The sequence below is a fragment of the Butyrivibrio sp. Su6 genome (assembly GCF_900108105.1).
Taxonomy (GTDB): Bacteria; Bacillota; Clostridia; order Lachnospirales; family Lachnospiraceae; genus Butyrivibrio.
Window position 1 is genome coordinate 1 of record NZ_FNUR01000008.1, and the last position, 57,671, is coordinate 57,671.

General features: G+C 40.8%; 47 protein-coding genes and 1 pseudogene (1 of these 48 running past the window's edge). 45 read left to right on the top strand and 3 right to left on the bottom strand.

The window, feature by feature from the left end:
* The 36 genes and pseudogenes from C4S54_RS16160 to C4S54_RS09815 all read left to right on the top strand — a co-directional run.
* A pseudogene (locus C4S54_RS16160) lies at positions 1-183 on the top strand (IS4 family transposase); the annotation flags it as partial.
* A gap of 1,493 nt (positions 184-1,676) precedes the next feature.
* Positions 1,677-2,717 carry an ATP-binding protein gene (locus tag C4S54_RS09645; protein WP_103869344.1) on the top strand — a complete coding sequence of 347 codons (1,041 nt, stop codon included), beginning with the start codon at positions 1,677-1,679 and terminating at the stop codon, positions 2,715-2,717.
* A gap of 10 nt (positions 2,718-2,727) precedes the next feature.
* Complete coding sequence (locus C4S54_RS09650) at positions 2,728-3,381, top strand: sugar transferase (protein ID WP_200821063.1); 654 nt, start codon at positions 2,728-2,730, stop codon at positions 3,379-3,381.
* Between the two features lie 28 nt (positions 3,382-3,409).
* Positions 3,410-4,399 carry an ATP-grasp domain-containing protein gene (locus tag C4S54_RS09655; RefSeq protein WP_103869346.1) on the top strand — a complete coding sequence of 330 codons (990 nt, stop codon included), beginning with the start codon at positions 3,410-3,412 and terminating at the stop codon, positions 4,397-4,399.
* 17 nt (positions 4,400-4,416) lie between these two features.
* Positions 4,417-5,508, top strand: coding sequence for a glycosyltransferase family 4 protein (locus tag C4S54_RS09660; protein WP_103869347.1), 1,092 nt, complete (start codon positions 4,417-4,419; stop codon positions 5,506-5,508).
* A 101-nt stretch (positions 5,509-5,609) separates the two neighbouring features.
* Entirely contained in the window at positions 5,610-6,926 is a 1,317-nt protein-coding gene (locus C4S54_RS09665) for a nucleotide sugar dehydrogenase (protein ID WP_103869348.1), read from the top strand.
* Positions 6,927-6,941: 15 nt separating this feature from the next.
* Positions 6,942-7,916: an SDR family oxidoreductase gene (locus C4S54_RS09670; RefSeq protein ID WP_103869349.1), complete on the top strand. Its 975-nt coding sequence runs from the start codon at positions 6,942-6,944 to the stop codon at positions 7,914-7,916.
* A gap of 14 nt (positions 7,917-7,930) precedes the next feature.
* A complete protein-coding gene (locus C4S54_RS09675; RefSeq protein ID WP_103869350.1) occupies positions 7,931-8,674 on the top strand; it encodes a DUF2334 domain-containing protein in 744 nt (247 codons plus the stop codon).
* A 39-nt stretch (positions 8,675-8,713) separates the two neighbouring features.
* Positions 8,714-10,159 (top strand): glycosyltransferase, encoded by a 1,446-nt coding sequence (locus C4S54_RS09680; protein ID WP_103869351.1) that lies wholly within the window; start codon positions 8,714-8,716, stop codon positions 10,157-10,159.
* Positions 10,159-11,358 (top strand): glycosyltransferase, encoded by a 1,200-nt coding sequence (locus C4S54_RS09685; RefSeq protein ID WP_103869352.1) that lies wholly within the window; start codon positions 10,159-10,161, stop codon positions 11,356-11,358. Before C4S54_RS09680 ends, C4S54_RS09685 begins: the two co-directional genes overlap by 1 nt.
* Before the next feature lie 65 nt (positions 11,359-11,423).
* Positions 11,424-12,359, top strand: coding sequence for a methionyl-tRNA formyltransferase (locus C4S54_RS09690; protein ID WP_103869353.1), 936 nt, complete (start codon positions 11,424-11,426; stop codon positions 12,357-12,359).
* A complete protein-coding gene (locus tag C4S54_RS09695; protein ID WP_242973774.1) occupies positions 12,316-13,470 on the top strand; it encodes a glycosyltransferase in 1,155 nt (384 codons plus the stop codon). The genes C4S54_RS09690 and C4S54_RS09695 overlap by 44 nt, the downstream gene beginning before the upstream one ends.
* 15 nt (positions 13,471-13,485) lie before the next feature.
* The gene (locus C4S54_RS09700; RefSeq protein WP_103869355.1) at positions 13,486-14,241 is read left to right on the top strand and encodes a hypothetical protein; all 756 of its coding nucleotides are present in this window, start codon (positions 13,486-13,488) and stop codon (positions 14,239-14,241) included.
* Positions 14,242-14,302: 61 nt separating this feature from the next.
* Positions 14,303-16,207 (top strand): asparagine synthase (glutamine-hydrolyzing), encoded by a 1,905-nt coding sequence (gene asnB / locus C4S54_RS09705; RefSeq protein ID WP_103869356.1) that lies wholly within the window; start codon positions 14,303-14,305, stop codon positions 16,205-16,207.
* 34 nt (positions 16,208-16,241) lie between these two features.
* A complete protein-coding gene (locus C4S54_RS09710) occupies positions 16,242-16,481 on the top strand; it encodes an acyl carrier protein (RefSeq protein WP_074882726.1) in 240 nt (79 codons plus the stop codon).
* 15 nt (positions 16,482-16,496) lie between these two features.
* On the top strand, positions 16,497-16,934 hold the full coding sequence (locus tag C4S54_RS09715) for a MaoC family dehydratase (protein ID WP_074882728.1): 438 nt from the start codon (positions 16,497-16,499) through the stop codon (positions 16,932-16,934).
* Positions 16,931-17,680 carry an SDR family oxidoreductase gene (locus tag C4S54_RS09720; protein ID WP_103869357.1) on the top strand — a complete coding sequence of 250 codons (750 nt, stop codon included), beginning with the start codon at positions 16,931-16,933 and terminating at the stop codon, positions 17,678-17,680. Before C4S54_RS09715 ends, C4S54_RS09720 begins: the two co-directional genes overlap by 4 nt.
* 26 nt (positions 17,681-17,706) lie before the next feature.
* Positions 17,707-18,915: a glycosyltransferase gene (locus C4S54_RS09725; RefSeq protein ID WP_103869358.1), complete on the top strand. Its 1,209-nt coding sequence runs from the start codon at positions 17,707-17,709 to the stop codon at positions 18,913-18,915.
* 28 nt (positions 18,916-18,943) lie between these two features.
* Positions 18,944-20,734, top strand: coding sequence for an HAD-IIIC family phosphatase (locus C4S54_RS09730; RefSeq protein WP_103869359.1), 1,791 nt, complete (start codon positions 18,944-18,946; stop codon positions 20,732-20,734).
* Positions 20,735-20,749: 15 nt separating this feature from the next.
* Entirely contained in the window at positions 20,750-22,666 is a 1,917-nt protein-coding gene (gene asnB / locus C4S54_RS09735; RefSeq protein WP_103869360.1) for an asparagine synthase (glutamine-hydrolyzing), read from the top strand.
* 25 nt (positions 22,667-22,691) lie between these two features.
* Positions 22,692-24,206, top strand: coding sequence for an MBOAT family O-acyltransferase (locus C4S54_RS09740; RefSeq protein WP_103869361.1), 1,515 nt, complete (start codon positions 22,692-22,694; stop codon positions 24,204-24,206).
* A 105-nt stretch (positions 24,207-24,311) separates the two neighbouring features.
* Positions 24,312-25,400, top strand: coding sequence for a hypothetical protein (locus C4S54_RS09745; protein ID WP_103869362.1), 1,089 nt, complete (start codon positions 24,312-24,314; stop codon positions 25,398-25,400).
* A 145-nt stretch (positions 25,401-25,545) separates the two neighbouring features.
* On the top strand, positions 25,546-26,418 hold the full coding sequence (locus C4S54_RS09750; protein ID WP_103869363.1) for an alpha-1,2-fucosyltransferase: 873 nt from the start codon (positions 25,546-25,548) through the stop codon (positions 26,416-26,418).
* A 48-nt stretch (positions 26,419-26,466) separates the two neighbouring features.
* Positions 26,467-28,260 carry an ABC transporter ATP-binding protein gene (locus C4S54_RS09755; RefSeq protein WP_103869364.1) on the top strand — a complete coding sequence of 598 codons (1,794 nt, stop codon included), beginning with the start codon at positions 26,467-26,469 and terminating at the stop codon, positions 28,258-28,260.
* Positions 28,261-28,330: 70 nt separating this feature from the next.
* Positions 28,331-29,374: a glycosyl transferase gene (locus C4S54_RS09760; protein ID WP_103869365.1), complete on the top strand. Its 1,044-nt coding sequence runs from the start codon at positions 28,331-28,333 to the stop codon at positions 29,372-29,374.
* 22 nt (positions 29,375-29,396) lie between these two features.
* On the top strand, positions 29,397-31,961 hold the full coding sequence (locus C4S54_RS09765) for a YfhO family protein (RefSeq protein ID WP_103869366.1): 2,565 nt from the start codon (positions 29,397-29,399) through the stop codon (positions 31,959-31,961).
* Complete coding sequence (locus C4S54_RS09770) at positions 31,948-32,718, top strand: DUF5672 family protein (RefSeq protein ID WP_242973776.1); 771 nt, start codon at positions 31,948-31,950, stop codon at positions 32,716-32,718. Before C4S54_RS09765 ends, C4S54_RS09770 begins: the two co-directional genes overlap by 14 nt.
* Positions 32,715-33,767 carry a glycosyltransferase family 2 protein gene (locus C4S54_RS09775; protein WP_103869367.1) on the top strand — a complete coding sequence of 351 codons (1,053 nt, stop codon included), beginning with the start codon at positions 32,715-32,717 and terminating at the stop codon, positions 33,765-33,767. The genes C4S54_RS09770 and C4S54_RS09775 overlap by 4 nt, the downstream gene beginning before the upstream one ends.
* 1 nt (position 33,768) lies before the next feature.
* Positions 33,769-34,722, top strand: a complete 954-nt coding sequence (locus tag C4S54_RS09780) for a glycosyl transferase GT17 family protein (protein WP_103869368.1) — start codon at positions 33,769-33,771, stop codon at positions 34,720-34,722.
* Positions 34,723-34,838: 116 nt separating this feature from the next.
* Positions 34,839-36,245, top strand: a complete 1,407-nt coding sequence (locus tag C4S54_RS09785; RefSeq protein WP_103869369.1) for a DUF3329 domain-containing protein — start codon at positions 34,839-34,841, stop codon at positions 36,243-36,245.
* Entirely contained in the window at positions 36,245-37,363 is a 1,119-nt protein-coding gene (locus C4S54_RS09790) for a glycosyltransferase family 2 protein (protein ID WP_160110743.1), read from the top strand. The genes C4S54_RS09785 and C4S54_RS09790 overlap by 1 nt, the downstream gene beginning before the upstream one ends.
* A gap of 121 nt (positions 37,364-37,484) precedes the next feature.
* Entirely contained in the window at positions 37,485-38,747 is a 1,263-nt protein-coding gene (locus tag C4S54_RS09795; RefSeq protein ID WP_242973778.1) for a polysaccharide pyruvyl transferase family protein, read from the top strand.
* Between the two features lie 17 nt (positions 38,748-38,764).
* Complete coding sequence (locus C4S54_RS09800) at positions 38,765-39,694, top strand: alpha-1,2-fucosyltransferase (RefSeq protein ID WP_103869372.1); 930 nt, start codon at positions 38,765-38,767, stop codon at positions 39,692-39,694.
* Positions 39,695-39,765: 71 nt separating this feature from the next.
* The gene (locus C4S54_RS09805; protein ID WP_103869373.1) at positions 39,766-41,289 is read left to right on the top strand and encodes a lipopolysaccharide biosynthesis protein; all 1,524 of its coding nucleotides are present in this window, start codon (positions 39,766-39,768) and stop codon (positions 41,287-41,289) included.
* Between the two features lie 467 nt (positions 41,290-41,756).
* Positions 41,757-43,127: a glycoside hydrolase family 88 protein gene (locus C4S54_RS09810; RefSeq protein WP_103869374.1), complete on the top strand. Its 1,371-nt coding sequence runs from the start codon at positions 41,757-41,759 to the stop codon at positions 43,125-43,127.
* 149 nt (positions 43,128-43,276) lie between these two features.
* Positions 43,277-44,143: an ROK family protein gene (locus C4S54_RS09815; RefSeq protein ID WP_103869375.1), complete on the top strand. Its 867-nt coding sequence runs from the start codon at positions 43,277-43,279 to the stop codon at positions 44,141-44,143.
* Positions 44,144-44,217: 74 nt separating this feature from the next.
* Here the strand turns inward: C4S54_RS09815 and C4S54_RS09820 are convergent, their stop codons facing one another.
* A complete protein-coding gene (locus tag C4S54_RS09820; protein WP_103869376.1) occupies positions 44,218-44,571 on the bottom strand; it encodes a hypothetical protein in 354 nt (117 codons plus the stop codon).
* Between the two features lie 316 nt (positions 44,572-44,887).
* On the opposite strand from C4S54_RS09820, the gene C4S54_RS09825 reads away from it, so the two are divergent.
* The gene (locus tag C4S54_RS09825) at positions 44,888-45,154 is read left to right on the top strand and encodes a hypothetical protein (RefSeq protein ID WP_022772737.1); all 267 of its coding nucleotides are present in this window, start codon (positions 44,888-44,890) and stop codon (positions 45,152-45,154) included.
* Between the two features lie 66 nt (positions 45,155-45,220).
* Here C4S54_RS09825 and C4S54_RS09830 read toward each other — a convergent pair whose 3' ends face one another.
* Together C4S54_RS09830 and C4S54_RS09835 are read right to left on the bottom strand one after the other, a co-directional pair.
* Positions 45,221-46,018: a hypothetical protein gene (locus C4S54_RS09830; RefSeq protein ID WP_103869377.1), complete on the bottom strand. Its 798-nt coding sequence runs from the start codon at positions 46,016-46,018 to the stop codon at positions 45,221-45,223.
* A gap of 689 nt (positions 46,019-46,707) precedes the next feature.
* Positions 46,708-47,220, bottom strand: coding sequence for a hypothetical protein (locus C4S54_RS09835; protein ID WP_103869378.1), 513 nt, complete (start codon positions 47,218-47,220; stop codon positions 46,708-46,710).
* 253 nt (positions 47,221-47,473) lie between these two features.
* Between C4S54_RS09835 and C4S54_RS09840 the strand changes: the two genes are divergently transcribed.
* From C4S54_RS09840 to C4S54_RS09875, 8 genes are all read left to right on the top strand, one after another.
* Positions 47,474-48,682, top strand: coding sequence for an ABC transporter substrate-binding protein (locus C4S54_RS09840; RefSeq protein WP_103869379.1), 1,209 nt, complete (start codon positions 47,474-47,476; stop codon positions 48,680-48,682).
* A 279-nt stretch (positions 48,683-48,961) separates the two neighbouring features.
* Positions 48,962-49,846, top strand: a complete 885-nt coding sequence (locus C4S54_RS09845; RefSeq protein WP_103869380.1) for a branched-chain amino acid ABC transporter permease — start codon at positions 48,962-48,964, stop codon at positions 49,844-49,846.
* Positions 49,847-49,956: 110 nt separating this feature from the next.
* Positions 49,957-51,006: a branched-chain amino acid ABC transporter permease gene (locus tag C4S54_RS09850; protein ID WP_103869381.1), complete on the top strand. Its 1,050-nt coding sequence runs from the start codon at positions 49,957-49,959 to the stop codon at positions 51,004-51,006.
* A complete protein-coding gene (locus C4S54_RS09855; protein WP_103869382.1) occupies positions 51,006-51,764 on the top strand; it encodes an ABC transporter ATP-binding protein in 759 nt (252 codons plus the stop codon). Before C4S54_RS09850 ends, C4S54_RS09855 begins: the two co-directional genes overlap by 1 nt.
* 2 nt (positions 51,765-51,766) lie before the next feature.
* A complete protein-coding gene (locus C4S54_RS09860; RefSeq protein WP_103869383.1) occupies positions 51,767-52,477 on the top strand; it encodes an ABC transporter ATP-binding protein in 711 nt (236 codons plus the stop codon).
* A 51-nt stretch (positions 52,478-52,528) separates the two neighbouring features.
* Positions 52,529-53,167, top strand: coding sequence for a cytidylate kinase-like family protein (locus tag C4S54_RS09865; RefSeq protein WP_103869384.1), 639 nt, complete (start codon positions 52,529-52,531; stop codon positions 53,165-53,167).
* Positions 53,164-55,467 (top strand): 6-pyruvoyl-tetrahydropterin synthase-related protein, encoded by a 2,304-nt coding sequence (locus C4S54_RS09870; protein ID WP_103869385.1) that lies wholly within the window; start codon positions 53,164-53,166, stop codon positions 55,465-55,467. The genes C4S54_RS09865 and C4S54_RS09870 overlap by 4 nt, the downstream gene beginning before the upstream one ends.
* A 1-nt stretch (position 55,468) precedes the next feature.
* Positions 55,469-57,671: the 5' portion of a hypothetical protein gene (locus C4S54_RS09875; protein WP_103869386.1), read on the top strand. It continues 77 nt past the right edge of the window; the window shows 2,203 of its 2,280 coding nt (coding positions 1-2,203); the start codon lies at positions 55,469-55,471; the stop codon falls past the right edge of the window.

Sequence of the window (57,671 nt, forward strand, 5' to 3'; positions counted from 1 at the left end):
TTGGAATACAAAGTCTCTATTTCTGATGCTGTGATTACTTGCAGGGATTTCCTGCATAACAGAATGTCTAGTGATACAGTGGAACTGTTGTTGATAGGTAACGTCACGCCAATCCGAGAAGGCCGCACATATCCAAGAAAAAAGCATACCAAACGTGTAGTTCCACTAAGTTATAGAGCATAAATTTCTCCAAGAATAAATGGCACGGAAGAAGCAGGAGCAATCCTGCTTTCTTGGCGTGCCATTTGTTTTGCAAACAAGATATGAAGTTTTCTAAAACGGAGTTTTTATGCCATCCGTTATGTATTAAATGCACTTGAATACCTTAACTAAATGACATTGGAACAGTAGGGGCGGCTACTTTCAAGGAAACGCAGGCGCGACAGTTTTCGTATGCAGCATGTTGCATACGAAAGTGAGGCTAAAGGAAGTTTGCATGTGTCCACCCCTATAGGTAGAAGTTAAGAGAGCCGAATGCATGTCTTTGGGCATATAGCTCGTTTTCAACACCTTGGCCACCCGTAATAAACCGGTTTTGGGTATATAGCCTGATTTCAGGCTTGCAGCCACCCCTCACCATGGCTTTTATCGCAGGCGATTGGGCATATACGGTAATTATCCGTCCACAGCCACCTTTTTAACGGGTGGCTCGAATCTTGAAATCGGCCTATATGCCCATTTTAACTTCGTGAGGGGTGGCTGGCCTTGCAAAAAGTTGCTATATGCCCAAAATAGTCAAAATCATAGGTGGCTGGAAGCCTTACAAAGCGCTATATGCCCAAAAGCACTCTCTCCATTAAATATGGACTGTTATACGGACGGAATGATATGATCTTCTCCTATCTCCAGGTTGTCACAGTGAAATGGGTATATAGCTATACTTTTTAAGTTACGACATCTATCGGCAGAATTTTCTGGAAGTGAAAATGGGCATATACGAGAAAAAATAGATTTACACATCCATTGGATGAGTGATTCGAGACAATTAATCATCTATAAAAGGATGTGTAAACTTCAAAAATGCCGTATATATCCAAAATCGCAAGTCAAAAATATTGGTGAGGGATGTGGTAATCTTGGAAAACAGGAAATATGCCCAAATCACATTTTATTGCGGGTGGCCGAGCTATTTAAAGCAAGCTATATGTCAAAGCAACTCTTTAACGCTTTGTATGCAGCATTCGAGAACTGCGTCCATGGAGCCTTGAAAGTAGCCTCCCTTACTGTTCTCGGAATTGGAGCCAGAGGCCCTTATACCCAGCCACACCGAAGGTGCTTGCCATTGACGGGTTCTGAGGAAAAACGTTATAATGCTGAATCCGACGGTGCACGAATCTAATTACTGTTCCCATCATCCTCACCGTCGGCTCGCAGACCAGGGCGTTTTCCTTAGGGTCAGTCAATGGTGGCGTACGGAGCCAGCTACTTACGCATATACAAATAAAAAGGATTCCTGCCAACCTGTTTGGTTGTGCAGGAATCCTCCCGTTTATCTACAGTGAAATATGTATTAATGAGCTGAAATATCATTTCATGTTTTATTTAATTGACATAATAGTCTGGTTAAGCATAATATTATAGATATAAAAGGATATAAAAGTAACTGCAAGATATAAAAAGATATAAAAGAATATAAAACAGATTCATAGATATAAAAAGATATAAAAGGAGTAAAGATGCGGAATCCATTTTCTATTTCCTTTGGAACTCTACCTACTCAATATATTTCCAGAATAACGCAGACAAATCAAATAGTTGAGATGTTTACCGACGATAATCCTTCTAATCATGTTTTTATGCTTACTGGTATAAGGGGATCAGGGAAAACTGTCCTGATGACAGATATTTCAGAGAGGCTTAGGAATGAAAAAGATTGGATCGTGGTCGAGATAAGCCCGGAGAGAGATATGCTTGAAGGTCTTGCTGCCACTCTCTACGCTGTTCCGGAATTACATGCTCTTTTTATTAAAGCAAAGCTGGATTTTTCAGCATTAGGACTGGGCGTTTCAGTTGAAAATGCAGCCCCCATCACTGATACAGAAGTTGCTGTTAACAGAATGCTTGAATATATAACCAAGGCTGGAAAAAGGGTACTGATAACAGTGGATGAAGTTACGAATAATGCCAATTTAAAGGTATTTGCTGCAGCTTTTCAGATATATCTCAGGCGTAATTTCCAGGTTTATTTAATAATGACGGGATTATATGAGAATTTATATAACCTTCAAAACGAAAAATCTTTGACATTTTTATATAGAGCTCCTAAGGTTATCTTGGAGCCGCTAAATTATACAGCAATCGTGTCTCATTATAAAAAAGTTTTTGAAATAGATAATGAGCAGGCAGAATATATGGCCAAGCTGACAAAGGGCTATTCTTTTGCATTTCAGGTTTTGGGATATATATATTGGAATAATAGAGAAAGAAAAATAGAAGATATACTGCCTGAATATGACCAGTATCTGGATGAGTACGTTTATGATAAAATATGGTCTGAAATGTCTGAAATGGACAGAAAAGTTGTCAGCGCAATGGCGATCAGTGGTGAAACAAATGTTAGTAAACTACGTGAATCAGTAGGAATGACTACTTCGCAGTTTTCTGTATATAGAGACAGGTTAAAAAGAAAGGGAATAATAAATACAGCTCAATATGGGTACATTTCCTTGTTGCTACCGCGTTTTGAAGAGTATGTAAAGTTGCATATTGATCTGTGAATAGAGAATGATGAAGAATTCTTTTTACGCACGATATATTAAAAGAATAGTGGATATAATAATATCTTTACTGGTTATAATAATTTTTTGCTGGCTTTACCTTATCCTTGCAATCCTTGTAAGGGTTAAGCTTGGAAGCCCTATTCTGTTTAAGCAGGCCCGCCCCGGTAAGGATGAGAAGATTTTTAACCTTTATAAGTTCAGGACCATGACAGATAAAAGAGATGCTGAGGGAAAGCTCCTTCCTGACAAGGACAGACTTACAAAGTTTGGCAATTTCCTCAGAAAATCCAGTCTTGACGAGCTTCCGGAGTTCTTTAACATCCTAAAGGGCGATATGAGCTTTATCGGACCAAGGCCTCTACTTGTTGAGTATCTGCCATATTATACGGAACGTGAGAAATTAAGGCACACAGTAAGGCCCGGTCTTACAGGACTTGCCCAGGTAAGTGGACGAAACACTGTTGACTGGGACACAAGATTTGAAATCGATGCCCAGTATGTGGAGAACCTGAATTTCCTCATGGATCTTAAAGTCATCGGACTTACCTTTAAGACAGTTTTTGGCCACACGGATCAGGTGGCAGAAGATACAAACAAGGTTGAAGGCAATTTTGCTCAGATAAGAAAAGAGCGCTTGGAAAAGACAGGTAAATTAAAATAAAAAATTTTTCAAAATAAAAGAGGTGCATATGGCTACTAATATTTTGATATTAAGTGCAGGAACCAGAAATAAAGTAGTGCAGGCTTTCAAAAAAGAGCTTGCTCATAACGGCAAAGTTTTTGCCACAGACTGCTCAAACATTGGCCCTGCCATATATGATGCAGACGAAGCTATAATCGTTCCTAAGATCAAGGACCCTTTCTATATCGATGAGATCCTTGGAGTATGCAAAAGAAATAACATAAATGGTGTATTCAGTCTTATCGATCCTGAGCTTTCTCTTTTGGCAGAGAATGCAGAAAGATTCACAGAAGCTGGAGTCACACCTATCGTTTCATCATACGAGCTCTGCGAGACAAGCCTTGATAAGTACCGCATGTACGAGATGCTTATTAAGCTGGGAATCCCAACAGCCAAGTGCTACCTTTCAATAGAGGATTTTGAAACAGCAAGGGCTGCAGGAGAAGTTGACTTCCCGGTTTTTGTAAAGCCCAGAAACGGCAGCGCATCAATAAATATAAATGCTGTGGAATCTAAGGAGATGCTTGTAGCTCTTTTCCACGATTTCGATGACCTTATCATTCAGGAATACATGAGAGGCCAGGAGTACGGCGCTGATGTGTACATTGACCTTATTTCCGGCAAGTGCACAGACATTTTCCTCAAGGAAAAGATAAAGATGAGAGCCGGAGAGACAGATAAATCTGTTTCGGTAAAAGATGAGAGGCTCTTTAAGCAGATAGTTTCATTTGTGGAGACTGTGGGATACAGAGGAATGATCGATATCGATCTATTCTATGACAATGCCACAGATGTATGGTACCTTTCAGAAGTTAATCCTCGTTTTGGCGGCGGATACCCACATGCCTATGCCTGCGGAGTAAACTTCCCAAGATGCATCATCAACAACTTAAAAGGTATAGAGAATCCGGTCAACATTGGTGATTACCAGGAAGGCGTTTACATGATGAAGTATAACGAGCTCTGCATCCTTCCTGAGGACAAATTAGCAAAATAAATCATAAAGGTGACATTATGCCAAAGGCGTTAATACTAGCAAACTCATCAAGCGGGCTCTATGATTTCAGAAACGAACTCATCCTTGGACTTATGGATAAGGGATATGAGGTAGTCATAAGCCTTCCTGATGATCTTAAGGTAAAAGAGCTGACTGCAGAGGGCTGCAGGGTGGTTCATACTGACATAAACAGACGCGGAGTCAATCCTGTACAGGACTTGGCTCTTTTTGGCGCTTATAGAAAGCTTTTAAAAAGTGAGCGCCCGGACGTCGTTTTGACCTATACAATAAAGCCTAATATATACGGTGGTTTTGCCTGCAGGCTTGCAAGGATCCCATATTTTTCAACTATCACAGGACTTGGAAGTACATTTGAGCGGGGCGGAGTTCTTTTGAAAATGATAATCGCCATGTACAAGACTTCCCTAAAGGGCTGCAAATGCCTCTTTTTCCAGAATCAGAACAACAGGCAGATATTTGAAGACTGTGGCATACATGCCAAAAAACATGTGACTGTAAATGGCTCCGGCGTTAATCTTGATAAACACAAGTTTGAGGAATATCCCGGCCACAGCGATGATGTTACGCGATTTCTTTATATTGGAAGGATCATGAAGGAAAAGGGCTCGGAAGAGTATCTTTATGCGGCAGATAAGCTACATGAGAAATACGGCGACAAGGTGTCGTTTTCAGCAATCGGCTACTGCGAGGATGATTTTGAGAGCAGGGTAAAAGAGGCTGAGAAAGCCGGAATCCTTAAGATGATCCCTTATCAGAAGAACATTCACCCTTATATTAAAGAAGCTGATGCCGTAGTTCACCCTTCTTACCACGAGGGAATGAGCAACGTCCTTATGGAAGCCGCAGCAACAGGAAGACCTGTTATTGCTTCTGACATAAGCGGCTGCAAAGAGATCGTGGACAAGGACAGATCAGGGTTCCTTGCTGAGCCCAGGAATAAGGAAGCTCTTTTTACTGCCCTTGATAAATTCATGCAGCTTGATATGGAGAGCAGAAAAGAAATGGGCCGCAATGGCCGCGCCTGGGTTGAAAATAATTTTGACAGAAAAAAGATCATAAAAACGTACATAGATGAGATTACCGCTTGAGACGGGACGTTTTGCCATATTTGACAGCCGTAGTATAATACCTATGTATGTTATTGGAATTAAATTTAAATTGAAATATTTTTTAGTGTGGAGGATACACGATGAGCTTATATGAAAAGCTCCTTTCCGGAGAAGAAAAGTTATCACTTGTAGGACTTGGATATGTAGGAATGCCTATAGCGGTTGCCTACGCCAAAAAGATCAAGGTAGTAGGTTACGACTTCAACGCTGCTAAGGTTGATCTTTATAAAAAGGGAATCGACCCAACAAGAGAAGTTGGCGATGCAGCTATTAAAGAGACTTCTGTAGAATTTACAGCAGATCCTGAGAAACTTAAGGAGTGTAAATTCCACGTTGTTGCAGTTCCAACACCTGTAAACGACGATCATACACCTGACCTTTCACCTGTAGAGGGAGCCAGCCGTACACTTGGTAAGTACCTTACAAAGGGTTCAATCGTAGTTTATGAGTCAACTGTATATCCCGGAGTAACAGAGGACATCTGTGTTCCTATTCTTGAAAAAGAGTCAGGACTTAAGTGCGGAGTTGATTTCAAGGTTGGTTATTCACCTGAGCGTATCAACCCTGGTGATAAGATTCACAGACTTGATACTATTACAAAGATCGTTTCAGGTATGGACGAGGAGACACTTGAGGAGATTGCTAACGTATACAGCCTCGTTGCACTTGCAGGCGTATATAAGGCTCAGTCAATCAAGGTTGCTGAGGCTGCAAAGGTTATCGAGAACTCACAGCGTGATATCAACATCGCTTTCATGAACGAGCTTTCAATGATCTTCCACAAGATGGATATCGATACAAAGAGCGTACTTGAGGCAGCAGGTACAAAGTGGAACTTCCTTAACTTCAGACCAGGTCTTGTAGGTGGTCACTGTATCGGTGTTGACCCTTACTACCTTACATACAAGGCTGAGGAACTTGGTTACCACTCACAGATCATCCTTTCAGGAAGACGTATCAACGATGATATGGGCAAGTACATTGCAGAGTCAGCTGTAAAGAGACTTATCGCTAACGACATCGCTGTTAAGAATGCAAAGGTTGCGATCCTTGGCTTCACATTCAAGGAGAATTGCCCTGATACAAGAAATACAAAGGTAATCGACATTTACAATGAGCTTTTAGAGTACGGCATCACACCAGTAGTTGTTGACCCTGAAGCTGATTCAGATGAAGCTAAGAGACTTTATGGAATTGAGTTTGATACTCTTGATGCAGTAAAAGACATGGATGCTGTTATCGTAGCTGTAGCTCACAAGGAATTCGAGAACTACAAGCCAGCAGATATCGCTAAGTTCTTCAATCCTGCCCATGCCACAAAGGTATTTATGGACCTCAAGGGCATCTACGACATGAACGATTATAAGGCTCCTGAATTCGATTACTGGCGCCTGTGATAAGAGGAGTAAATTATGAGTTATAAAGAGTTAAAATTTCCGGAGAATTCAGTGTTCCTTGTTACCGGCGGAGCTGGATTCATCGGATCAAATATTTGCGAAGCGCTTTTAAACATGGGCTATACAGTTAGGTGTATGGATAACCTTTCAACTGGCCATATTGAAAATATCCAGCCTTTTATGAGTAATCCTAAGTTTACATTCATCGAGAAGGATATCAGAGACCTTGATGCATGTATGGAGGCTACAAAGGGCGTAGATTACGTTCTCAATGAGGCTGCCTGGGGATCAGTTCCAAGAAGTATTGAGATGCCTCTTTTGTATGAGGAAATCAACATCAGAGGAACCCTTAACATGATGGAAGCTTCAAGACAGAACGGAGTTAAGAAGTTCGTCTATGCTTCAAGCTCATCAGTTTACGGTGATTCCACTACTCTTCCTAAGAAAGAAGGGCAGGAAGGAAACGTTCTTTCTCCTTATGCTCTTACAAAGAAGACTGATGAAGAGTACGGTAAGCTTTACAAAAAGCTTTACGGTCTTGATACATATGGCCTTCGTTATTTCAATGTATTTGGAAGAAGACAGGATCCTAACGGAGCTTACGCAGCTGTTATTCCTAAGTTCCTTCGTCAGCTCATGAACGGTGAGACACCAACAATCAACGGCGACGGTAAACAGTCCCGTGACTTTACATATGTAGATAACGTTATTGAAGGTAACCTCAGAGCTTGCCTTGCTTCTTCAGAGGCAGCAGGTGAAGCTTACAACATCGGTGCAGGCGGAAGAGAGTTCCTTATCGATGTTTATCACCACCTTACAGAAGCACTTGGCATGGATGTAGAGCCAATATTTGGACCACCACGTGCCGGTGATATCAGAGATTCCAATGCGGATATTTCAAAGGCAAGAAAGAACCTTGGTTACGACCCTTCCTATGATTTCCAGGCGGGAATCAAGCTCGCTATTGATTGGTATAGAGAGAATTTATAAGATTAAGGTATTTTATGAAGATAACAATCCGAATTGACGATATTGCTCCGGAAATCGATTGGAGAAATTTTAATAGATTCAAGGCAATCCTGGATAAACACGGGATTAAGCCACTTATTGGAGTCATTCCTGATAATAAGGACAGCAAGTTAAAAATATCAGATGCTCCAAAAGGTTTCTGGGAGTACATTAAAAAGCTTCAGGATGAAGGCTGGATTGTTTCCATGCACGGATGCAATCATTTATATACCACTGTTAACGGAGGATTATTTCCCCTTAACAAAAAGTCTGAGTTTGCAGGATATGATTACGAGACTCAGCTTGAAAAAATTCAGAACGGTAAAAAGATATTTGAAAGCCATGGAATACATACAGATATTTTCATGGCGCCATCCCATTCTTATGACCGCGTCACTTTAAAGGCACTTAAGGAAAGTGGTTTTACCACCATTACCGATGGCTTTGGTGACAGACCATACAGAAGAAGCGGGCTTACTTTTTATCCCATATCTCTTCAGAAGTCTAAGAGCGTTGCTTCCACTAAGGATGGCATCACGACTTTTGTATATCATCCCAATGTAATGGATGAAAAAGATTTTGAAAGATTTGAAAAGCTTTTTGATAAAGCAGAGGTTGTTTCCTATTCCGAGTTTTCAAAGTATAATGTAAGAGGTCGGAGTTTTGTTGGAAATTTATATGAATATGCACTGGCGAAGGGCAAATATTTAGCTGTTCGCTTAAAAAGTTCTATGATGTGATTTTTGATCATTTAACTGTAAAAAGCTGGGAGATACGATATGGAAGAAGGATATGGACAGATAAGGGTGCTTCATGTTCTTGGGGGACTTGGAGTAGGCGGCGCAGAATGCCGTATTATTGATTTGTATCGCAACATGGATAGAGACAAGATCCAGTTTGATTTTCTTGTACACTATTCTCCAGAAAAAACAGGTAAAAAGAGTCCGACTTCCGATGAACTCATGGCAGTTCGCGAGCCGGACTATTTTGATTCTAGCGTAAAAAAGCTGGGAGGCAGAATTTTCTGTCTTCCTAAATTTGTTGGGACAAACCTTGTGGAATATAAAAAGGCCATAAAGCAGTTCTTTAAAGAACATCCCAATGAATGGAAGGTTGTGCAGGGACATATGACAAGTACTGCAGCAATCTACCTTCCAATAGCTAAAAAGGCCGGGGTTCCCATTTGCATAGCTCATGCAAGAAGCGCCGGAGTAGACCAGGGAGTAAAGGGCCTTGCCACCAGAGTACTCAGAAAGCCTCTCCATAAAGAGGGTGTGGCTGATTACAGCTTTGCCTGTTCCAAAGAAGCCGGAGTTTCAGTTTTTGGCCAGGATATGGTGGATGCCGGAAATGTTCGTATAATACCTAATGCCATAGACCTTAAGCGCTTTGCCTACAACGAACAGCTTAGGGAAAAGATAAGAGATGAGCTGAACGTTTCCAATGCCCTTGTAATAGGTCATGTAGGAAGTTTTAGATATGCCAAGAACCACGAGTTTTTATTGGAGGTTTTTGCCCAGCTCTGCAGGTTCCTGGACAATGATGAAAATAACCAGTATAGCATGCTCCATGGCATGAGAATAAGACTTCTTATGCTGGGAAAAGGCCCCCTCATGGATGAGATGAAGAGTAAGGCAGAGAAGCTCCACATCTGCGACAGATGCATATTTGCCGGGAACAAGAGCAATGCCAGCGAGTACTATCAGGCAATGGACTATTTCTGCTTCCCATCCAGATATGAGGGGCTTCCGGGAAGCGTTATCGAGGCCCAGGCAGCAGGACTTCAGTGCCTTGTGTCTGATGCGGTAACACCTGAAGTTAACGTTACTGAGCTTGTTTCCATGATGAGTATTAATTCAGAGCCAAGGGATTGGGCGAGGAAGATCCTCGATGACCTGCTCCTTAGAGAAAACTCTCAGAGCGACCCACTCATGGAGGAGATCAAGCTCAACCAGACCCTTACAGCCATAGCAGGCGAGCGCAGAGAGAGCGTGTTTGAGTCCGATGATATGCCTGACCTTGACGCCCTTGATAAGGGCACAGGCTTTGAGAAGCTCAATGCTCCATCTGAGAAAAAGACAAAGCGCAACACTGTAAATGAATTTTCAATCGGAGACAGAGATAAATCTTCAGATTATATTTTGAGTAAGCTTCGTCACGCGGGCTTCGATGTAAAGAACCAGGCCAAGATGATGACTTACTTTTACGAGAGAGGACATTTTTAATGCAGGATAATACCAAAAAGAACCTCTTACTCATGGTTCCAATGCTCCACCAGGGCGGATTTGAGAGAGTGTGCGTCACAACTGCAAGACTCATGCAGGATTTTTATAACGTTCACATCCTCATCTTCAGTTCAAAAGATATTAATTTTGACGTTACAGGCCTTGATGTGATCGACATTGATGTTCCCGCCAAAAAAGGCAAGATCAATAAAGTTATAAACGTGCTTAAGCGCGTTCAAAAAGTTAAAAAGATAAAGAAAGACCTTAATATAGATATTTCCTACAGCTTTGGCAGTTCCTCCAACTATGTAAATGTCCTTTCAAGGGGAAAAGAAAAAGTTCTTACGGGACTTCGCTGTCAGACCGATATGGAGAACCAGGGCCAGGTTAATCTCTTTTGCAAAAGATCTGATCAGGTTCTGTCCTGTTCAAAGGAAATCGTAAGACAGCTCAAAAGAGACTTTAACTACGACAGAAGCACCTACATCTATAATCCCCTTGATACTGAAGATATTCAGAAAAAAGGCGGCGAAGAAGTAGATGACTTCCCATTTGATAAAGACACTAAAGTCATTGCCTGCATGGGCAGAAACGACTATATCAAGGGAATCTGGCATCTTGTAAAGGCTTTTTCACTTGTTGAGAAAAAACATCCCGAGGCACGCCTTATGGTTCTCGGCGCCGGCAACTGGGATCCCTACAAAGAGATGGCAGAAAGGCTCGGCCTTTCTGATAAGATATTCCTTCCGGGAAACAGAAAGAACCCCTTCGCCTACGTATCAAAGTCTGACATTTACGTATGCAGTTCAAACCACGAAGGCTTTCCTAATGCAGTCCTTGAAGCTATGGCCCTCAAAAAGCCCCTTATCTCCGCTGACTGCAAGACCGGTCCCCGCGAGATACTCCTTGATGATGCCCAGTACAACCAGCTTATAACTGACATCCCAAGCGGTGACAGCATAAAAGAGCCTATAAACGGCAAATATGGTATACTAGTACCTGATATGGGTGAAAATGTGGATATGAACCCAGAGACTATTACTGATAGGGAACGAATACTAGCTGATAAGATCTGCGACCTATTAGACGATGAAGAGCTTATGAAGCAGTATTCAGAACGAGCTTTTGAGCGAGCACTTAACTACACTCCTGAGAAATACCGTGACAGCATCCATGATATACTTAGGCTGTATGAGTAAAAAACACTGAGAGTGCCCATATATCCCCAAGTTGTGCTAAAACTCACGAAAGGAGCCACAAACAAATGCATTACAAAGTTGTGGTTTTTGGCGTAAAGGATACGTCAGAGAACATCATAGATTTTATACAGAAAGAGCTTTGCCCCGTTGACCTCGTTATAACCATAGCGCCGAAGGTCACTGAGAAAAACCAAGTTTCAGGATTTAAGGGCCTTAGCTTCTTAACAGATAAATACGGAATCCCAGTTTTTGAAGCAGACAGCTACTTCTTAAACGACGACAAGACAAAAAAATTCATTTCTGAAAATACCTTTGATCTTGGCATCGTTATGGGATGGCAAAGACTTATCCCCAAGGAAGTCCTTGATGTATTTAAAGCCGGAATCTATGGATTCCATGGCAACTGCGGATACCTTCCTTTTGGAAGAGGCAGAAGCCCTCTTAACTGGTCAATGATCCTTGGAGATACAAGATTTAACCTAAATCTCTTTAGATATGATGAGCATGCAGACTCACCTAACGTTTTTGCTACAGAGATGTTCCAGATAAATGAGCACGATGACATCAGAACAGCTCAGTACAAAAACATGATCTGCTCCAAGAACCTCATCAGAAAGCTCGTTAAGACCTACATGGAAAAAGGTACCATTGAGATCCGCACGGATTCTAAGGATTTTGATTCATGGTACAATAAGCGTACAGCGGCAGATGGAAAGATTGATTTCCATGAGAGGACCAGAAACATATATAACCTTATCCGCGGAGTTGCAGCTCCTTTCCCAGGGGCATTTTGTTATGCAGATACAGAGGATGATGACCACAAGGTTACTGTATGGGAGGCACATCCTTTTGATGAGATGATCGATTTCTCAGCCTTTGCTCCGGGAGAGATTGTTGATATGTTCGATGGAAAGCCAATAGTAAGAACTGTTGACGGCTCCATGAGAATAGATAGATTTGATAGTAAAGTGGAATTATCCACAGGAATGGTACTTAAGTAATATGAAGACAATTGCATTTCATTTAAACTGCCTCGTTCAGGGAGGCGCAGAGAGAGTAGTTTCCAACCTTGCCAATCAGTTTGCCAAGGAGGGCTACAAGGTTTACGTTGCGACTGAATGGGTGGACGAAAATGAATTCGCTCTCGATGAGAGAGTTACCCGCGTTCACGTTGGACTTCGTGAGGGCGATGAAAAGAAAAACCGTATAACAAAGTTCTTTTTACGAATTAAATACTTAAAAGAGTTCGTTAAAAAATATCATCCAGATGTGCTTATTGCCTTTGCTCAGAGAGCTAATTACAGAGCCCTTATGGCAGCAGGAAACAGCGATGTTCCGGTAGTTATATCCATAAGAACAGACCCAGTTGGACACTACGATGCACTTTCTGATAAGGTTCAGATTAAGTGGCTCTTCCCAAAGGCTGCAGGATGTGTGTTCCAGACTACAGGCCAGAAGGAGTTCTTTAAACCATACCTTCAGGACAATTCAAGGATCATATTAAATCCTGTTAATCCTAAGTATTTCGGGCTTACAGCGCCTGCAGAGAGAGAAAAGGCCGTTGTTCACCACGCAAGGCTTGTGGACTTTAAAAATCAGCCCATGCTTTGCAGAGCCTTTATTAAGGTTCACGAGAAACACCCGGATTACGTACTTAAGATTTATGGACCTGATTCTTTTGATGGAACAAAAGAGATTCTGGATAAGATAATTGTTGATAACCATGCGGAGGACTACATTCTTCTTATGGGCGGCAGCGATGAACTGGAAAAAGAAATTCCAAAGGGCGCAGTTTATGCCTTCTCCTCAGACTGGGAAGGTATGCCAAACTCTCTTTTGGAAGCTATGGCAATGGGAATGCCTATTGTTGCTACAGACTGCCCATGCGGCGGACCAAGGACTGTTATGACAGATGGCAAGAACGGACTTTTAGTTCCCATAAAAGATGAGGACAAGATGGCAGAAGGCATCTGCAGGCTCATCGAGGACAGAGAGCTTGCTGAGCGCCTTGGAAAAGAAGCTGCAAAGATAGAGGAAATAGCAAACGCTGACGCAGTATTTGTTCAGTGGAGAGATTATCTTGACGAAGTGATCGCCAGATCAAAGAGATAATGATAAGGAGCAAAAATGTTTTCATTTGAAGATTACAGAGAAATACTTAGAGCAATAAAAGAGACAGGTCTTTACGCTACATATGAGGAAGCTCTTGAGAGAGACTCATGGATCATCATGAGACACGATGTTGAGTATTCAGTAGAAAGAGCTTATGCACTGTCAAAGGTTGAGGAGAGTATGGACTTCAGGTCTACATTCTTTTTCCAGTGGACCAACAATTCCTACAACATCCTTTCAAGAAAGAACAGGGATATCCTCACAGATATGCATGAGAGAGGACAGACAATAGGTCTCCACTTTGCTTTAAACGGAATGACTGATATGAAGCTCATTAGAGAGCGTATCAGACAGGAAATCGATATGCTCAGCAACATGCTTGGTTTTGAGATCAACTCTTTCTCAATACACAGACCATCACCTGATGTACTTGCAGAGAACATCAAGATTCCTGGCATTATCAATGCTTACCAGGACAACTTCTTTTCTTTTGACCCTAAGGCTACTCCTGAGTCAAAGCTTGAAGTAAAGTACATGTCAGATGCAAACCACATCTGGAGATATGGCTACCCTGATGCTGAGACAATTGGAAAACATCAGAAGATCCAGATCCTGACACATCCATTTGCCTGGACCAAGAAGGGGTATGATAACCTTGAGAATTACAGGGCTCTCATCAACGAGAAGTATGTAGAACTTCTTGATTCAATTGACAATGAGTGTAAGGACTTCGGACCACTTAGAGATAATTTTGAAAAAATGCCGGTTTGATGCTGGTAGATGATATGGATCAATATAGATAACACATTACGTTAAGGAAACAACATAGAGAATGTGCGGAATTTGCGGATATATTTCCAAAAACAGAATAAGTGAAGATGAGCTGAGGATCATGAATGACACAATGATCCACAGAGGTCCGGATGACAGCGGCGTTGCAATTTACGAGGACAAGGACGGATATTCAGTCGGCCTTGCCCAGAGAAGACTTGCAATCCTTGATCTGTCGCCTCTTGGACATCAGCCCATGCATTCGGTCAACGGTAGAATAACAATTGTTTTTAATGGCGAGATCTACAATTTTCTTGAGTTAAAAGAAGAGCTGTCATACTATCCATACAAGTCACACTGCGACACAGAGGTTATCATCGCTGCCTACCTTAAATGGGGCATAGATATGGTTGACCACATTCATGGTATGTTTGCCATCGCCATTTATGACAGAGAGACCTCAGACGTTTATCTTGTAAGAGACAGGATCGGTAAAAAACCTCTCTTTTACTGGATGGACGGTGAGAACCTTGTGTTTGGCTCAGAGCTTAAGCCTATCATGAAGTGCCCTGGATTTAAGCCTGAAGTCAGAAGAGATGTTATTTCAAGGTATCTTTATCAGCAGTATATTCTGGCTCCTGACACTATTTTTGAGAATGTCTATAAGCTGGAAGCCGGTGGAGTGTTGAAGTTCCACAAAGGCCAAGTGACAAAGTGGAAATACTGGGATATTAAGAAGGTTTACGCGGAGAAATCCCAGGATAAAATAGAGAGCTACGAAGAGGCAAAAGAGGGCCTTAAAGAGAGACTTAAAAAGGCAGTTGCCGACAGAATGATCGCGGATGTTCCTCTTGGAACTTTCCTTTCAGGCGGATATGATTCATCCCTTGTAACAGCCATGGCTCAGGAGTTTTCTGACAAGCCGGTGAAGACCTTCTGTATCGGCTTTGACGTGCCAAGCTACAACGAGGCTGAGTATGCAAAAGAGGTTGCAAAGCACCTTGGCTGCGATCACACAGAGCTCTACATCTCTGAAAAAGAGATGTTTGACCTTGTAAGCAGCATTCCTCAGTACTACGATGAACCATTTGCGGATAACTCACAGATCCCGTCAATGCTGGTAAGTAAGCTTGCCAAAAAAGATGTGACTGTTGCTCTTTCAGGTGACGGCGGAGATGAGTTTTTCTGCGGTTATAATATTTATGATAATGTAAGACAGGCTCAGCAACTGGAGATTCCGGGAGCTATTGTCAATGCTCTTGGCCAGATTCCTCTTGGAAGCGGCAAACTTATAGATAAGATGCCCTTCAGGGTTAAGGTTGTTGCTGCAAATAGAAACCCTGAGACCAAGACTCAGCTTGTCTCAGGAAGCTATGTAAAGTCTGCACATGCCTTTATAAGCGGCGTTGAGAGCCTTGATAGAGACGTAAAGGGGCAGCAGCCGGTTCTTTTCCCATTTGAGTCATCCTATGGGGTAAAAGACTTCCAGATAAGACGAATGCTACTTGATATGGATACTTATCTTCCTGATGATATTCTGGTGAAGATGGACAGAGCGTCCATGAAGTATTCACTTGAGAACAGATGCCCTATCATGGACACAGAGGTAATGGAGTACTCCTTCAGGATTCCTCAGAAGTTCAAGTACATGGACGGTGACAAGAAGCATATCCTTAAGGATATCGCTTATGACTATATACCAAAAGAGCTGCTTAATCGCCCCAAGACTGGCTTTGGCGTTCCTATGGACCAGTGGCTCAGAGGTCCGTTAAAGGACCAGCTCATGGACTTTAGCTCCACTTCATTTTTGGAAAAACAGGGAATTTTCGACAGCGCATATGTTTCCAAATTTATCAATAACTACATTGTGAACGGAGACGCAGGCCCTGCCACAGGAGCAAACTTTAGCAAGATTTCCTGGTCATTCTTTATTTTCCAGCAGTGGTATAGCTACTACATAGGATGAGGAAAAAAGCAGATATAATAGAAAGAGGTTAATTATGACAAGAGAAGAAGTTTTCGAGAAAATGAACGAAGTTTTCAGAGACGTTTTTGAAGATGACGATATCACAGTAACAGACGAGACAACAGCAGACGACATTGATGATTGGGATTCACTTGAGCATATCAATCTTATAAATGCCATGGAGACTGAATTTGGAGTTAAGTTCTCTATGGGAGAGATTGTTTCTCTAAAGAATGTAGGCGAAATGGCTGATCTTATCATCAGCAAACTTTGATAAAGGCTGGAGTTTATGAACGAATACAGATTCGAAGATATAGTATCGAAAGAGGAAAGTAAGGACAATTACACTAAAGCAGAGTTTTCTTCTACTGTTACAGCGGATAAAATGGAGAAATTCTATGAGATCTGCGGAGATAACAATCCTCTTCATATGGACAGTTCTTTTGCAAAAGCAGAGGGATTTAATGACAGAGTAGTCTATGGAATGCTCACAGCTTCATTTTATTCAACTCTTGCAGGAGTTTATCTTCCGGGAAAATACTGTATTCTTAACAGCGTAGAGTCTTCTTTCAGATCACCTGTTTATATTGGTGACACATTAGTGGTTTCGGGATTTGTAAAAGTAAAGCACGAAGCCACAAAAACAATAGAGATTTCAGCACAGATTGTAAATCAGGATGGCAAGAAAGTTGGAAAAGCCAAAATTTTAGCGGGGTTTCTTGAATGAACAGCAACAAGACATTTCTTATACTTGGAGCATCTTCAGATCTAGGCGTAGGTCTGGTAAAAAAACTTAACAGTGATTATACAGATTCTCTTTTTTGCCTTCATTACAACTCTGCTAAGACAGAACTTGAGAAAATAGAGCTGTCAAACGGAAACAGAATGGAGCTGATAAAGGCAGACTTCACTTCTACCTCTGATATAAATGCAATGATCCAAAAGCTTAAGGATGAGGAAAAAATACCAACTCACATAGTTCATTTTCCAGCCTCTAAGCTTTTATATACAAGGCTAAAGGATTTTGACCTTGAGAGGCTTCAGAAGAATGCCATGATACAGGTGTATTCATTCGTTGAGATCCTTAAAGCTTTTTTGCCTGCGATGGTAAAGCGAAAAGACCATAACAAGGTCGTGGCGGTTCTTTCTTCAGTAGTAAATGGTCAGCCTGCAAAGTCAATGCTTGAATACACCATGGTAAAGTCAATGCTTTATGGTGTTATAAGACAGCTTGCTGCAGATAATGCGGGCAATAAGATAAATATAAATGCAGTCTCCCCTTCAATGGTTGAGACTAAGCTTCTGAGTGAGATCGACTCACGACTGGTAGAAATGGCAGCTGATGGCAGTTCTGAAAAAAGGAACGCAACTGTAGATGATGTTGTGCCTACGATAGCATTTTTGTTATCAGAGGACAGCAATTATATAAACGGTGTTAATCTTAACGTTAGTAATGGAAATGTAATCCTTTAAATAGATTTTGAGAGGAATATAATCCCTTGGAACAAGGAAACAACAGTAAAAAGCATATAGCGATGTATATAGGCTCCCTTCAGAAGGGTGGAGCAGAGAGGGTCATGACGAACCTTGCAGATTTCTTTTTCGAGCAGGGCTACAGAGTGACCTTTGTTACTACATACCTTGCCGACAATGAGTATGAGGTTAAGCACGCAGCATGGAAAAGAGTTCCCGCGGGAGCTCCGGGGGCTGAGCTTGTTGCGGACCTTGATGAGAATCCTGCCTGGGTTGATCCTCATGGCGGTGAAAAAGACGGTATAGAACGTGTCTTTTCAGCTCTTTTAAAGTCTGAACAAAAGGGCAGAGCTTACAATCTTCGCATGAGACATAAAAAGCTCCTGGACATCTGGAAGAATCTTCATCCGGACCTGATCCTTAGCTTTATCGGAAAAAACAATATTATGGCACTTTCGACTGCTGGCGGCGAGAAAATCCCGGTAGTAGTTTCTGTGCGTTCAGACCCTGACAGGGAATATGCATCTCTTTCCATGAAATCTTCAATGCTTGCTCTCTTTGGAAAGGCAGCAGGTGTTGTAGTTCAGTCACAGGGAGCAAAAGAGAAGTTCCCAGGCTATATACAAAAGAAATGCACCATACTTCCAAACGCCATCAATCCTTCATTTATCAGAAAGCGCTACATTGGCGAGAGGGAAAAGAAAATTGTAATGGTGGCAAGGCTTGATGCCAATAAGAATCAGTCAATGGTTCTGGAAGCCTTTAAGGAAATCCTTGAAAAAGGCCATAAGGACTACAGCCTTGTGTTCTACGGCGATGGCCCTGACAGGATAAAGCTTCAGAATATGGCAGTTAAGCTTGGAATCGACAAAAACGTTGAGTTTAAGGGAAGTGTGCAGCACGTTGCTGAGCACATTGAAAAGGCGACAATGTTTATCCTTGCATCCAAGCAGGAGGGAATGCCAAATTCCCTTATTGAAGCCATGTCTTTGGGACTTCCTTGTATTTCAACGGATTGTCCTTGCGGAGGCCCAAGGGATTTGATCACTGACGGAGAAAATGGAATTCTTATCCCAGTGGATGACAGGGCAGCCCTTGTAAGCGCCATGGAGAAGCTTATTACGGATAAGGACTTTGCAGAGAAAATAGGAACTGAAGCTGTAAAGATCCAGGAAAAATGCAGCCCTGAAGTTACAAATCAGAAGTGGAAAGAATACTTTGATTCACTCATGTGACAAGTGTATGAATATATAGGAGCAAAAGGTGAAAGAATTAGAATACCCCTTTGATAGCAGCTACATAATGAAAAAGTCAAAGAGCCTAAAGAAGGCTCTTTTATCTGATGGGAGTGACAGAATCCACAAGAAAATAGCAGTTCTTGGGGGCTCAACTACCCATGACATAATAAGGATTTTGGAGCTCTTTTTACTGAATTATGGAATAGAGCCTGAATTCTATGAGTCTGAGTACGGCCAGTACTGGCAGGACGCAATGTTTCCGGGAGAATTAAATGACTTTAACCCGGACATTATCTACATTCATACTTCAAACCGCAATATCACTGACTTCCCTACAATGGATGACAGCGCTGAGGTGGTGGATGAAAAGCTCCAGAAGGCCTATCAGCACTTCGAGACCATGTGGAAGAAGCTTTCTGACACCTATCACTGTCCTATTATTCAGAACAATTTCGAGGCGCCGTTTTACAGACTCCTTGGAAACAGGGACTTTTTCGATGTTCACGGGCGTCTTTCCTTTATAAACAGACTTAACGAGAAGTTTGCTGAGTATGCAAGAAAGGCTTCAGACTCAGCAGAGAGCTTTTTTATCAATGATATAAACTACCTTTCAAGCTGTTATGGTCTTGATCAGTGGTCTGATCCGCTTGCCTGGCACATGTACAAATATGCCCTTTGCATTCCGGCTATTCCTACTCTTAGCTTCAACGTTGCCAATATCATCAAGTCAATTTATGGCAAGAACAAAAAGGGCCTTGTGCTCGACCTGGACAACACCCTGTGGGGCGGAGTTGTAGGTGATGACGGCGTTGATGGCATCGAGATCGGCCAGGAGACCAATCTTGGGCAGGTATACGCAGAGTTTCAGAATTATGTGAAGATGCAGAAGGACATCGGAGTTCTTTTGACCGTGGATTCCAAGAACGATGAGGAGAACGCCATCGCGGGCCTTAACCACCCTGACGGAAGCCTTAAGCCTGATGACTTTGTGGCTATAAAGGCCAACTGGGAGCCAAAGAGCGAGAATATGAAGGCCATTGCTAAAGAGTTAAATATCTTGCCTGAGTCACTGGTATTTGTAGATGACAACCCTGCTGAAAGAGCTATCGTTGAGGGACAGATCAAAGGAGCAGCAGTTCCGGAGATTGACAGCCCTGAGCACTACATCAGGATAATTGACCATGCAGGATTTTTCGAGGCCACATCTGTTTCTGACGATGACAGAAAGCGAAACGAGATGTACATGGCCAACAAAAAGAGAACTGAGCTTGAAGAGAGCTTTACTGACTATAGCGAGTACCTTAAGTCTCTTGAGATGGAGGCTGAGATTGCGCCTTTTGAGAAGATGTACATGCCTAGGATTGCGCAGCTCACCAATAAGAGCAATCAGTTCAATCTGACAACCAAGCGCTATACACAGGATGACATAGAGAAAACTGCCGCAGATGACAGCAACATAACCCTTTACGGGAGACTTAAAGATAAATTCGGTGACAACGGAATCGTATCACTTGTTATTGGAAATATCCGCTCCGGTGCCGAGCTCCACATTGATCTGTGGCTTATGAGCTGCAGAGTTTTAAAGCGAGATATGGAGTTTGCCATGATGGATGCTCTTGTTGAAAAGGCCAGGGAGCGCGGCGTAAAGACAATTTATGGCTACTATTATCCAACAGCCAAGAACAAGATGGTAAAAGAGTTCTACGATATTCAGGGGTTTGACCTTGTTTCTGAGGATGCTGATGGAAATAAGACCTACAAGCTGGATATAAGTAAGGACTATGAAAACAAGAATAAAGTGATCAGTGTTAAGTGACACTAGAGGCATACTATGTGCGGAATTGCAGGACTGATACAGTTTAAGGGCGATGCAGAAAAGAACATTCGAAGGATGAATGATCGGATGCTTCACAGAGGCCCTGATGACGGTGGAATTTACATAAGTGATGATAGAAAAGTTGCCTTGGGACACAGGCGACTTGCTATTGTTGACCTTTCCAAGAATGGCGCTCAACCCATGAAATCTCATAGCGAGAAGAGCGTCATTATTTATAATGGTGAGATTTACAATGCTGCTGAGGTAAAAGAGCTTTTGCTTAAAGACGCTTCCTCAAAGAGCGTAGACATCGGCCCATTTCGCGGAACTTCTGACACAGAGGTTTTGGTGGAAGCTATTGAGCACTTTGGCATGAAAAGAACTCTTTCTCTCTGCAAGGGCATGTTTGCGATTGCAGTCTATGACCTTGAGAAAGGCACTATTTCTTTTGCCAGGGACAGAGTGGGAGAGAAGCCTTTATATTACGGAAATGTAGCAGGAGCCTTCGCTTTTGCTTCAGATATCGGCTGCCTTCGCGTTGTTGATGGCTTTGATAATGAGATAAATACTGATGTTTTGGATATGTACTTTGAGGAAGGATATATTCCGGCCCCTTACTCCATCTATAAAGGGATAAATAAGCTGGAGCCCGGAACGATCCTTACTTTGAATGTGGATACCCTGGAGACTCAGAGTGAAGTTTACTGGTCAATGGCAGAAGCAGCTAAAAAGGGCCAGAGCAATATTTTTACAGGCAACAGAAAAGAAGCGGCAGATGAGCTCGAAAGACTCCTAAAAGAGTCCATCAAGGGACAGATGATCGCGGATGTTCCTCTTGGAGCATTTCTTTCTGCGGGAATAGACAGCAGCACTGTGGTTTCTCTTATGCAGTCCATAGCTCCCGGCAAGGTGCGCACTTTCACCATCGGTATGGAAGATGAGAAGTACAACGAGGCTGTTATAGCAAAAGAAATTGCATCTCACCTTGGAACAGAACACACAGAGCTCTACATAAATGAAAGTGATGCAAAGGCAGTTATTCCAAAGCTTTCTTCTATGTTTGGAGAGCCTTTTGCTGATTCATCACAGATCCCGACATACCTTGTAAGCAAGATGACAAGGGACCATGTGACGGTTTCACTTTCAGGTGACGGCGGGGATGAGCTCTTTTGCGGATATAAGTCATATAATTCAGTGGCAAGAGTCTGGGGAAAGGCAGCAAAAATACCTTATGCCCTGAGAAAGCCTGCAAGCTCACTTCTTATGAATATTTATGGACCGGATAATTCAGATGAGCTTAAGGATAAAGTTAAATTTGCAAAGGCTCAGTATTTTGGCGCAAAGTCTCCTTATGAAGTTCACAGAATGGAGCATGAGAGCGACCCTATAATTAAAAAGATTGCATTAAAAAATGGCCAGGCAAGGTATAAGTGCCTTGACTTGCCGGCGGATTTCCTTGGAGAAGTCAACCACGAAGCTATGCTCATGGATATGTGCATGTACCACCCTGACGATATTCTGGTGAAGGTGGACAGGACAGCTATGGCTGTTTCTCTTGAAACAAGAGTGCCTATGCTTGATAAAGACGTGGTAGAATTTGCCTGGTCACTGCCAATTGAGTACCTTCGCAATGATGAGCAGGGTAAACTTGTTTTACGTGATGTGTTGTATAGATACGTTCCTCGTGATATGATGGAGCGACCTAAAAAAGGATTTTCTATTCCAATCTCAAAATGGCTCTTGGAAAAAGACATAAGAGACTGGGCGGAAGCTCTTTTGGATAAGGATAAGATAAGGCAGCAGGGCCTTTTAAATCCTGATGTGGTGGAGAAGATCTGGAGTGATTTCACGGACCGCGGAATATACCGCATTCAGATCTGGTACATCCTCATGTTCCAGCAGTGGATGGAGACTGAGTATAGAAATAATTGAGAGTGTAACCTCTTAGAGAGATAATATGGGAATTACTTCGTTTTATTTTTTGTTGTTTTTTGTAATTACAGTAGCTGTGTATTATACAGTGCCTCTTTTGTTTAAAGAAAAAGGTCAGTGGGTGGTGCTTCTTTTGGCGAGCATTGCCTACTATCTCTTGTCTGGCAACGGGGTGCTTATTCTGTATCCTCTTTTTGCGTCATTTGCCACCTGGGGGCTGTTGAAGATTCTGAAGAGGGTATCAGATACTTCCAAAAGGCGCATGGTTCTTGGGGTTGAGCTTATAGCCCTTCTTGGAATCCTGATTTTTCTTAAGTACACCAAGCTAATTCATGGAGGAAGCATAGCGACTCCTCTTGGACTTTCTTTTTATACATTCATCCTTCTTGGTTATTTCATTGAAGTTTACAACGGCCTTGCAGAGGGCGATGAGAGCTTTTTTAAAACTGCCCTTATCGGAATGTATTTCCCTGTGATGATCTCAGGCCCTATTTTCCAGATAAGAGAGACAGGAAAACAGTTTTTTGAAAGACATAAGCTCGATTATAAAAACATAACCTTCGGTGCCCAGAGAATGCTTTGGGGCTTTTTTAAAGAGCTGGTTATTTCCGAGAGACTGGCTGTGGTTGTTAACACAATCTACAACAATGACACAGAGTATCCCGGTGCTTACATCATGCTTGGAACAGTGGGTTTTGCACTTCAGCTCTACACTAACTTTTCAGGCTGCATGGATATAGTTATCGGCGCTTCAGAGTGCTTTGGAATCATATTGCCTGAGAACTTCACAACTCCGTTTTTTGCAAAAAACATCAGCGAATACTGGAGAAGGTGGCATATCACTCTTGGGGTGTGGATGAGAGAAAATGTCTTTTACCCACTCCTTAGAAGCAAGATGATCATGAATCTTGGCAAGTTCTTAAAGGGTAAGCTGGGTAAAAAGAAGGGCAAGCAGTACACAACTTATGTGGCTATGTTTATCCTCTGGTTCTCTGTAGGTTTGTGGCACGGCGGCGAGATGAAATATGTTATCGGTTCAGGTCTTCTCCACTGGGCATACATTGTGATCGGTGAACTCACACTTCCATTTTTCACCTGGCTCTTTGGCGAAAAGATGAAGATCAATATGAAGGGCAGATTTGCCGACTGCGTGCGTGTTGTAAGGACATTTGTCCTCGTTTGTATCGGTGACCTGTTCTTTAGAGCAGACAACGTTCCTCACGCACTTCGCATGCTGAGAGAGAGCGTATCAACCTTTAACCCACAGATATTTGTGGATGGAAGCCTTTTGAACCTTGGAATCGATATTGTGGACTGGGGAATCGTTGTGGTTTCACTGGTTATTCTGGCCTGCGTTTCTGTGGTGCAGTATCGCATGGAAAATGGAATTAATGATTACAGTAATGTAAGAGAATTCATTGCTGACAGGCCGGTTGTCATTAGATGGTGCATTTATATCGCATTTTTATTCTTTGTGATATTGATCGCAGAGTATGGCCCTGGCTACAGCGCAGCGGAGTTTATCTATAAGGATTTCTGATGAGAGCATATTCGTTATGCTTTATTAAGATAATAATCAGAAATTCAAGATAGCGAATATAAGAGAATATTTAGTGTTTCAATATAGAGAGAATGTAGTTTAGTTATGACAAAGAAACAAGTAGCAAAAATAGTAGTTTTCATATTGATCGTATCCTGGCTCCTGGTGCACGTGACCTACTGCATCAGGACTAATGGTGATGTCAAAGACAGGTTTGTTGGTTTTTATTCTGAAAAGAATAACACAATTGATGCGGTTATGATCGGATCAAGCCCTGTTTATCCCTGCATTTCCAATCCAATGATCTACGGCGATATGGGAATAACCATGTATCCTCTGGCTTCCAACATGCAGAGACCTGTTGCCACAAAGTACCTGGTAGAAGAGGTGTTAAAGACTCAGACACCTGACCTTTTTATTTTTGAGATGCGCATGTGGACTGCTGAGGATGAGAACCTTCTAGGAAACATGGCTCACACAAGGGAAGTTACAGATAACCTTAAGTATTCCATAAACAGGATTAAGGCCATAAATGCCATGGTTGAGGACCCGTCAGAGAGGCTTTCCTATTATTTTGATATCTTCAAGTATCACTCAAACTGGAAGACTTTGGCCCTTTGGTCACAGCTTCGCACCTTTATGTATGAGTATCCTGATGAATACAAGGGATTTGTTCCTTTTTCCACAGTTGGTCCTGCACCCAAGACAGACAACGCAGCGATTACAGACAGAGAGCCTATTCCTGCGGAACAGGAAGAGTATTTGACAGATCTTTTGACATATCTGAAAGAGAAGAACCTCAATGCACTCTTCGTTATCACTCCCTACGATGTGCAGGAAGATGAGCAGAAAAAGATCAATTATATCAGCGACATTGTAACGGCAGCAGGCTACAACTTCCTTGATATGGACCAGTACGTGGATGAAATTGGCCTTGACTACGATGTTGATTTCAAGGACTACGGAACTCACACCAATATTGTCGGAGCTTACAAGGTTACTAAGTTCTTTGAGGAGTATCTTCAGGAGAACTATGTGGATAAGGGAGTTTTGGGTGACCACAGAGGCGATTCAAAGTACAAGTCCTGGGACAACGCCTACAAGCTGTGGCTTGATGCCTATGAGACCGGCTCCGCGGAGGTTATCTACAACGCAGAGAACAAGATATACTACGACCTTGAAGAAGGCGAGTAACAGTGATGCATTGTTTTCACAGATTCTACAACTATGGTATAATATGACGACAGGGTCAAAAGGTCATAATGCGTTCATGCTTGCATGATAAGCTTTATGACTCGTCAGACTTACAGTATGCACATGATATCAACCTGGAGGAGCTATGATAATCATTCAGCTTAAGGGCGGACTAGGCAATCAGATGTTTCAGTACGCATTATATAAGTCTCTGAAAAAGCGCGGAAAAGAAGTTAAGATTGATGATAAAACAGGCTTTGTTAATGATAAACTCCGAATCCCTGTATTATCCAGATGGGGAGTTGAGTATGACAAGGCAACAGACGAGGAAATCGTAAATCTTACTGATTCTAAAATGGATCTTTTCAGCCGTATCAGAAGAAAACTCACCGGTAGAAAAACATATAGAATAGATGAGGAATCCGGCAAATTCGATCCTTCAATCCTGGAAAAAGAGGATGCTTATCTTGTAGGTTACTGGCAGTGCGATAAGTATTTTGAGGATAAGGACGTTATCAGAGAGATAAGAGAAGCTTTTGAGAAAAAGCCTCAGGAGCTTATGACTGATGCGTCAAGCTGGTCAACCTTGCAGCAGATCGAGTGCTGCGAGTCAGTAAGTTTGCATGTTCGCAGAACAGACTATGTGGATGAAGAGCACATTCATATCCACAACATCTGCACTGAAAAATATTATAAGGATGCTATTGATAAGATTAGAAAACAGTATCCGTCTGCTGTGTTCTTTATTTTCACAGATGACAAGGAATGGTGTAGAGACCACTTTAAGGGACCGAACTTTATAGTTGTTGAGCTTGAAGAGGGCGAGGGCACAGATATTGCAGAGATGACTCTTATGAGCAGATGTAAGCACCACATCATTGCCAACAGCTCATTTAGCTGGTGGGCAGCATGGCTCAATGATTCACCTGAGAAAATTGTTATCGCACCTCAGAAGTGGATCAATAACCGTGATATGGACGACATCTACACAGAGCGTATGACTAAGATTGCTCTGTGATGGTCATTATTTCTTTGAACATACAACAAATAGTTAGGAAATATCTTAATGAGTAATACGAAAAAGGTAAGCCTGCTTGCCAAGATAAATTACATATTTGATAAAAAACAAAAGGGACAGCTAATCATACTAGCTGTCCTTATACTGATTGGGGGTGTTGTTGAAACACTTGGCGTTTCAATGATGATCCCTGTTATTTCAGTTATATTAAAACCTGAGTCTCTTCACAGACAGATAGAAAAACGTGAAATCCTTCAGAATATCGTAAATGTGCTGGGACTTAATACTGATCTTAAGCTTGCCAGTGCACTTTTAATCTCACTTATTTTTCTTTTTATCTTTAAAAATCTGTATCTGCTCTTCCTTGTTTATAAGCAGAACACATTTATATCAAGAGCCAGAAACGACATGATAAGCAGGGTAATGAGAGAATTCTTAAATAGGCCCTACGAAGATTACCTTGGAGCAGATATCCCGACAGTTTTCAGAATTACAGACAGTGATATTCCAAAGACCTTTACTTTGATGCTTTCTCTTTTGTCACTTTCAACAGAGATGGTAGTTTCAATCTGCCTTGGAATCGTGCTTCTTGCAGTTAACTGGCAGATGACAGTGCTTATCCTTGTGGTTTTGGTAATCCTTACACTTATCATTACCAAGATTTTGAAGCCAAGGCTTAACACCATTGGTAGAAAAAATCAGGAAACACAGTCAAGGATCGCTAAGTGGAGAATTCAGGCAATCTATGGACTTAAGGACGTAAAAGTATTAAACAGACAGGATTTCTTTATCCGCAACTACTACGAGTCAGGTAGGATTGGCGCTGATATCGACAGAAACTATACAGTGCTGAACAACATCCCAAGACTCCTTATTGAGACTGTATTTATATCAGTAGTTCTTTTGTATGTGCTGATCTATCTTATTAACGGCGGGGATGCGAAAGCTCTTTTACCACAGATCACAGCTTTTGGTATGGCAGCTATCAGGATCATGCCATCTGCAAACAGGATAAACACATATCTTACACAGATAGCTTACAACCAGTACAGTCTGGACTTTGTTTATAACAACCTCACAGAATCCATGAAGATGGAAAAAGAGATGAGAGCAGAGAGAGCCAAGGTTGCAGGACCTGCCCTTCATCTGGAAAAAGAGATAGAGCTTAAGAACATCACTTTCCATTATCCTGATTCTGAGGACAATATCTTTACTGACGCAAATATGATGGTTCCAAGAGGAAAGTCAGTGGGTATTATTGGACCATCTGGTGCGGGTAAATCCACAATTGTGGATATTCTCCTGGGACTTTTGCACGTTAAGAGCGGCGAGATACTCTGTGATGGCAGCAATATCTTTAGTAACTATGAGTCATGGCTTGCGCAGATTGGTTACATTCCGCAGTCTATCTACCTTGTGGATGAGTCCATCAGAGATAACATAGCATTTGGTATTGATGCAGACCAGATAAATGATGACAGAATCTGGGAAGTCTGCGAAGAGGCTCAGCTTGCTGACTTTATCAGAACTCTTCCTGAGGGCCTTGACACAAGGATTGGTGACAGAGGTGTCAGACTTTCCGGCGGCCAGAGACAGCGTATCGGTATCGCCAGAGCTCTTTATCATAACCCTGAGATACTCGTATTTGATGAGGCTACCAGTGCTCTTGATAATGAGACAGAGGCAGCAGTTATGGAAGCTATCAACAGTTTCCACGGAAAAAAGACAATGATCATCATCGCCCACAGACTTAACACAATCGCAAACTGCGACATTATCTACGAAGTCAAGGATGAGAAGATTAAAGAGACTACACTTGAAGGCAGAACAATCATTCAATAGTGTGATGTTTTGCCCTTGATTAATACATAAGATCTGGCAATAAGCCTGTAATCTTATGATTGGAGTTTATATGATAGGAACAGAGTTTTTACATGGATTTGGACTTGGCAATCAGCTCTTTTGGTATGTAGTAGCAAGAGCTGTTGCGGAAGAAAAGGGCTATGAATTTGGAATATGTAATCCCGGAGCGTTAGCTAATAATATGCATTCCGATAGCGGAATGTACTTTATGGATATTGATCTGGGAAAAGAAATCACAGAGGAAGAAAAGAAGAATTTCAAAATCTTCGAGGATCATGACAACAGGCTCTATTTAGGCAACTCAAAACATGATATGAATCATGGGGCATATGTCAGTGGCATCGATCCAAAATTCAAGGACATTGAGGATAATACTCTTTTATATGGAAATCTGCAGGCAGAAGCTTATTTTGAGAAGTATAAAGACAAGCTTAAGGACTGGCTCAAGGTAAAACCTGAATATGATTCTCATGAGTTTACAAGAGATAATCTTTGCATTATCCATCTAAGATGTGGGGATTACTCCAATTCTCCGGAACTTTGGCTTGATAGAAGCTATTGGGTTAACGGAATCAAGCAAATGAGAAAGATTCGTCCGGATATGGAATTTTTAGCTGTGACAGATGATGTTTCTGCTGCATACAAGATTCTTCCGGAAGTTAAGGCTGTAAGGAATGATATTGGCAAAGATTATGTGACGATCAAAAACGCCAGATATCTTCTTTTGTCTAATTCTTCATTTGCCGTATTTCCTGCTATGACAAGTGATGAGCTTAAATATGCAATTGCACCAAAATACTGGGCAAGACATAATGTATCAGATGGCTATTGGGCTTCTGAACAGAATATATATAGCTGCTTCCACTATATGGATAAAAAGGGAAGAATTTTCACACCGGAAGAGTGCAGACAGGAACTTGAAGAATATAAAAAGACTTCTTCAACATACAAAAGACTTAACCAGAGACCTGGTAAAGTACTGGAAAAAGCTCAGCAAGTAAGGGCTAAATATTTGTATGCTGTTTATATGGGTAAAAAGATTGTTAGAAGCTTGGAGAGAAGGACGGGGCTAATAAAGATTTTCCATGTGTAAAGAATTATATTAAGGATGAAGGATGAGAAAAAAAGAAGGCGTAATTAGGTATGTGATAGCTTTTTTATTACCAATAGTATTATGGATGGTCGTGTTCGCATTTAATGGACAGTATCCTTTTGGCGATAAAACACTACTTATATGGGATACAAATTATCAATATGTGGCTTTACTTTCACATTTCCATGACATTTTGCATGGAAATGAGTCTTTTTTTTATTCTCTGTCTGATTCACTTGGTGGGAATGCATATGCTATCGGATCTTATTATTATTTGTTTAGTCCGATACATTGGATTGTATTTTTCTTTGACAAAGAACACATGTACATATGCGTGCTCGTGATTGTACTTATTAAGCTTGGCTTATCCGGCCTTTCAATGAATGTATATCTTTCATACAGAAACCATTCTTGTAACAGGAATCTGTTACTTGCATTTTCAACAGCATATGCGGCTTCTTCATATGTATCAGCTTATTTTTACAATTTTATGTGGCTTGATGCGGTTATTCTTTTGCCTGTTATCATATGGGGAATTGATAGCTTACTTGATAAAAATGTTTATGGGAAATACGTATTCGTTGTGTCATTGGCTACGTGTATAATTATCAATTATTATGTAGCTTTTATGGTATGTATTTTTGCTGGATTGTATTTTCTGTTCTCTTTTGATAAATGGAAAAAAGATTTAAAAGTTCTGGGAGAGTTTGTGCTTTCTGCCATTTTATCAGCTATTATCAGCGCTTTTGTGACGATCCCTGGGCTATTAGCGATTATATCAAGAGATGAATCTATTACAAATTCAAAAGAAATATCTATATTATGGGATAACAAGCTTACTAATATAATGTGGGGAACCACTCCACAAACGCAGATACAGGATGGAAATCCGCTTTGGTATGTAGGCATCGCAGTGTTGATCTGTGCGATTTGCGCTTTTGTTGGAAAAACTTCTTACAAATATAAGTTAAAATATGGATTTTTGCTGTTGATATTTTTGTTATCAAATGTAATTGTGCCACTTGATCTTGTATGGGGACTGGGGCATGAACCATCCGGATGTCCTTACAGATACATGTTCATTGCCACTTTTCTTTTAGTGGTTACTGCTGCAGATTCAGCAGCCACAATTGATGCAGAGAAAAACAAAGAAAATGCGAAGTACTTGATAATATCAGCAATAATACTTGTTGTAATATTTAGTGTTGTAAAGCTGGTCTATAAAGAGGATATTACAAGCCAGCTGCTGATCATGAATCTTTTACTTGTAGTAATATCATTTGTAATTTTATTGATTTCTTTCACAAAATCATTTTATCCTGTTTTGATATTACTTATTTTGGTCGACCTTGGAAGTAATGCATACTACTATGAGAATGGCAATGCTGTTTTTGATACTGAGACAGTAGACACTTATGAGAATGATAGCAAGGCGTTGTTGAGCTTAACTTCTAATGAGGCAATTGATAATAGATATCGTTTGGAATATGGTACAGCAGCCAGAGAGATACAGATGGATACTCCATTTTTAACTGGAACCAAAAGTATAACAGGATATAGCTCTTTGGAAAGCCAGGAAAAATGTTTGGTTTTGAAAGCTCTTGGCTATGAAACCACTGATAATGGCGATTATCTGGTATATGATGAGGATAATACGAAGACGGCAGAAGCAATTCTGGGAATCAATTATATAGTTACTGCAAGAGAATATTCAGAATACAAACTTATAGATCAGGAAGACAATTTGAAGCTTTACGAAAGCGGCCTGGGACTTCCAATGGCTTATCTTGCCGGAAATGATATTATTAATACTTCTCAAGATAGTTATTCAAATTACTTTGAGTGGATGAATGCTTTGCTGGAAGCGATAAAATCCGGCTCAGGTACTTTTGACCAAATGGGAATTGAGTCTGTTAATATCATAAATGGTGCTGCTAATGAGGTTGATGGAATTTATGAGGCAACTGCAGACGACACACAGATAATGATGATGTATAAGGATCAGAATCTGGAAGATAGTCGCATAGCGTATCTCAGATATGGATTTGATGATGAAGAGCTTGAGAAGATAAATATATATGTAGGGGGAGAAGAAATCTCCTTAGACAATCAGAAAACAGCGGTTAAGAACTTGGGCGAAGTTACTTCAGAAGATGAAGTGATGATAGTAATAACCCTTAATACGGCAGACATATTTGATATACATAAGCTTGGAGTATATACTGAGAACGTTGAAAAGTTGTCAGATCTTAGCGAGAGTTTAACGAAACAAGCCATTGATATAGATTATGGACACGGAAATGTCATTAAGGCCAATGTTAATTTTGGTGATAATCAGACTTTGATCTTGCCTGTAGTATGGGAAAAAGGCTGGAAACTATACATAGATGGTAAGCAGGAAGAAATATCCGGCAAGATAGTATATAATCTCATGGCTATCAGTGCTTTGGTTGGTGAGCACCAGATTGTATTGAAATATACACCACCTGGTTTGGTGACAGGTGCTATAATAAGTCTACTAGGGCTGTTTATGGTACTTGGTTATTTATGGATTGAACATTCAAGGAAAAGATATGAGTTATCATGATAAAAAGTTAAAGCTCCCCCAGGTTACGCTCTGTGCCATGACCAGTGTCAATGTTTATGAGACTGTGCAGGCCATGAAGTACAGCATGAGGGAGATTGAGTTTGGAGATGCGGTTCTTATTTCAGATAAAAGACCTTTCTATCTGCCAAAGAACATCAGATTCAGCAACACATCCAAGCTCGACAGTATCGATAAATTTAATTACAAGATGGTCTATGAACTCAAGGACCACATAAATACAGATTTTTGCATGGTGGTACACGCCGACGGATTTGTTATTCATCCTGAGAACTGGCGCGACGAGTTCCTTGAGTACGACTATATTGGCTCTCCCTGGCCGCTTCCTAAAAATGATTACGCCTACAGGGATTCAAAGGGCGAGATTTGCAGAGTCGGAAACAGCGTATCCATCAGGTCAAAGAGACTTTTGGAGTATCCTGCAGCTCATGATCTTAAGTGGGAAAAGGTCTACGACGGATTTTATAACGAGGATATCTTCCTTTGCTGTTACCACAAAAATGCCATGGAAGCTGAAGGCATGAAGTGGGCGCCCATTGAAGTTGCGGTGCAGTTTGGAAGAGAGCATCCACTTCCTGAAAATAAGGGAATAGAGCCCTTTGCATTTCATAAATGGTGGGGAGAGAACGCGGATTATCCCAGATTCTACAGCCCTAAAAAGAGATTCAAAATGGCAGTGAGACCGCTTCTTTTCTGGAGAAGAAGTAAGAAGTGGAGACAGGAGCATGGCATAGAATGATCTTTTCAGTTATAGTTCCGGTTCATAACGCAGAAAAGTACATAAAAGAAATGATGGATTGCATTATCCCTCAGCTTGGAAAGAGCGGAATGGATGCGGAGCTGATACTGATTGAGAACGGCTCAACGGACAATTCTCCTGCAATTTGCGATAAATACGCTGCTGATAATCCATTCGTTTTTTGCTACCACTATGGAAAGATTGGTGCCTACGCTGCCCGTAAAGAAGGTATAAAAAAGTCCATGGGCCAGTGGCTTATTTTTGCTGATGCTGACGATCTATTGGTGCCTACAGCTATTGAGGATATCTGCAGAGGGCTTACTGACGCATCTATAGCTCACAAGCCCTTTGATATAGTGCTTTACAATGCGGCTACAGATAAGACTCCAACAAAGCGGAAGTTCAATTTCCCATTTGAAGAGAGCAAGGTTTATCAGGGCGCTGCCAAGGATTCTTTTTACAAAGTCATGTGCGAGGGCGACTCCTTAAACGCCATGTGGAATAAGTGCATCAAAAGAGAACTTGCCATAGATGTGCTTCTTCAGGATAAGGACATGTTCCTTAACTACGGCGAGGATCTCTTACAGACAGCAGCTTTTTTGGATAAAGCCCGTGGAATAGTTTATCTTGATAAGATTCTCTACATATACAGGCCAAACGACAAAGGCCTTACAGGGGGCTACCACATTGAATATCTCCCCAATCAGGAGACAGCCTGGAATAAGTTTGATTCCTATGTAAAAAAATGGGGCGGAGAGCGTTTTGTTACGACAGTTGACAGGAGGAAGTCTCTGACCTGCAGCATTGCCATAGCAAAGCTTATTTACTCTGACCAGCCTGTTTCTGTAAAGCTGTCAGAGCTTTCAAATATATTTAACAGTGAATTTTACAAAAGATACAGCCAGATGCCGCTTCCTGACTGGGCTCCGGAAGAGAGCATGGAGATACACAGGCTTCAGATATCAAGAGGAGCACTGCAAAAGCTCTTTTTATCCGGGGTGAAATACAGTGCAAAGGCAGTAGCAAAGCGTGCTATCAGGAAGAAATGATATGGTTTACGATTTAATACCTTTTTTTAACGAAATAGATATATTAAAGCTAAGGCTGGGGATCCTTGATCCATACGTGGATAAGTTTATCATCGAGGAAGCCACTACGACTTTTTCCGGTGAGCCAAAAGAGCTGTGCTTTGAGAAAAACAAGGACTTGTTCAGGGAGTATTTGGACAAAATCATCTATATAGTTGTGGATGAGGACAAGGATTTTAAGGTAACTCACGAGAGAGATTACTTTCAGAAAAATCACCTGATTCAGGGGCTTGAGCAGGTTGGGGCGACTGCGGATGATGTGATTATTTTTGGAGATGCCGACGAAATCCCCAATCCGGCTGTGTTAAAAGACATTGTGGAAAACTTCGACAATACAAAAGTTTACCACCTTGCTCAGAGAAACTTTTATGTTTATATGAATAATGAGGAAAAGTCAGGAACTTTAATGTCCATAACCGGCGAATTCCCCGATGTTCCGCAGGCTGACAGGAAGTGGCTTGGAACTAAGATTACTTCTATAAACAACATTCCAAGAGAAGGAATTGTAAGGCTTCGCGACCTTGTTTCTGTGTGCGATAAGAGATCCGTGCGTGTTGCGAATGGTGGATGGCACTTCGGATATATGGGCGGTCACGGGGAAAAAGACCCTACAAAGAGAATCGGCGTTAAAGTAAAAGCCGCAGCCCATCAGGAGTACAACGACAGGGAAGTATTAAAAGAAACCATGGATCATCTGATCCTGGGACATGATATATTTGGCAGAAATGCTCATTTTGAGAGATGTGAGATCGATGAGACTTACCCACAGTACTTAAGAGACCACATCGCAGAGTACAGCCATCTTGTAATGCCTAAGGTGACAGCTCTTTCAAGGTGCTATCACTATGTAGACATCACTGCAGGAAGATTTTGCAGGAAAGCCTACTATAAGGTAATGAGGATGATTAAAAGATAACCTGATTACATAAGTGATGAAAATGAGTAAATGATTATTTCATAAAAGATATGAATGAAAATAAACTCATTAATTTGATATTTGTTGAGAAGAAGTGAAAAATAGGGGAGCAGATAATGCTTGAGAAAAAAAGCAAAAAGGTTTTTATAGGACTTGTACTTGTAGCGTTTTTGATGATCGCTGTCTATGAGTTTTTAACTCCAAACATGTCTGATGACATCATATATGGTGATAAAGTGGCGGAGGCAGGAAACTTTTTTGACCTGTTCTCACAGGAATATGAACATTATATGACTCACAGTGGAAGAAATGTCGCTCATTTTATTTTGAGAGTATTTCTTTTCATGAAGACAAAGAGTGTGTTCAATGTGGTGGCTGCCGCTGTATTTACCGTTTTGTCGCTTCTTATGTATGAAAACATAGATAACAAGAGAAAATATGACATAAGGCTTTATGGTCTTGTGCTTTTATTTTTGTGGTTTTTAGACCCGGCTATGAGTAACACTGTCTTTTGGGAGACAGGAGCGTGCAATTATCTTTTCACAGGTACTATCGCAATCGCATACTGCACGTACTTTAGAAGACATATGAGACATGAGAGCAGCAACAGTGTTTCTCTCATGATAAAAATGTTTGTTTTGGGACTTTTGGCAGGCTGGTGCAATGAGAACACATCAGGTGGCGTTATCCTCTTTTGCCTGATACTGCTTGTGGATAAATGGATTGAAAATGGCAAAAAATGTGGATTCGTAAAGCCTTGGATGGTAACAGGTTTTATTGGAAATTTGTTGGGATTTGGAATAATGATCCTTTCTCCCGGAAATTTTGGCAGAGCAGAGGTTGCTGAGGAAGAGCACACAGGCCTTCTTGCAATAATGGCCAGATTTTTGAAGATAGTTAACAACATAAGAGATAACTATTTCATTTTAGTGGCTGCTTTCGTAGTTCTTTTGATCTTCATTTACTACATGTCAGCAGATAAAAAGAAATTCCTTGAGACCACAAAGTACATGAGAATGCTGGGGTTTGTGGCTTTGATGACAGCTTTTTCACTTATTGCTGTTCCTTCATCTCAGATAAGAACCTACTACGGTGCAGGTCTTTTCATGATGATGGCAGTGCTTAACGGTGCAGGAATTGTGGCTAATACGCTCTTTATGTCAGGAAGTGCATCTGACAAAGAAGGTGGTCTTTCATATACGATCCTGCAGACTGCAGTAACTTCACTTGTGGCAGTTTGGGCAATTGTGCTTGCTTTCACTTATATTGAGCAGGGAGCAAATCTTGCCAGGATCAAAAGAGAAATGGATGAGCGCGATGCTTATGTCTGGCAGCAGGTAGAGGCTGGTGAAGTGGAAATTTGCGTTCCAAGGCTCAGACCACAGTGGGAAAACAGATTTTCTTTTGCCTATGATTCAGATATTTCTGATGATTGCGATTATTGGATCAATCTATTCTATACAGAGCACTATGGAATCGAATGTTTTTGGAGCGTTGATAGAGAGGAATGGACTGCGTACTAATGGAAAAAAAGGTAAGCATAATAATTCCGGTTTATCAGGCAGCCAAATATCTTGAAAGGTGCGTTGAATCCTGCCTTGGGCAGAAGGGCATAAATGCCGATGAGCTGGAAATAATCCTGGTCGATGATGGCTCAACAGATGGCAGCAGCGAGCTTGCGGATGAGCTTGAAAGAAGTGCGAACTGCGTTTTTGAGGGCAAGGGTGATAAAAGCAGCGGATATATTGTAAAAGCTATCCACACCGGTAACCACGGCGTTTCGCATGCCCGAAATCTGGGGATTGAGAAAGCAAATGGTAAGTACATCTGCTTTGTGGATGCAGACGACTATGTCAGCGAGAGCTTTGTTGCTAATCTCCTGGCTGCCGAAGATCGTGATAATGCAACTGATGAAGAGTCAACAGTTATCAAAACTAATTCACCTGAGAATGTGGAAAAGCCAGGCGAGATTTCCCAAAATTGTGCATTGGATGGATATGAGCCGGTAATTATTGATTCCACAGACACTTACCTTTCAGGACTTAACATTAGTGGATATCAGTATATTGAGAACTCTATCCTTAATAGAAACACTCACGTTTGGGGAAAGCTCTTTTTATTAAGTGCGATAAGAGACAATCACATTACCTTCAAGGAAGGGCTGACAATCGGTGAGGATCTACTTTTCCTTTTGGATTTAGCTCTTTTGCAGGGAAAGAAAAAGACAGTGAAGTGCACTGGAACAAATGGCTATGTTTATGTGGATAACCCGGAAGGCGCAATGAAAAAGGCCTTTAAGGAAAGTTATCTGGACGAGGTTGTTTGCTGGCGTGAGGCAGAGGAAAAGCTCCTTGGAGCAAGGGAGTACATTTCAGAGTATTCTTTTGTGAGCGTTGCCGTGAGCCAGATTATGACAGCTCTTTTGGTGGCAGGGAAACTTGCAAGGACAGATGAGGCCGAAAGAGATAAAGATATAGAAACGCTTGTTATTTCAAAAGTCAGGGAACAGGTCAGCCATGCCCTCAAAGTGCGAGGCGCTTTTGCTGCACTTGAATTTGGATACAAGATAAAGGTGACAATCTTCAGGTTTAATCCGAAGTTTTATCTCAGGCTCTATGGAAACTATAAATCTCAGAGATAAAACACAGATTATATCTAGAGCGTTATGAGATTATAAAGAAAGCTATAAATATACTTATGCTGATATGAGAATACTTATCTGTTAGGCATAAGTTTATAAATGATAGTGAGAAAGGATTCGCATGAATCTAAATAGACCGATAGTTTTATATTATCATGCTGGCAGCGGAAATCATGGCTGCGAGGCTATTGCAAACAGTACGCTAAAGCTCATTCACAGAAAGAGGATTGAGCAGGGGTGCGACATGGAGAACATGCCGATTCCTGTTGTTATTTCTAACAATGTGGAAGAGGACAGGAAGTATTCACTTGGTGAGCTGGAAAAGCAGGGACTTTGTGTTCTTGCAAACGAAAGACATATTGATCAGGACTTTTTTGCCCATGTGATCTACTACGGATGGCGCAAGATAACCGGTGATAAGCAGTCCTTCATGAGATACAGATTTAGGGATGGCTACAGGGCTTATGTTCAGGAGCATAACAGGTGCGATATTCAGAAACGAGATGAAAAAGCGGATATGAGCATCGCGACAAACAATACTCCACTTGCGATTTCAATTGGTGGCGACAACTATTGTTATCCCGAGATGGTTTCGGACCTGATACTTGCCCATGATTATTTTAGAAAAAGAGGCTTTGATACAGTCCTCTGGGGATGCTCAATTGAGCCTGATTCCCTTAAGGATGCAGCTCTTTTGCAGGATCTTAAGAACTTTGACAGAATCTATGCAAGAGAGTCCATAACTTACAATGCTCTTTTGAATGCAGGAATCTCTGCTGATAAGCTTGAGCTTAGGAAAGATCCGGCCTTTGAGCTTGAGACATCAGATGTTTCAGGTATTGATGCAGATGAACAGCTATTAAATGAGAATGCCAAGAATGCTGATTATAAGGCAGGTCTTTTACATAAGGATTACATCGGAATAAACTTAAGCCCTATGGTAATTGCCAAGGAGAAGACTCCGGGGATTACCATGGAGAATTACAAGAGATTTATTCAGTACATCCTGGACAACACAGATCAGTCAGTTGCGCTGATCCCACATGTGGTCTGGGCAAACAATGACGACAGAAAGCCGCTTTCTGAGCTTTTTGAAGCTTTCAAAGATAGCAAAAGAGTCTTTTTGATAGAGGATATGTCAGCTTCGGACCTCAAGGGCTACATTTCAAAGTGCAGCTTTTTTGTTGGAGCAAGGACTCACAGCACAATTGCCGCTTATTCAAGCAAAGTGCCAACTCTTGTAATCGGTTATTCAGTCAAGAGCCGCGGCATTGCGACAGATCTTTTTGGCAGCTATGAGAACTATTGTCTTCCGGTACAGGAACTGTCCGATCCGGATGCGCTTATAAACGGATATAAGTGGGTTATGGGGCATACTAACTAGAAATTGGGGATGAGAATATGATAATTTTGCAGATAGCTGGTGGTTTGGGGAACCAGATGCAGCAGTATGCGCTTTACAGGAAACTTTTAAAGTGCGGAAAAACAGTGAAGCTTGACCTTTCATGGTTTGGCCCGGAAATTCAGAAGAACATGCTGGCTCCCAGGGAGTTTGAGCTTTCTCTTTTTAAGGATCTTCCATACGAAGAATGTACTAAAGAGGAAAAAGACGCGCTGATAAAGCAGAATCTTTTTCAAAAGGTAGCAGGAAAGATTTCCAAGAAACTTGGATTCAGCGCAAGCTCCAACGCCAAGGTTTTTGTGGAAACTAAGATGTATCACGAAGAGATTTTTGACCTGGATGATATTTATATCACGGGTTATTTTGCCTGTCAGTACTATTATGACGACGTGATGGCAGAGCTTCAGGATTTGTTTGTATTCCCGCCCCACTCCATTCCGGAGCTTGACCAGCGCAATGCCGTTCTTGCTGCAAAGATGGAAAAAGAAACTTCTGTCAGCGTCCACATCAGGCGTGGAGATTATCTGAGCCCTGAAAACGTGGAGATTCTCGGAAATATTGCCTCTGATAAGTACTATGAGAGCGCCATGAATTATTTCCTTGAAAAGGACGCAAATACTCATTTCTATATCTTCACCAGTGACCATGAGTACGCAAGAGAGCACTACAGCGATGAATCTCGTTACACGATCATAGACTGGAACACAGGTAAAAACAGCCTTCAGGACCTCATGCTCATGAGCCACTGCAAGGGCAATATCTGTGCCAATTCCACTTTCAGCTTCTGGGGAGCTAGGCTTAATAAGCGTCCCGACAGAGAGCTTGTCCGCACCCTCAAGATGCGCAACAATCAGGAAGCTTTGCCTGAAGTTATGCATAAATACTGGAAAGACTGGATTCTCATTGATGAGAATGGAGTGATCGTTTGAAAAGGTGCGGCATGAGTACATAAAGTGCTAGTAATTAGCGAAATGTTAGATATATAAAGGAATTAGTTTTAATGGGTAGAGTTAAGTCAGCAACGAGAAATATTGCATTTGGATATATTGGTCAGGTTGCAACCATGATCATGTCTTTTGTGCTGCGAAAGATCTTTATCATGCACCTGAGCGAAACTCTGCTTGGCATCAACAGCACATACACAAATATTCTCTCAATCCTCAATATGGCCGAGCTCGGCATAGGAACAGCTCTTAACTTCAGCCTTTATGGCCCGGTTTCCCGCGGCGATAAAGAGAAGATCAAGTCCTACATGCAGATGTACAGAAAGGCCTACTACTGTATCGCTTTGGTAGTGGCTGTCATGGGTACAGCGCTCGCGCCATTTCTTAAGTATCTGGTAAAAAAGCCGGATGGAGTTCTTTTACGAGATCTCACACTCTACTATTTCATATTCCTTTTTAATACAGTCAGCAGCTACTTTGTTGCTTACAAATACAGTTTGGTCAATGCTGAGCAAAAGAACTATGTTCAGACCAACATTCTTACAATAACAAAAGTTATTACAGTCTTTTTCCAGATAATTGTTATCATCGTTACCAGAAATTTCTATCTGTTCCTGATAACAGATGCAGTGATCCAGCTTCTTCAGAAGATATTTGTTTCAAGGTATCTCAATAAGATGTATCCATATCTTACGGAAAAAGATATCACGCCTCTGTCAAAAGAGGAGAGTGATACTGTCTGGAAAAAGACAAAAGCCCTTGTATTTCATAAGGTTGGCGATGTTGCAAGACTCCAAACCGACGCCCTTATCATTTCTTCTTTTATCGAAGTAAAAATGGCAGGCTTTGTTGATAACTACAACATGGTCATCAGCTCAGTCTCAAATTTCGTAAACATCATTTTCAATTCAGTAATTTCAAGCTTTGGAAACCTCATCGCCACAGAGTCCAAGGAAAAGCAGTACGAGATGTTCAAAGTCTACAGATTTTTTGCATCCTGGGTCTATGGCTACTCCTGCGTGGGATTCATGGTTCTTTTGACTCCTCTTATCAGGATAATGTACGGAGATTACTGGGCTCTGGCGCCAATGGTAATCTACTGCATTCTTATTGATTATTACTTCAAGGGCGACAGAATTGTCCTTAGTAACTATAAGACCGCAGCCGGCGTATTTGAGCAGGATAAGTACCTGGCACTGATCCAGGGAGCAGTAAACCTTGTGATATCAATTGCTCTGGTGCAGACGCCCCTCGGCCTTGCCGGAATTTACATTGGAACAATTGTTTCAGGACTTATTGCAAATATCACCAAACCAATCATTATTTACCGCGCCTGCTTTGACATGAGCGCAAAGAGCTACTTCTTAGACACCTGCAAATACCTTGCAAGCCTTGTCTTTGTGCTGGTTGTATGCAATGCTATCAGTATCAGGCTTCTTGCAGATTTGAATATTCTAACGTTCCTGGTTATGGCTGTTATCATTACTGTCGTTTTCAACGGAGTGTATTTCCTCCTCTACGGCAGAACAGCAGAGTTTAAGTACGTACTTGGCAAAGTCCTCGCGAAGGTGGGAAGATAAGAGGAAGTATATAGGAACAAGTTTGTTAATTCGAGAAAATAAGAAGAAGCTTTGGGAAAGTTCTTGTGAAGGCATGAAGATAGAGTGTTCTTGATTATGCGATCAAAGATAATGAAAAGCATTTCTATCAAAAAATGGGCATATAAGCGAAAAATATCGTCTACACATCCATAAGTAAGTATTTGCAATGGGAAAATTGGGCATATATTGAAAAATAAGAATTACGACATCCATTGAATGAAAGTATGATTAGCTTTTGGGATAGACGAATGGATGTGGTAATTGAAAAATCCCTTGATTATACCCATTTTCAAGGATTATTTTTATCGTGCATGGATGTGTAAAGTAAAAAAATGCCATATATGCCCATTTTGTAACAACTGCTTTAGTTAACAGTGCAGAAAGTTCTGATATTTTTTTATAAAAATAGTATACATGATTTATATTCGCACGTAGAGGTGTTAATTATGGGCTATAGAGTTGATGAAAGATACAAAATGGTCTTGGATATGACAGTTGACGATTTGCTCGGAATTATGAATGTTTCCTTAGTTCAGCAGGCAAAAGACGTAGTAAAAAGGTTTATGGGGCGCTCGGTCCGCACTAAAGATCCGCTGTTTTGGCCTGCAGGAATGCTGATGCTGGGACTTGTATCGGCAGCAGAGCAGGAAGTATATAAGCAAGATGCTCCATCTGAGGAGAATGATGGTAAGGCAGTTGCTATGAAAGAACATTCAGAAGACGAACAGGCGACTGTCATCAAGCAGCTGGATGTAGAAATAAAAAACAAGTGCCTTGCTGCAATCTCAGCGCACCTGGATATGTGGCTTAAATCCTATGATGGAAAAATAGATTTTGTTGATGATGCCTTGTCTGGTGTTTGTTTTATTAGAGCATATGAGCTCACTCATGAGGATAAGTACAAAGAGGCAGCTGACAAGATAGCACAGTTTATATTAACAGCACCTCGAGATGAGCAGGGAACGATCATATATAATCCAGGGAGAAATTCAGCCAATATCTTTGCTGACGGAGTAGGACAGGTTTCCATGTTCATGGCTGCTTATACAAACGCCTTTCCGGATAGCGACATTGTTATAAGTTCCGGCTCCAGGCTTGATGCCAGTAAGCAGATCAAGAACTTCTTTGAAATGGGAGTAGACAAGAAAAGCGGACTAAATTACCACGGGTACTCGCTTCATGATAATCAGAAAAAAGGTCTTCTTGGTTGGGGAAGAGCATTCGGATGGCTCTACATGGGAGTCGCAGAGGCTGCCTGTGCTGCAATAAAGAGCAGTGAATGTGAGATGCCTGGTAATAATGAGAATTCAGATAATGGTAATAATACTGATAATGCTGAAAAAAACTATATTAGTAATAATGCCAATGATAGAGGACAGACAAACGATAATTATTTAAAGGCAACTGATAATAATGAGTGTCGGGGAGACTGTCCGGACAGAAAGCGCTGTTTCATGAATTCCGGATTCAATATAACCGGATTGTACAGGCAGATGAGCAGAACAGCTCTTGAATATCAGCGTGCTGACGGCGGTTGGAGCTGGCAGATTCAGGGAATAGAAGGACATATTGATATGTCTGCAACAGGCATGATTGCATATTCACTGGCGAGGGGCTACAACGCCGGGATACTAGATAACATTGAAGATATAGGCAGCTCTTTTGACAAGGCTGTTGAATGTATGCTGTCGCATACAGATAAAGGGGCAGTGCTTGATGCACTTAGTTCATGTGATGATTTTGGGGTTCATTATCAGACTTATGGGCATTATCCTTGGGGACAAGGAGCAGTGCTCGCAGCACTTGCAGTGATTTGATAATATGTTTTAGGAACAAATTAGTAATACGCTGATTCCAAATCAATTATCGTAAATAAGTTGATTGTGTAGTAATAAGTTGTTGATTCAAGTAAAATCTAAAGAGGGTTAGCATAATAGAAAATATCAGGAAAGAGAAGGGGATTACAATGAGATACGGAGCACTTGAAGCTGGCGGAACAAAGATGATAGTGGCAATTGGGGACGAGAATGGAAAAATCTTGGAGAGAGCATCTTTTCCTACGCTCACGCCTTCTGAGACAATGCCAAAGATGATTGATTTCTTTAAGAATAAAGAAATCGTTAGCCTTGGAATTGCCTGCTTTGGACCAATTGACCTGAACAAGGAGTCAAAGACTTACGGATATATCACATCCACACCAAAGCTTGATTGGAGAAACTATGACATCGTAGGAGAATTCAAGAAGGCGCTTAATGTTCCTGTTGGATTTGACACAGATGTTAATGGTTCACTTCTTGGCGAGATTACATGGGGATGTGCACGAAACAAAACTGATGCCATCTACCTTACAATTGGAACAGGCATAGGCGGCGGAGTTATGACAAATGGCAAGCTCCTTCATGGCATGCTTCATCCGGAGATGGGACATATTAAACTGGCCTTGGAAGATGGAGATACCTACAAAGGAAAGTGCCCATATCATGGCACCTGCTTTGAAGGTCTGGCAGCTGGCCCTGCTATTGAAGAGCGCTGGGGCAAAAAAGCCGTTGAACTTGCGGACAACAACGAAGTCTGGGAACTTGAAAGCGCCTATATTGCTCAGGCTCTCAGCTCATATATTCTTACCCTTAGCCCACAGATCATCATTCTTGGAGGCGGCGTAATGCATCAGATGCAGCTCTTTCCACTTATCAGAAAAAAAGTCATTGAGCAGCTTAATGGTTACATCAACACTGATGAGATCAAAAACATTGATGAATACATCGTTCCTGCAAGCCTAAATGATGACCAGGGAATAATGGGAGCTGTGAAGCTCGCTATTGATGCGGTTTGAGTCACAACAAAAAATCCTTAATCTGTAGTCAAGCAGATTAAGGATTTAGAGCGGCAACTGAGTGTGCCGTTTTTTCAAGCGAATAAATCTAGTGAAGCTCCCTGAACACCATATGTTTGACCGGACATATTCTGTCCGTATCCAATTGTCATGCCTTGGAATTTCTGAGCGACTTCGTTGTAGGCCCTATTTGTTTCCTGAGACTTTTTTACATAGTCCATAGACATGGACAATGAATCAGAGTCTTCCTGGGCTGATGCGACCTGTGCATTTGGATATATCACAGGCGGCACATTCATCACGGCGCCCTGCATACCTGTCTCAGTAAATGCATCAGAAATATCAGCTTCGTTCTTAAGTTTGTAGTTCAAAGGCTGAACAAAGCTCATTCCGTACATGTTTCCAATTCCACCAACGGTTAATCCCATACAAACCCTTTCAAAAAAAGTGCAAACATCATTAAACAATTGTATCGAAACCGATTAAGACAATTGTTCCAAAAATTCAATAATATCGCTTTCAGATAAAAATCGGCAAAAAGCCCACCATTACTTGCTTTAATGATATTCTCAGAGGATAAGGGAATCAATTATTGCCATTGAAATTTTGTATTAAATTTCTATGACTAATTATGAAATTTTGTTTAAATTTATGATAAAATTATGTTGAGGGGTAATCTTATCCTTCGGAAAAAGACTTCAATTGTTGGACATAAATGGAAAGAGAGAAAGGAGCGACCTGCTTATGAAAAACAGCCAGCTGCAATACTCTCCGTTCAAACCAAACTTGAAGACAGCCGAAGTATTTGCGTGGGGCGATCCGGAGTATAATCTTTTTGACCAGCTGAATGAAAAGTACGAAAAGACACACCCTGAGTATTCTAAATTATCTTCGTACGAGAAGATGGTTATCAGAGAGCAGATCCATCATGAAGCTATTGGCTTGACGCCATTGAATCTTATTAAGAGCTTCATAGAAGATCCGCAATTTGATGAATTTAGAATTGTATGACATTTTGAATGATTTTACCGTACTCATCTAATCCCAGAACTAGCAAATAGTTCTGGGATAATTTTTTTACCTGAAATACTTTGTTATGATTTCATCGACTTCAAGAATTGTTAATGGATGAGTGGAAGTTTCATATGTGCATATAAGATTTATAGATGGAATATAGCCTTCATTTGGATATATTCTCATCTTTTTTAAGAAATTGTTATTAACATATTCTGGATCATCCATTCTTCCAAAGTGCTCCCAAATGTATATTTCTTTTGTTATTGGATGCATGATCATAAAATCAGGACTTATCAGCGTGTTTCCAAGTCTGATTGGATATTCATATCGGTATGGGATTGATGCTCTGAATAGCTCATCTGAAATTAGTGATTCTGATTTAGATCGTACCATGATTCCTTTGATGGTAGGATAGATCAAGTTTTCTGGAAAAGATGGATTTCCTGGATTTGGTGCCATTTCCCATGCTTTTAGCTCATTATTGCTTGGGGTAATAAGTGGTAATATGATTCGGCGAAAGCCATCACTATTTCTTAATAATTGCTCAGCCGTTTTTTTGGGATATTTAGCAACATAGGATTCGGCGGCCTTAAGCTGTTGCTTAAGAGCGTAGAGCTCGCGGGTTTTATAGGTTTTCATAGCTAGTTTTTGAATTAGATATTTATCATTTGCGCTAAGGTATCTTCTGGTTAAGTGGCAATCTTCTTCGATAACATGGTATTTTTTGTAAGAATTGCCATTTTTGTATATTGCAAGATACCCGTCAGGAAAAATAGCTTTTTTAATTTCCTTTTCAATTCTATTAATTTTTGTGATTAACTGTTCCTTTTCTTGTAACATGGCTTCTAAATAATCCATTGATCTCTCCTTTTATGTTTGTTGGAATGATTCGTTAAGAAAAAATAACGAAAACTATACGACTACGGGCATCATAGGCCTGTAGATTCGAATCGATTCAGAATTATTATTTTCAGGAATACATTTGATCCGTAAGAAAAACAATTCAGAATTTTAGAATGTCGTGAAAACGACAAAAGATAAAATATCATTTATCTAATCTGTTGTAAAGAGAATTTTGCAAAGAGAGTTTTTACGAAGTGATTTTTTATGCTAATCGAAATTGCCAAGGCTTTTGACTTTGCAGTTTGGGTATATGCAGCTATAAATGCAATTACAGCACCATTGAAGATCATTTTTGATAGCCTGAAATGGGCATAGGAATGCAATTTGTTAATTACAACATCCATTAATACGATGATAATTGAGTCTACAAGTCCATGTTATGGATGTGTAGATTCAATTTATTTTATATATACCCAAAATCTGATTTCCAAAAAACAGCCAATGGATGTGTAGTTTGAAAAAACTTGCTATATGCCCAATCGCGGAATTAAAAAGATTTATTCGACTGAGATTGGATGAGCATAAAGTGTACATGCTAGCTGAGCATGAAAAAGCAGCCACCTGTTTTTAGGTGGCTGCGGACAAATTTTTATCGTATATGCCCATTTTCATGTGGCCTTAGTATACGATATATGCCTAAATCATCATCCCTTCTTCTCGTACTGCACTTTGGCGGCATGGATCTGGGCGTTGACGTCGGCTAGAAATTGGTGGTTGGTTGGATCTGAGATGAACATTAGGAAATCGCTGGCTTCCTTGCGGGTGAGCTTTTGAATTCCGGTAAGATAGGACATGATTTCTTCCTGGGTTTTACCCTCGCTGATAAAGCTTTCGACTTTATCGAAAAGAATCATAAACCTGCGGACTTTATTTTTAGTATTTATATGATGCAGTTCAATAATGATGGAAAGCAGAATGAACGAAGATGCCACAAAAAGAATCAGGCTCAGTATACCGTACAGATAGATACCAACCCTCATATTAAGAATGGTGGAACTTAAAGATGATAACACCAGAATAGAAAGAGATGTTATCAAGATGACCAGCCGGGTATAATTCCGGAGCTTGTCATCCAAATCCATGAGCTTTACAGCTAGTCCGAAAACTATGTAGAATACTGCTGCAAAGGCCATCCCCAGATAACACAACTGTAGCATATGTTTATCCCCCTTTATTCAATTGTAACAATCATAAATGAATTATGCAATTCTAAGTAGAATCTATTGACTTTTACACTACAATGCTTTAACCTTTAAAAGTAATACAAGATTGTATACATATATACATTTATTGCTTATATCTGATGAGCAGCATTAAAAATCATGATAAGCTGTGGTTTCAATCAAGAAGGATATAACTATGTATAAGTGCATCTATGTAATTACACTCTTATGAAGGAGGAAAAATATTATGAAGAAGTTCACTAAGGCATTTAGCGTATTCATGGCGTCAGCACTCCTTGCTACATCACTTGTCGGATGTGGTGATGCTCAGGGCACAGGTGCTACAGAGACAGCAGAAGGCGCAGCGCAGGAAGAAGGAAGTGCAGCAGGTGCTACATTTAAGATTGGTGCTATCGGACCTCTTACAGGTGGCGCAGCAGCTTACGGTAATGCAGTATGTAACGCAGCAGAGCTTGCAGTTGCAGAGATCAATGCCGCAGGCGGAATCAATGGTTATCAGGTTGAGTACAGCAAAGAAGATGATGAACTCAACGCTGAGAAGTCAGTAAATGCTTATAACACTCTTAAGGACTGGGGCATGCAGATCCTTGTTGGTTCTACAACAAGTGCTTGCTCAATCGCAGTTTCAGAGTACACAAAGGCTGACAACATGTTCCAGCTTACACCTTCAGGATCAGCTGAGGATTGCGTAAAATATGACAACGTATTCCGTGTATGCTTCTCAGATCCTAACCAGGGTATTGCTTCTGCTCAGTATATTTCAGATCACAACCTTGCTACAAAGGTTGGTATCATCTACGACAGCTCAGACGTATATTCAAACGGTATCTATCAGAAGTTTGTTCAGGAGTCTGAGGGAAAGAACTACGAAGTAGTTTCAGCTGAAGCTTTCACACAGGACAACAACACAGACTTCTCAGTACAGCTTCAGAAGGCAAAAGATGCAGGTGCTGACCTTGTATTCCTTCCTATCTACTACAAAGATGCATCTCTTATCCTTACACAGGCAAACACAATGGGATATGCTCCAACATTCTTCGGTGTTGATGGTTTGGATGGGATCCTTTCAGTTGAGAATTTTGACACAGCACTTGCTGAGGGCGTAATGCTTCTTACACCTTTCGCAGCTGATGCAACAGATGATCTTACAGTTAACTTTGTAAAGAACTACAAAGAAAAATATGGTGATACACCTAACCAGTTCGCAGCAGATGCTTATGATGCAGTATTCATCATCAAGCAGGCACTTGAGTCAAAAAATGCAACACCTGATATGAGCACATCTGATCTTTGTGAAGCTCTTAAGAGCGCTATGACAGAGATTGAAGCTTCAGGTCTTACATCAACAAAGATGACTTGGGATGCAAACGGTGAGCCTAACAAAGAGCCAAAGGCCGTAGTTATCAAGGATGGCGTATACGTTTCAGCTAACTAAGCTTACAGAACCTGACAAGGTGATTTCGAGTCTGGTTCGAACGTGTTACACCGAGCGAAGAGAGGTGTAACTTCCTTAGAAAATAAAAGTAAATGCAAGCGAGGGCGCTTAGAAATAAATGCCCTCGTTTTCTGTTACTGTGTTATCATTATAATGATGCGATAATTAATCAATTTTCAACATGAAAAAGAGCTTATTTGCGCATCATATTTAAGAGAAATCCGCATTCTCAGCGTTTTTCTCATCATGAAAAAAGATATCAATATTTTGGAGGAGACTATGAGTTTTTTGACATATCTCATAAATGGTCTGAGTCTTGGCAGTATCTATGCCATAATAGCCCTTGGATATACGATGGTTTACGGAATTGCCAAGATGCTTAATTTTGCACACGGTGATTTCATCATGGTGGGATGCTACATTATTTTCTCAGTAAGCGCAGCACTTTCAGGTAATCCTATTATAGGGATCCTTATTGCCATTGTTCTCTGCACACTTTTGGGAATCACAACTGAGTTCGTGGCATACAGACCACTTCGAGGTGCAGCATCTCCTTTGGCAGTTCTTATTACTGCAATTGGTGTCAGCTACCTTTTGGAAAATGTAGCCCTTTTAATATTCGGTGCTGACATTAAATCTTTCACTTCCGTAGTCAAATGGGAAGGAATCACACTTTTCGATGGACAACTTAAGATACAGGGAGTAACAATCGTTACAATTGTCGTGAGTATTGTTATTCTCATTGTTTTACAGCTGTTTATAAATAAGACAAAACAGGGACAGGCTATGCTTGCAGCATCTGAAGATAAGGGTGCTGCAGCACTTATGGGTATCAATGTAAACAGAACCATTATGCTTACATTTGCCATCGGCTCAGCTCTTGCAGCTATTGCCGGAGCGCTCTTGTGCTCAGCATATCCGTCACTTTCACCATATACAGGCGCTATGCCCGGTATCAAGGCTTTCGTGGCAGCAGTTCTTGGCGGAATCGGTTCGATTCCCGGAGCCATGATCGGAGGACTCGTTCTTGGTATCGTTGAGATACTGAGTAAGACATATATTTCATCACAGCTTTCAGATGCAATCGTGTTCGGTATTCTTGTTATCGTACTTCTTGTTAAGCCAACCGGTATTTTAGGGAAGAAGATACAGGAAAAAGTTTAATCTTAGCGAGGTTTTTTCGAGCTTTAGATTAAACTTTGTTCTGGCGAACACGAAGTGTGAGAGCAGAACTTCCTTATGACAAATCATCCTTAGTGAAAGGACTTATATAAATGAGCAAAACAAAACGTGACAATCTCATCACATATGGCATAGTTATTCTTGCCTTTATAATATTTCAGGTGTTGTCAGCAACAGGGAACCTTTCAAGCCACATGAAAGGCCTTTTGGTTCCAATGACATATTATGCGGTTATTGCAGTGGCACTTAACCTCTGTGTCGGAATTCTGGGCGAGCTCAGTATCGGACACTGCGGATTTATGTGCATCGGAGCATTTACCAGTGCATTCTTTTCGAAAGTGACTGAAGAAGTGCTTCCAACTGCACCAAGATTTATCATTGCATTTATCATAGGCATCGCATTTGCAGCTCTCTTTGGATTTCTAATTGGTATCCCGGTTTTAAGACTTAAGGGCGACTACCTTGCAATCGTTACCCTTGCCTTTGGCGAGATCATAAAGAATGTCATCAATGCTTTCTATGTTGGAGTAGACAGCCATGGACTTCACTTCTCTATGAAAAATGCCATGGAACTCAACATGGAAGAGGATGGACAGGTTATTATAAACGGCGCTATGGGAATTACAGGAACACCACATGATTCCAATTTTGCCATAGGAATTGCAGTCCTTCTTATCTCACTTTTTGTAGTGCTTAACCTCATCAATTCACGAGACGGCAGAGCAATTATGGCGGTCAGAGACAACTATATCGCTGCAGAGGCTTCAGGAATCAATGTCACAAGATACAAGATGATGGCGTTTACGATTTCAGCTGCAATTGCAGGCGCTGCTGGAGTTCTTTTCTCACATAACATCACAACTCTTACAGCTTCATCCCAGTACTTTGGATACAACGCATCGATCATGATCCTTGTTTACGTGGTTTTGGGCGGCATCGGAAACATCAGAGGAAGCGTTATCGCTGCATGCATACTTTACCTTCTTCCGGAGCTCCTTCGTGGTCTCAACACCTACAGAATGCTGATCTACTCAATCGTTCTCATCGTAATGATGATCGTCAACTGGTCACCTAAGGTAATCGAGTGGAGGAAAAGAACTTTTGGTAACCTCCTTAAGAAGAGCGGAAAGGAGATGGCATAATGGCACTACTTGAAGTTAACAATCTTAGCATCTCTTTTGGCGGTCTTCGCGCTGTTGGAGATTTTAATTTGAAGATTGAAAAAGGCGAGCTGTACGGCCTTATCGGACCAAACGGTGCCGGTAAAACAACAGTTTTCAACCTTCTTACAGGTGTTTATAAGCCCGATGAAGGAATCATAAAGCTTGATGGACAGGATATTACAAGGAAAAACACGATTGAGATCAATCACGCAGGAATTGCAAGAACCTTCCAGAACATCAGACTTTTCAAGCAGCTTTCAGTTATAGACAACGTTAAGGTTGGCCTTTCTGAGCGCATAAAATATAGCTTGTTTGAGAGCATTTTCCACGTAGGAAGCTACAAGGCAAAAGAAAAAGAGATGGAAGAGGAGGCCCTTCGCCTTTTGAAGGTCTTTGACCTTGACGGGGAAAAAGATATCCTGGCTTCAAATCTTCCTTACGGTAAGCAGAGAAAGCTTGAGATTGCAAGAGCCATGGCGACAGATCCTAAGCTCCTTTTACTTGATGAGCCGGCAGCAGGCATGAATCCTAATGAGACAAAAGAACTGATGGAGACAATAGCCCTCGTAAGAAGAGAGTTTGATATGACAATCCTTCTCATCGAGCACGATATGAAGCTGGTTTCAGGAATATGTGAGAAGCTTACAGTGCTCAACTTTGGTCGTGTCCTGTGCCAGGGCGAAACAAAAGAGGTTCTGGCTGATCCGGAAGTTATAAAGGCATATATCGGAGATTAAATATGGCAAATTTACTTGAAGTAAACAATTTAAGTGTATATTACGGTGTGATCCAGGCCCTTAAGGGGATTTCTTTCCATGTAGATAAGGGCGAGATAGTTGCCCTTATTGGCGCAAACGGAGCCGGTAAGACAACAACTCTTCACACTTTATCAGGCCTTATTAAGGCCGATAGCGGCAGTATCTTATATCAGGGAAAAGAGCTGACAAAGATTCCAAATCATAAGATCGTCAGCCTTGGAATGGCGCAGGTTCCTGAAGGAAGAAGAGTTTTTGCAGAGATGACTGTTCTGCAGAACCTTAAGATGGGCGCATATACCAGAAATGACAAGGCTGAGTTTGAGAGCACTCTTGAGATGATCTACAAGCGCTTCCCAAGACTTGAAGAGAGAAAAAGCCAGTTTGCAGGCACTCTTTCAGGCGGTGAGCAGCAGATGCTTGCCATGGGACGAGCTCTTATGTCACACCCTGATATTATCCTTATGGATGAGCCGTCCATGGGACTTTCACCTATATTTGTAAATGAGATTTTCAGCATCATTGAAGATGTAAATAAAGATGGAGTGACAGTGCTTCTGGTTGAGCAGAACGCAAAAAAGGCACTCTCCATCGCCAATAGAGCCTACGTCCTCGAGACCGGTAGCATCGTGAAGGAAGGACGCGGCATCGACCTCTTAAATGATGAAGAAATTAAAAAGGCGTACTTAGGCTAACTTCATTATTCGATGAATATATAACGAAGTTTAACTTCCTTGGAGGTATATATGAAGAAAAATATCGTCATTACAATAGCCCGTCAGTACGGCAGTGGCGGACGTACAGTTGGAGAAATGCTGGCAAATGAACTGGGCATTCACTACTATGACAAGGAACTTAGTAAGATCGCGTCAGAGGAAAGTGGCATCAGTGAAGGCCTTTTTCTTGAGGTAGATGAAAAGCGCAGAAAAAGGGGATTCCTTCGCACTCCTGTGAATGTGTATAAGGGAGAGATTATAGGCCCTGACAGCAAAGAGTATACATCAGAGGACAATCTCTTTAATCTTCAGGCTGCATCCATAAAGAAACTGGCAGAAAATACAAGCTGTGTTATAATTGGACGTGCGGCTAATTTCGTTTTAAAAGATTACGAAAATGTGCTAAGTGTTTTTGTCCATGCACCACATGATTTCCTGATGGAGCAGGCTGGTAAGGTTCAGCCACTTACAGGAAAAGAGCTGGAGAAATACATAGCAACAGAGGATAAATACCGCGCCGAGTACTACCATCACCACACAGGGCAGAACTGGACCGACGCCATGAACTACGACCTGTGTCTTGACAGTAGCAAACTTGGATTTGAAGGAACTGTTAGAGCCATCAAGGCCCAACTGAAAGTACGTTTTGGCGAGGATATTTTTGAATGAAAAAGTTTTTTGAAAACAAAAAATATTTAATTATTGGAGTACTAGCTCTCGAGCTAGTACTTCTTGTGGTTAATGCCCTAAGATTTTACAGGGATGAAACAATACAGCTTACTGCCGATGATCTTTTGGTTGCATATAATGACCAAAATACAGGAGAGACTGTTTATGAGTCTGGATTTTATGCTGATCATAGCAATATAGAAGGTTCGTATATAGTTTCAGATTCCATCAAATTTAGAAAAGGAATTTATGCTGTAACAATAGAATATAGTAGTAATGCCAATGATAGTTGGCATAATTGCTATAGCACTGTCATCCCTGAATTTGATACATCAGAGGAACTCACAGCCAATCTTGTAAACTGTGACAGAATTTCAATGCCTGAATCAAAAAGTTCCATTTCATTCCTTACATGGGTTAGATATGGAACAGAGTTTAGAGTGCGAATGGGACCAGATACCGGTGCAGGTGGTGATGGAATTTATGTTCTTGTTAACAATGTTTTTGTGACTTACATGAGAAATAGAACTATTTTACATGAAACTGCAAAGCTTTTACTTGCATTTCTTTTGATAGATTTATTTCTTTTTTGGGTTTTTTATAGAAAAAGCGAATTAGTGAATTTCTTTAAAGATAAAAGCATTGTAGTTGCAGGATTATCATTTATTATCTTCTTCTCAAGTTATCCGCTGTTTTACAGAAAACTGTTCTTCGGTGATGATATTTTTTACCACTTAAGGCGAATCGCATTTACAGCAGATGCAATTATGTCTGGACAATTCCCGGTTCACATACTTCCGGGATGGGATAATGATTATGGATATGCTGCCGGGGTAGGTTACGGGGATCTTCTTCTCTACCCATCTGCTTTAATTATAATACTTGGTGGTACAGTGCAGTTTGCTTATAAGTTTTATATCTTTCTTACAAATGTTTTGACTCCTATTATTTCATACTATACATTTAAAAGAATTTCAAAAAACAGCGAAATTGGAATTGCAAGTGCAGTTGTCTTTTCATTAATTGGATTTAGACTTCATAGTGTCTATTCCGGTGCAACTGTGGGCGAGTTTGGAGCATACTGCTTCCTCCCTATCGTGATTTTGGGGCTTTGGGATATTTATACAAAAGAGAAAAAAAATGGGTACATTGTACTGGCTCTTGGGGTAACACTTACTCTTTCAAACCACGTGCTTTCAACATTTATTTTAGCGCTTGTGATTCCATTGTTTTGCGTTTTATTTATTGAAAAGACCATAAAAAAAGATATTTTGATGCAACTATTTAAGGCTCTTGGATTAATTATCGTGTTAAATCTGCACTTCATAGTTCCTCTTATGGATTACCTGCTTTTTCAAGGAATGAACGGAAACGCAATTTTTGACATTCTTTGGAATAGGGGGCAGGAGTTTATAAAACTCTTTAACCATATACCTGATGCGTCACTTGACAGCGGTGGATTTTTGGGAATAGGAATATGTGGAATACTCGCTCTTTGCGTGGCTCTTGGCTACATTGTATCAGGCTGCGCTGGAAAAAGGACTTTAGCATATTTTAGATTGATTCTTTTGAATGTTTTAATGATATTTTTGAGTGTCAACTCGATATTTTATTATTGGATAATGGAAAATATGCCTCTTTTGTATAAACTTTTAGGAACAATGCAGTTTCCATGGCACTTCCTTGATGTTTCATGCGGATTAATTGTGCTCTTAATGGCAATTTCCTTAGGGGGCCTTGCGAAAAACGAAAATCGAAAAGCATTGGTTGCTGCTGTGACTTCAATCATATGCACTACATGCGTTCTTCAGAGCACATTCCTTCTTGGTGAGGTAATAAAAGAAGGTAATCAAATAACAATGTTTGATGAAACAGCGCTTAAATCCCCGTTTGTAGCTGAATTTACAATTGAAGGAGCAGATCAGGGAATCACAAGTGTTGAGACTGATATGGTAATAAGAGACGAAGAAATAGATTCGAGCGCAAGTATTGTAAAGAGAAATGGAACAACTATAGTAGCTCAGGTTGAGAATAATACTGAGAATACAGTTACAGTAGAAGCGCCGTTATGGGGATACAGGCATTATGTCGCTAAGGCAGGTGGAGATAGCCTAAACGTATACACGGCAGAGAATAAGAAACTGGCAATCGATATTCCAGCATTTTATAACGGTCAGGTAAAAATATATTTTAGAGAGCCATTTTTGTGGAGATTTGCTGAAATTATTTCGTTAAGTGGTTTTGCCTATGTTATATATGTATTTGTAAAAAAGCGTAATGATAAAGCACTGGAGGCATAAAATGTTAAAAAAAAATAGAGTTTTGATTATAATAGGAGCGCAATTGCTGTTTCTATTGGTGCTGACACTGGTATTGCACAGCATGAAAACAAAGGAGATTGATCTGGGATTTCAGGATTGGACATCTGAGTACATGACAAATGATGGAGAATATCTGTATCTTATGGACGAATACGTAAACTCAGGTGAAGAACTGGCTATAATGACACAACCGAATATTCAGTTGGATGCTGGTAGCTATACATTGAGTGTTACTTATTATGTAGAGGATGATCAAAGTCTTGAATTTTCAACCCAAAAGCCAAAGCAGATTAAATACATAAATGCTGGGACAGTGCGTCTTAGCAAGTATATAAATGAAGTTGTTTATCACTTCGATGTTACCGAGCACATGGATGAGTTCAATGTTCAGTTTGATTATAACGGGAATGGGACTTTTGAGATAGATAGAGTGACTTTATCAACAAGTAATGGCAGATTTTATAGAGGAATCATATATATTGCTCTTATCATGCTCTTAGCTGATTTGTACTTTTTCTGGTTCAAAAATCTTGAAAGCTCTAAAAAAATCAATGTAGTTCTTGTAATGGGAATATGCTTTGTTGTATCGCTTCCGCTTACTGCTCATGGCACGTATTACGGTCATGATGTTCTATACCACATTACAAGAGTAGAGGCTTTGGCCAACGAGTTTAGAAACGGATCATTCCCGGTAAGAATGTCATCTCTTTGGAATTATGGATGGGGATATTCTTCATCTGTTCTTTATGGTGATTATCTTCTCTACCCGGCAGCTTTTTTGAGAATGTTTTACTTTGATACAACTACATGCTTTAAGTTCCTTGTATTTTATATGAATTTGATAGTAACAGTTGTCAGTTACTTCTCATTTAAGCATATATTTAAAAATAATAGGATTGCGCTAATTCTTAGTCTTGCCTATGTTACATGTGGATACAGGCTTACAGATCTTTACGTTCGATATGCTATTGGCGAGTCATCCGGTATCCTCTTTACGCCAATGGTAGCGGCAGGGCTTTTCGGTATTTATACAGAGACACAAGAGAATAACAAAAAGAAAAACATGATAAATGTCATTCTCTTCGGAGGCGGATTTGCGGCAATTAGCTGTAGCCATGTTATTACAACTGAAATGATTACAATCACTTTGTTGATTTTAATTTTGATTTTATTTAAAAGAACAATTACATGGCCTGTAATTAAGTTAGGACTTTTTTCACTTGTTTTATGCCTTGGGATTTCTGCTTTTTATCTGGTTCCATTCATGGAGTATTTTGTGACTTTGCCACTTCTTGTAAATGCTTCATATATTCAGGAATATCTTTTGGGACTTCAGGATTCAGGCGTAACTTTGGCTGAACTATTTGGCTTTTTTAAAAATCCTATGGGCGACATGGAAATTGGGGGACTTGCAGGAAAATCACTGTTTTCACCGGGAATACTCCTAATGGGAGCCCTTGTAGTTGCTATTTTTCTTGTATTACGGAATAAAAGTAACAAAAAAATCAACATTATGCTGATTATTTCATTAGTAATTTTGTGGATAGCATCACCATTTTTCCCATGGAACTATATGGCAGCTCATTTTGGTTGGTTTATTATTGTTTCTCAGGTACAGTTTGCATACAGATTTACAGAGATGGCGCTTATTCCACTCACTCTTTTATTAGGATTTATTTTGGAAAAATATTTTGAGGATTATTCTGTTCTTAAGAATGAATCTGAGATTTCGTGGCCAAGACCACAAAATCTCATAATTGGGCTTATGCTAGTTGCGCTTTTGTGGATGGGATGGTATATAAGTGACTATATCGGAAATTACAACGAACTTTACTTTTATGATACAGCAGAGATTGATGTAGCTTATGCTGTAGACGGCGGAGAGTACCTTCTTGAGCATATAGATCATGAAAACTTGTATCCATACTATAGAACAGAAGGCCTTAATTCTTTTGTCCCTGTTTCAAGAGATGGTTACAAATTTGATGTACAGGTTGAAGTAGGTAATGAGGAAGGGTATGTGGATTTTCCTCTATATAACTATACTTACTATACAGCTTTCGGAGATAATGGTGAGAAGTTTGAGGTTGTAAACGGAGACGAAAATAGCATGGTGAGGGCAATACTTCCAGCTGGCTATTCAGGACATGTATATGTGGATTTTATTGAGCCTATCCACTGGC

Coding starts and splice junctions, on each gene's coding strand:
- C4S54_RS09645 (WP_103869344.1), top strand. CDS start 1,677: ATGCGGAATCCATTTTCTATTTCCTTTGGAACTCTACCTACTCAATAT.
- C4S54_RS09650 (WP_200821063.1), top strand. CDS start 2,728: ATGAAGAATTCTTTTTACGCACGATATATTAAAAGAATAGTGGATATA.
- C4S54_RS09655 (WP_103869346.1), top strand. CDS start 3,410: ATGGCTACTAATATTTTGATATTAAGTGCAGGAACCAGAAATAAAGTA.
- C4S54_RS09660 (WP_103869347.1), top strand. CDS start 4,417: ATGCCAAAGGCGTTAATACTAGCAAACTCATCAAGCGGGCTCTATGAT.
- C4S54_RS09665 (WP_103869348.1), top strand. CDS start 5,610: ATGAGCTTATATGAAAAGCTCCTTTCCGGAGAAGAAAAGTTATCACTT.
- C4S54_RS09670 (WP_103869349.1), top strand. CDS start 6,942: ATGAGTTATAAAGAGTTAAAATTTCCGGAGAATTCAGTGTTCCTTGTT.
- C4S54_RS09675 (WP_103869350.1), top strand. CDS start 7,931: ATGAAGATAACAATCCGAATTGACGATATTGCTCCGGAAATCGATTGG.
- C4S54_RS09680 (WP_103869351.1), top strand. CDS start 8,714: ATGGAAGAAGGATATGGACAGATAAGGGTGCTTCATGTTCTTGGGGGA.
- C4S54_RS09685 (WP_103869352.1), top strand. CDS start 10,159: ATGCAGGATAATACCAAAAAGAACCTCTTACTCATGGTTCCAATGCTC.
- C4S54_RS09690 (WP_103869353.1), top strand. CDS start 11,424: ATGCATTACAAAGTTGTGGTTTTTGGCGTAAAGGATACGTCAGAGAAC.
- C4S54_RS09700 (WP_103869355.1), top strand. CDS start 13,486: ATGTTTTCATTTGAAGATTACAGAGAAATACTTAGAGCAATAAAAGAG.
- asnB (WP_103869356.1), top strand. CDS start 14,303: ATGTGCGGAATTTGCGGATATATTTCCAAAAACAGAATAAGTGAAGAT.
- C4S54_RS09710 (WP_074882726.1), top strand. CDS start 16,242: ATGACAAGAGAAGAAGTTTTCGAGAAAATGAACGAAGTTTTCAGAGAC.
- C4S54_RS09715 (WP_074882728.1), top strand. CDS start 16,497: ATGAACGAATACAGATTCGAAGATATAGTATCGAAAGAGGAAAGTAAG.
- C4S54_RS09720 (WP_103869357.1), top strand. CDS start 16,931: ATGAACAGCAACAAGACATTTCTTATACTTGGAGCATCTTCAGATCTA.
- asnB (WP_103869360.1), top strand. CDS start 20,750: ATGTGCGGAATTGCAGGACTGATACAGTTTAAGGGCGATGCAGAAAAG.
- C4S54_RS09740 (WP_103869361.1), top strand. CDS start 22,692: ATGGGAATTACTTCGTTTTATTTTTTGTTGTTTTTTGTAATTACAGTA.
- C4S54_RS09745 (WP_103869362.1), top strand. CDS start 24,312: ATGACAAAGAAACAAGTAGCAAAAATAGTAGTTTTCATATTGATCGTA.
- C4S54_RS09750 (WP_103869363.1), top strand. CDS start 25,546: ATGATAATCATTCAGCTTAAGGGCGGACTAGGCAATCAGATGTTTCAG.
- C4S54_RS09755 (WP_103869364.1), top strand. CDS start 26,467: ATGAGTAATACGAAAAAGGTAAGCCTGCTTGCCAAGATAAATTACATA.
- C4S54_RS09760 (WP_103869365.1), top strand. CDS start 28,331: ATGATAGGAACAGAGTTTTTACATGGATTTGGACTTGGCAATCAGCTC.
- C4S54_RS09765 (WP_103869366.1), top strand. CDS start 29,397: ATGAGAAAAAAAGAAGGCGTAATTAGGTATGTGATAGCTTTTTTATTA.
- C4S54_RS09770 (WP_242973776.1), top strand. CDS start 31,948: ATGAGTTATCATGATAAAAAGTTAAAGCTCCCCCAGGTTACGCTCTGT.
- C4S54_RS09775 (WP_103869367.1), top strand. CDS start 32,715: ATGATCTTTTCAGTTATAGTTCCGGTTCATAACGCAGAAAAGTACATA.
- C4S54_RS09780 (WP_103869368.1), top strand. CDS start 33,769: ATGGTTTACGATTTAATACCTTTTTTTAACGAAATAGATATATTAAAG.
- C4S54_RS09785 (WP_103869369.1), top strand. CDS start 34,839: ATGCTTGAGAAAAAAAGCAAAAAGGTTTTTATAGGACTTGTACTTGTA.
- C4S54_RS09790 (WP_160110743.1), top strand. CDS start 36,245: ATGGAAAAAAAGGTAAGCATAATAATTCCGGTTTATCAGGCAGCCAAA.
- C4S54_RS09795 (WP_242973778.1), top strand. CDS start 37,485: ATGAATCTAAATAGACCGATAGTTTTATATTATCATGCTGGCAGCGGA.
- C4S54_RS09800 (WP_103869372.1), top strand. CDS start 38,765: ATGATAATTTTGCAGATAGCTGGTGGTTTGGGGAACCAGATGCAGCAG.
- C4S54_RS09805 (WP_103869373.1), top strand. CDS start 39,766: ATGGGTAGAGTTAAGTCAGCAACGAGAAATATTGCATTTGGATATATT.
- C4S54_RS09810 (WP_103869374.1), top strand. CDS start 41,757: ATGGGCTATAGAGTTGATGAAAGATACAAAATGGTCTTGGATATGACA.
- C4S54_RS09815 (WP_103869375.1), top strand. CDS start 43,277: ATGAGATACGGAGCACTTGAAGCTGGCGGAACAAAGATGATAGTGGCA.
- C4S54_RS09820 (WP_103869376.1), bottom strand. CDS start 44,571: ATGGGATTAACCGTTGGTGGAATTGGAAACATGTACGGAATGAGCTTT.
- C4S54_RS09825 (WP_022772737.1), top strand. CDS start 44,888: ATGAAAAACAGCCAGCTGCAATACTCTCCGTTCAAACCAAACTTGAAG.
- C4S54_RS09830 (WP_103869377.1), bottom strand. CDS start 46,018: ATGGATTATTTAGAAGCCATGTTACAAGAAAAGGAACAGTTAATCACA.
- C4S54_RS09835 (WP_103869378.1), bottom strand. CDS start 47,220: ATGCTACAGTTGTGTTATCTGGGGATGGCCTTTGCAGCAGTATTCTAC.
- C4S54_RS09840 (WP_103869379.1), top strand. CDS start 47,474: ATGAAGAAGTTCACTAAGGCATTTAGCGTATTCATGGCGTCAGCACTC.
- C4S54_RS09845 (WP_103869380.1), top strand. CDS start 48,962: ATGAGTTTTTTGACATATCTCATAAATGGTCTGAGTCTTGGCAGTATC.
- C4S54_RS09850 (WP_103869381.1), top strand. CDS start 49,957: ATGAGCAAAACAAAACGTGACAATCTCATCACATATGGCATAGTTATT.
- C4S54_RS09855 (WP_103869382.1), top strand. CDS start 51,006: ATGGCACTACTTGAAGTTAACAATCTTAGCATCTCTTTTGGCGGTCTT.
- C4S54_RS09860 (WP_103869383.1), top strand. CDS start 51,767: ATGGCAAATTTACTTGAAGTAAACAATTTAAGTGTATATTACGGTGTG.
- C4S54_RS09865 (WP_103869384.1), top strand. CDS start 52,529: ATGAAGAAAAATATCGTCATTACAATAGCCCGTCAGTACGGCAGTGGC.
- C4S54_RS09870 (WP_103869385.1), top strand. CDS start 53,164: ATGAAAAAGTTTTTTGAAAACAAAAAATATTTAATTATTGGAGTACTA.